This window comes from Streptomyces daliensis (genome assembly GCF_054782395.1).
Map to the genome: position 1 here is coordinate 57,137 of NZ_BAAGSO010000100.1, position 56,806 is coordinate 113,942.

Below are 56,806 nucleotides of genomic sequence, written 5' to 3' on the forward strand. Positions count from 1 at the left end.
CCCGCGACGGCCGGGCGACGGGGCGGTGCGGCCCGTTGTCGGCCGTCTGTCGGTGCGCTGTGGGCGGCCTGTCGGCGCGGGCATGGAGTCTTGCCTGAGAAGCCGCCGGGCGCCCATCCGGCGGGCATCCGACAGGCAAGGAACCAGCATGACCACCGACGTCACGATCATCGGCGCCGGACTCGGCGGCCTCGCGCTCGCCCGGGTCCTCCACGTCCACGGCATCCCGGCCACCGTCTACGAGGCCGAGTCCTCGCCGGCAGCGCGCTCGCAGGGCGGCATGCTCGACATCCACGACTACAACGGCCAGCTCGCCCTCGAAGCCGCCGGCCTGATGGACGAGTTCCGCGCCCTCATCCTGGAGGGCCGCCAGGCGATACGGGTCCTCGACCCGGACGGGAACCTCCTGTTCGACAAGGCCGACGACGGCACCGGCGGACGCCCCGAGGTGCAGCGCGGCGAGCTGCGGCAGATGCTGCTCGACTCGCTGCCGGACGGCACCGTCCGCTGGGGCCGCAAGGTCACCGCGGCACGCACCCTCGGCGAAGGCCGCCACGAGGTGACGTTCGCGGACGGCGGCACCGTCGTCACAGGGCTGCTCGTCGGCGCGGACGGCGCGTGGTCACGGGTCAGGCCGCTGCTCTCGGACGCCGTGCCCGCGTACATCGGCAAGTCGGTCGTCGAGACCTACCTGTTCGACGCGGACACGCGGCACCCGGCCGCAGCGAAGACGGTCGGCGGCGGGTCGATGTTCGCGCTCAAGCAGGGCAGGGAGCTCTTCGCCCACCGGGAGAAGGGTGACACGCTGCACGCCTACGTGGGGATCGCCGAGCCGCTGGACTGGTTCGCCGCCATCGACTTCGACGACGCCGACGCGGCCAAGGCGCGGATCGCGCGGGAATTCGACGGCTGGGCACCCGAACTCACCGCGCTGATCACCACCAGCGACGTGGCGCCGATCCTGCGCCCCCTCCACGCGCTGCCGCACCGGCACCGGTGGGACCGCGTCCCGGGGGTGACCCTGCTCGGCGACGCGGCGCACCTCTCGGCCCCCAACGGCGAGGGCGCCAACCTCGCCATGCTCGACGGCGCCGAACTCGGCAAGGCCATCGCCGCGCACCCCGGGGACATCGAGACCGCGCTCACCGTGTACGAGCAGGCCATGTTCCCCCGCAGCGCCGAGGCCGCCGAAGCGGAGGACGCGGCGCCGGACAACCCCGCGCTGGAGGACGTGGTCAACTTCTTCAGCGGGGGCGGGGAGAACCCCTGAGCCGTCGGCCGGAACCGTCACGGCGACCGTGCCTGCCGGGCACCGGGGGCGGGGGCATCACGGCGTTCAGGCGCCGCTTCGCACGGCGGCGTCTGACGCCCGTCCGGCCGGCCCGGCAGGCCCGGCACCGGGCAGGTCGCCCGACGCGTGACCCGGTCGGTCATCTCCCGTGGCGGCCGGAGGAACGGCGTGAGGTGTCACCGCACCACATCTCGGTGCGCGTGATCTCCGGCCGCCCGGGGCGTCAGACCGCGTCGAGGCCGTCGACCATGCGGTCGAGGAGGCGCGCGAACGTCGCGTCCGGGTCGAGGGGGCCGGAGGGCGCGGCGAGCACCTTGGCGAGTTCGGGGTGGCGGCCCTCGGCTGCGACGGCCGCGAGATAGCGGGCCTCGGCCGCCGCGCGGTCCGGCGCGTGCGCCACCGCCGCCTGCGCGGCCTCGTGCGCGACGTGCCCCGAGACGAAGCCGGTGAGCAGGCTGAACACCTCCATCCGCGCGCCGCCGTCCAGCCCCGTGGGCCGCAGCGCCACGAGCGCGTGTTCCAGGAAGGCGAGCGTGTGCGGGCCCGGTGAGCGGCGGGCCGTGAGCGCGGCGGGCAGCCAGGTGTGCCGCAGCATGAGGGCGCGCTGGGCGTGCGCCATGGCCTTGAGGTCGGCGCGCCAGTCCCCGGTGAGCGGCTCTCCGGCGGGGAGTTCGGCGCTGACGTGGTCGACCATCAGCTCCAGCAGCGTCTCCTTGTCGGGGACGTAGCTGTAGAGGGACATGACGCCCGCGCCGACCCGCGAGGCCACCTGCCGCATCGTGACCGCGTCCAGCCCCTCGGCGTCCGCGAGCGCGACGGCCGCCGCCGTGACCTGCTCCCGGCTGAACGCGGGCGGGCGTCCCCTGCGCGGCCTGCCGGACCGCAGCCAGAGCCGCTCCGGATCCACACCCCCGGACCCGGACCCGGACCCGGACCCGGACCCGCTCCCGGTCCCGTCGACCTCGTGCACGGCGCCGCCGCCCCTCTCCTCGTATCTCCTCGTACCGACCGCCACTTGCCGTCCCCATCCAAGCAGGCGCTATTCTCGTACTACGTACGAGAATAGCGAGGAGAGCCATGCCACCGCACCCGCGTGACGCCATATCCCCGCCCGGACGGCCCCCGCGCCCCGGCCCCCACCCTCGCCACCGCCCCCGACACCGCAGGCCACCGCGCTCCGCGCGGCTCCTGCGGGCGACCTGGCGCGGGCTCCCGGCCCGGCGGTACGACGTCCGCTGGGAACCGGGGCTCACCGTGCCCGCCGCCGACGGCACCCCGCTGCGCACGGACCACTACTTCCCCCTCGGCCGGGGCGACTTCCCCACCCTCCTGGTGCGCTCCCCGTACGGCAGGGGCCTGCCGTGGGCGCCGCTGTACGGACTGCTCTTCGCCGAACAGGGCTTCCACGTCGTCCTCCAGAGCTGCCGGGGCACCGGCGGCTCAGGCGGCGAGTTCCACCTGTGGCGCGACGAGCCCGCCGACGCCCTGGCCACCGTCGCCTGGCTGCGCGAGCAGCCGTGGTTCGACGGCAGGCTGGGCACCGTCGGGCCCAGTTACCTCGGCTACGTGCAGTGGGCGCTCGCGCTCGATCCGCCGCCCGAACTGCGCGCGATGGCCGTACAGGTCGGCCTGCACGACCCGCACGCCCTGTTCCACGCGAACGGCGCGTTCCAACTGGAGAACGCCCTCACCGTGGGCCTCGGCATGACCCACCAGCACCGAGGGGCCGCCGCCTTCCTCCGGGCCGCGCTGCGCCTGCGGCGACGGCTGCGCGAGGTCACCCTCGCGCTGCCGCCGCGCGCAGCCCAGACCCGCGCCGTGGGAACCGGGGCGCCGTGGCTGGACGCGGCGACGCGCCACCCGGACGCCGACGACCCGTACTGGGAGGGCGCCGATCTGGCCGTGGCGGCCGAGCGGGCGCGCGTGCCCGTCGGACTGGTCACCGGGTGGCACGACGCGCTGGCCGCGCAGACCTTCGCGCAGTACGCGCGGCTGCGCGCGACGGACTGCGAGACCGCGCTGCTCGTCGGCCCGTGGACCCACACCTCGGCCCTCCAGCAGGGCTGGCCCGAGGTGTTCGCCGAGACCCTGGCCTGGCTGCGGGCCCACCTGTGCGACGACGCGTCCGGGCTGCGCGGCACCCCCGTACGCGTGCACATGGGCGGCGACCACGGGGACGCGGGGGAGGCGTGGCGGGATCTCGACGTGTGGCCGCCCGACGGCACGGTGACCACCCGCCTCTTCGCGGCCCCCGCCGGGCGGCTCGTCCGGCAGGCGCCCGAGGACCTCGCGCCGCTCGCCTCCTTCCGCTACGACCCCGCCGACCCCACCCCCTCGGTCGGCGGCGCCCTGCTCTCGCGCGGCGCCGGACCCCGCGACAACGGTGCCCTGGAGGCCCGCGAGGACGTCCTGACCTTCACCGGGCCCCCGCTGCCCGCACCCCTGGACGCCCTCGGTCCCGTCGCCGCGCGCCTGCGGGTCTCCGTGGACACCGGACACGCCGACATCGTCGCCCGCCTCTGCGACGTGGACGGCGCGGGCCGCTCCGTCAACGTCTGCGACGGCGTGGTCCGCGTCGCCACGGAGGGGGAGCGGATCACCGAGGTCACCGTGCCCCTGGGGGACACGGCGCACCGCTTCGCTGCGGGGCACCGCGTCCGCCTCCAGCTCAGCGGTGGCGCCCACCCGCGCTACGCGCGCAACCCGGGCACCGGCGAGCCGTCGGCAGAGGCCACCCGGCTCACCCCCGTGCGCATCACCCTGCACCCGTCCTCGGCGCTGACCCTGCCTCACGAGCCCGGCGCCGACGGGACCGACGGGACCGACAGGGCCGACGGGACAGCTTCGGACGAGGCCCCGCTACGACATCGTCCAGAACCGCTGCACCAGCGCGGCCACGAACAGCAGCATCAGCGGCAGTGAGAACCAGAACGTGCTCTGGAGCCACGCGAAGGTGCGCTCGCCAGGCCGCGCCGCCACCCGTACGAACTCGCGCGCCCCCAGCAGCAGGATCAGCGCCAGCGCCGAGAGCCCGCCCATGACCGACCACGAGGTCCAGGTGATGCGCGGGCCGACGGGCCCCGGGTCCGGCGCCGCCGCCTTGCCCGGGGGCCGGTCGCGCAGGGTGTAGAGGCCCGCGTCGTCGTTCGCCAGCACCTTGCGCAGCTCCTCGCGTTCGTCGAGTGCCTTCGCCAGCCGGGACTGCCAGTCGTGGGGATAGCCCGAGTCCAGCGCGAGGTAGGTGGACTGGCCCTCGTTGAGCATCAGATACGCGTTCGGCCCGGCCTCGCGCAGCGCCTCGACCAGCGAGGCGGGCCTCTCCGGGTCCAGCGGCGCCAGCGTCGGCACGTACTCCACCCGCTCCATGTCCCGGGCGCCCCAGGGCATGGCCGGAGTCACGTCGTCCACGGTGTCGTTGGTGGGCCACAGCAGGCGCACGGTCGGCTCGTCGTGCGCGTACACGTACTCCATCGCCGCGACCTCACCCGCCCGCACCCGCTCGAAGGGCTCGTTGCCCCAGCGCGCCACCAGGAAGCCCCCCATCAGCACCAGCCCGGCCGACAGCGCGGCGAGCGGCGCGACATGGCGCCGCCACCACGGCTCGCCGTCGCGTACGAAGCGTCCCCGTACGCGCGGGAACAGCGCCAGCGCGGCCAGCACACAGGCGCCGGGCGCCGCGAAGAGGAAGACGCGCAGCGCGATCTCGCCGCCGTAGGACTGGGCGCCGAACGCCAGGAACGGCAGACAGGTCAGCACCAGCAGTGCCCGGTCCGCATACCCCTGCCGACGCCGCCGCAGCAACCCGAGCCCCGCCAGCCCCAGCGTCCCGCCCGCCAGCGCGACCCGTACGTAGAGCACCAGCTTGTGCGTCTCGCTGCCGCCCTCGATGCGCCCGGAGACGGACGAGGACACATTGCCGCCCACGCCCCCGACCCCGCCGAACAGCTCGTCGAAGTGCCCCGACCAGTACGGCTCCGCCAGATAGCACACCCACACCGCCACCAGCACCCCGCACAGCAGCGGCAGCCCGTACAGCGTCGTACGGCGCACCAGGATCAGCCCGACCAGCACCCCGAGCATCACGAACGGCGTCAACTGGTGCCCCGCCACCGAGGCCACGAACAGCCCGATCAGCACGGCCAGCAGCACGGCGCGCTCGCCCCGCCGCTCCGGGCCCGGCACCTCGTCCGTCTCGCCCGGCTGCCGCTTCCCGCCGCGCGGCGCGCGCGGCTGCCGGAACCACACCAGCAGCAGCGCCACGAACAGCAGATAGAAGAGGAACGTGAAGCCCTGCGGCGAGAAGTAGTCCTGGCCCACCCAGCCGCACAGCGCGAAGAACCACACCGCGCACCACTTGGCACGCCAGTGCGCCCGCACAGCCCGCAACAGCACCGCCAGCGGCGCCAGATACGCGAGCTGGATCACCGTCGGCCACCAGCGGATCAGCCCGGACAGATCGTCGACGCCGCACGCCCGCGCCAGGAAGGCGGCGCCCGCGAAGAAGCCGGGCCAGCTCCAGCGCGCGTCCATGTCGGGCGCCGCCGTGCCCGTGCGCTCGATGTAGTCCAGGAACCCCAGGTGCTGCCACGCGGTCGGGAAGCGCGGCGCGCCCTCCAGCAGGGCGGGGACGGCGTGCAGCGAGAACACCGTCAGCAGCAGCGCCACCGTCAGCAGCACCCGGTGCTGACGGTGCACCCACAGCGCCCCCGCGAAGGCGGCCACCAGCAGCGCGGCGCCCACCAGGGTGGGGACGGGCAGCACGGAGACCAGACCGAGCCCGCCCATCGCCGTAAGCTCCGCCTCGCCCATGCCGGACAGGGGCAGCCAGTACAGCGCCACGGCAGCGCCCAGCAGCAGCCACAGGCCCGTGGCCGGGCGGCGCAGCCGCCGCAGCGTCGGGCGCAGCCGCTCGGACAGCGGGGGGCGTGGGCCGCGCGGCAGGTCGGGCAGCGGGGTGCCGCGGGGCGGGGTGACGCTGGGGTGCCGGTCCAGGTGCTCGAGGTCGGCGCGGAGCTGGAGCGTCGGCTCGTCCTCGTAGTCGCGGTAGTCGCCGTAGTCGCGCGCCGCCCAGCTCGGGCGCCGCTCGCCGTCGCCAGGTTCGCCGCCGCAGTCCCCACCCGCGTGCGCGGCGACGCGGCCCTCGACGCCGTGTGACGCAGCTTCCGCCGCACGGGGGGAGGCGCGCAGCACCCCGTACAGCTTCCACGCCGCGATCCCCGCCACAAGACCCAGGCTGCCCGCCTCGGCGAGCCCCGCGCCGGTCAGGCCCATGCGCGGCAGCAGCGCCACGGTCAGCCCGACCACCAGCACGCACAGCAGCCCCTGGAGATAGGCGAGCCCGGAGGTGCGGTTCTGGGCGCGCAGCACCGCGTAGTAGACCTCGATGACCACGCGCAGCGCGGCGCCCACCGCGTAGTAGCGCAGCAGCGGCGTCGCGGCGTCGGCGTACCCCTTCCCGAACACGCGCAGGACCAGCGGCGCGAGGAGGAACAGGCCCGCGCACACCGGGAGCATGATGCGCGCCATCCGCAGCAGCGCGGCGCGCGCGTTCTCCGCCAGGCGCGCGGGGTCGTGCGATCCCTCGACGGTGAGCGAGGCGCCCATGTTGAGCGCGAGCAGGTTGATCGTGCCGCCGATCGTCGTCGTGGTGTAGAAGTACGCGTTCTCGGCTGACGGGATCTGCGAGGCGACGATGACGGGGACGAGGTAGACGACGACGAGCGAGAACAGCGCCCCCGTGTAGTCCCCCGCGAGGAAGCGGCCCATCTCGCGCATCCCGGCCGGGCGCGCGGTCTCCCGCGTGGCCCGCACATGCCGGGGCACGAGCCGGGTGAACACCAGCCAGCCCAGGGGCAGCGCGGACAGCGCGATGGCCGCGACCCAGGAGACGAAGACGCCCGCCGTGGGGACCGCGGCGGCCAGCGCCACCAGCAGGATCAGCTTGGCCGTGGAGAAGACGGTGTTCCCGACCGGCACCCACCGCGCGCTGCGCAGCCCCGTGAGCACGCCGTCCTGGAGCGTCAGCAGCGACCACAGGACGACCGCCAGGACGAACCCGGCGCCCGGCAGCAGCCCGTGCAGGAAGCGGTACGAGTCGCCCCACCGGTCGAGCGTCGCGAGGAAGACCAGCGCGGCGCACACGACGACCACCGAACTCGCCAGATACGTACGCAGGATGAGCCGCCTGGTGGTGCGCCCCGCGACGGGGATGAAGCGGGCCAGCGCGCCCATCAGCGTCACCGCCGTGAGGCCCGCGAGGAACTTCATGGCGGCGATGGCGGCCGAGCCCTGGCCGACGGCGGAGTCCGAGTAGTAGCGCGCCGCCACGAGCCAGTAACCGAGCCCGAGGACCGCGGAGATGCCGGTGTTCAGCATCAGCGCGTAGGCGTTGCGGAAGAGCTGGCTCCCACCGCCCTTGCCGCCGCCACGCGCTGAGCGCCCGGTGGCGGCGGCAGCACCGGACGGCTGTTCCGGCGCGTAGGTGTCAGTCACATGCTCGGTGATCCCTGGCTCCTGGTCGGGCGGTGAGACGGACGGACGGATGGACGGATGGACGGGTCGGGAGCGCTGTTCGACGGGGACGCCGGGGCGGGTGAGTCCGGGGGTGGTGCCGGTGCGGCCGGCGTGTCCGGTGCGGCCAGTGCGGTGAGCGCCCTGCGACCGCGCCGTACGACCGCGTACCCCCTGCCCAGCACCTTGTCGAGGGCGAAGTCACGGCCCAGGGGCCGACCCTCCACCAAGCGCTGGAACTCGGCCAGGTCCGTGCTGCGGCGCACCGTGTAGCGGGTGAGCGCGTACGGGCCCTGCGTGCGCCTGGCGAGCGCGTTGTTGACGGCGAGGGACTGCCCGAAGCCGCCCGCGCGCACGGCCTCGCGCACCCTACGGCTGGAATACCCGTAGGGATAGGCGAAGGACACCGGTCTGGTGCCCGTCTCCGTGGCGATGATGTCGCGGCAGTGCCCGATCTCGTGCGCGAGCGGCCCGTCGTCGAGCTGGTCGAGCTGCGGATGCGTGTGGCTGTGCCCCCCGATCTCCACGCCGGCGCGCTCCAGGCCCCGCACCTGGTGCCAGTCGAGCATCGTGTCCAGGGCGCCGCCGCTCTCGTACGGGCCGCGCAGCCAGCCGGTGGAGACGAACAGGGTCGCGCGGAAGCCGTACTTGACGAGTACGGGCAGCGCGTACCGGTACACGCCCTCGTAGCCGTCGTCGAAGGTCACCAGCACCGGACGGCACGGCAGCGCGCGACCGGTGCGCCAGGCGTGGCCCAGCTCGGCCGCGGTGACCGGCGAGAAGCGGAGCCGGTCCAGCAGGGCCATCTGCGCGGCGAACGCGTCCGGCGAAACGGAGAGGCTGTGCGCCGCCCGCGCGGGCACATGGCTGACCGCGTGATACATCAGCACCGGCACGGGCCCCGGCGCCGCCCCGACGAACCCCCGTCTGTGCCCCGCCCCACCCCTCATGCGGCGGCCTCCCCATCCCCACCACCGGGACCCGCCACCACGGGCACCGTGCCCGCGCCCGCACCCGCACCCGCCCCCACGTCGGCTCCGGTACCACTCCGGGCCGGGTGCGTGCCTTCGGCCGACGGCCGGTTCTCGGGCACCGTCGCGCCCCCGCCCACGTCGGCCCCGGTGCCGTTCCGGGCCGGGCAAGTGCCCTCGGCCGACGGCACGTTCTCGGGCACCGTCGTGCGCTCGGCCCGTGAGGCGCCTTCGCGCGTGCCCGTGTCTGCGGCCAGCGAGGCGCCCGCGCCCACGGCGAACCCCGCGCCCGCGCGGCGGGCCCGTAGGCCGCCGAGTGCGTAACCGGCCGCCGCCGCCGCGACGCCCGTCACGACCGCCGCCGCCCTGCCCGCGCCGCCGGGGCGGGCGAGGGCGAAGTCGCGCAGGCCGCGCGCCACGGCGGCGGGCAGCACCCGCGTCGCGTAGCGGCGCTCCGTCGACAGGCCGTCCCGCGCGCCGACGCTGCTCGCGACCAGCGCCTTGGACAGGCCCTCCGCGTAGGCGCGGCGGCGCAGATAGGCGAAGCGCGCACGGGACGCGGGCACCCGGTGGTGGATGACCGCGCGGTCGTCGATGAGCAGCACCGCGTCCGGGCGTGCCCGGCGCAGCCGGATGCACAGCTCGGTCTCCTCGCATCCGAGCGGCAGCCGGTCGCCGTCGCCGTCGCCGTCGCGGCCGATGCCGGTGGCGAAGCCGCCGACGGCGTCGAAGGCCGTACGACGGAAGGACGCGTTCCCGCCCAGCACATTGCGCACCCGCACCAGTCCCGTCGGGTGGCCCTTGTACATGCAGCCGACGGTCCAGTCGAACTCCTCGGGGAACCACACGGGTCGGCGCCCCGACTCCCATACGGGCTCGGTGCGCCCGCCGACCGCCATCACCAGCGGATCGGCGTACGCGGCGGCCAGGTGCCGCAGCCAGTCGCGCTCGGCGACCGCGTCGTCGTCGAGGAAGGCGACGATCTCGCCCGTCGAGGCCGCGACACCCGTGTTGCGCCCGGCGGAGAGGCCGCGTGGCCCCGCGTTGGCGAGCACTCGCACCCGCGCCCGCACCCCATCCGGCCTCGCGCCGCCCGTCGCACGCGCGCCCGACCCGGCGAACTCCGCCGCCAGGCGGCCCCGCAGCAGCGGATTGTGGTCCACGACGAGCAGCGTCTCCCACGCGGCCAGCGACTGCGCCCGCACCGAGTCGACGGCGGCGAGGATGTCGGCCCAGCGGTCCTCCGTGTAGGCGCAGATCACCACGGAGAGCCGCGGGCCACGGGCGTCCGCGCCGCTCACCTGCCCTCCCGCACCATCGCCGTGCGGACCTGCGCGCTCGCGGCGACGACGCGGTTCCTGCGGTCGGCGCGCTCGCGCAGGATCACCCTCAGCACGCGCAGCCCGTCGCGCACGGCGCGCAGATTGCTGGTGCCGTGGATGCGCTCGTACTCGTGGCTGGGTATCTCCTGCACCCGGAACCCCGCCTTGACGACCCGGATGTTCATCAGCGTCTCCACTTCGAAGCCCGCGCAGTCCAGCTTGATGTCGTCGAGGCAGTGGCGCCAGAAGGCGTTGTAGCCGTAGCACAGGTCCGTGTAGCGGGCCCCGAACTTGCGGTTGACGACCGAGGTGAGGACGCGGTTGCCCAGCTTGCGCACGGGTGTCATGTCGTCCGTGCCCCCGCCGTTCGCGAAGCGCGAGCCCTTCGCGAAGTCGGCGCCGCCGACCAGCGCGGAGACGTAGGAGACGATCTCGGCGCCGTCCATGGACCCGTCGGCGTCGGCCATCACCACGATGTCGCCTGTGCAGGCGGCGAAACCGGTGATCAGGGCGTCGCCCTTGCCCTTCCCGCGCTGGGTGACGACGGTGATGTCAGGACGCAGCTCGCGGGCCACGGCCACGGTGTCGTCCGAGGAGTTGCCGTCCACAAGGACGACCTCGTGCACCCACTCGGGCAGCGACGTGAAGACGTACGGCAGGTTCTCGGCCTCGTTCATCGCCGGGATGACGACGCTGACACGGGGCGCTATCGCCAGGTGCGAGGAGACCGGGCGGTACTCCTGCGGCGTTTCCTCCGTGGCGCTCTCCGGCTCGGCCTCCGCCTCCGCCGGGGCGGCGCCCGTGGGCTGCTCCCCGTTGGGCGGCTGTTCGGCCAGCGGTCGCGTGGTGAACGTCATGAGCTGTTCCCTCTCGTCCGGTGGACCGCCCACCCCAGGACGGTCCCGCACTGTGTCCGGTTCGAAAGGGGGGTTGCCGCCCCGCGTAGTGCGGAGCGCTGGCATACGTGACTCCTCGCGCGGCCCGTGTCCCGACTGCGCCCGTCGCCCCCAGCGACGCGCGTGATCGGCCCCGGCACCCCCCTACCGCGCCCCGCCTCCGCTGCCCGTCCCGGCCGTGCCCTCCCCAGAGCCGATGCCGGTGGGCCCCCTATGTACGGGGGGATGCGGGTGGATGTACGTCAGTATGGACGTTTGAGTTCTTATGGCAAGACCTGGAGCGTCAACCCCGTTTTGCCGTAAGAATGCTGTCACCACCCTTCTGTCCCCTCTTTCTTTCCTGTTTTCCCCGGGTGCGACGTGTCCGGCTGGCTCGCCGGGTCTCCTGTGCCGCCGCCCGCCCCGGCCGTACCGCCCGAGCGCAGCGCGCCCACCTTCTTCAGAGCCCGGTCGGCCGGTTCGAACAGCCCCGGTCTCGCCAGCACCGCGTTGCGCAGCGCGCGAACGGGCGCGCGGTGCGCCCTGCGGCCGTACGCCACCGGGTGGGGCCGGGTCACCCAGCCCTCGTGCACCGTGATCTCACGGGTCTTGAGGGAGTCCTTGTACTGCTTCTGGCCGCGCCCCAGGTCCACGTACGAGAGCCCGTCCGCCGCCGCGCCCTCGGCCATCCGCAGATGCATCAGGAGGCCGGGCGAGAACGGCGCGAACTCGGGGTCGTAGGCCGGGAACCAGCAGGTGTGGACCCGGTCGGTACGCGGCCCGAAGTGCGCCGCGACGGGGCGCGAGCCCGCGTAGAGGACGGAGAGCTGGCCCGCGAACGTGTCCGAGCGTGAGTGGAAGAGCTGGTGCACCAACTGGACGATCCAGGGGCGCGCGAAGCGGTCGCTGCGCCCCGTCCTGCGGTACTGCGCCGACTTCCAGGCCATCAGCGTGCGCAGCACGGCGGGATCGCGCTCGTCGTGCACATAGCGCACCTCGCCGACCCTGCGGCCCAGCTTGCGCTCCTTGTAGAGCGTCTCGCGCACGAACCTGGGCGAGGCGGCGCGCAGTCGCGCCAGGTAGGCGTCGAAGCCCTGGTCCACGTCGATCACCGGGGAGGCGAAGGAGGCGGTGACGCCGTCGCCGAACGCGTCCTGGCCCTCGGTGAGGTGGTCGAACTCCCACATGGACAGCCCGCAGGCACGCAGCAGTTCCCGCGCGTCCCAGGTGAACCCCGGCCGGTGCACGACGCCCTGGCAGTCCGAGACCCCCAGCCCGACCGCACGGCCGACCCCGAGGGGCCCGCGCTGGTACGGGAAGAACGCGGCGGGCTCGCCGTCCTCGTCGTGGAGCACCGCCACCCGCACGTTCCCCCGGCTGCGGCCCACGGCGAGCGTGAACTCGGGCGAGAGGAAGGGGTTGGCGAGCTGCGGCGCACCGTGCAGATGCGCCTTCGCCTGGAGCGAGGTCCACGCGGCGCGGTGGGCGTCCGTGAGTGCGCCCGGCCTGCGCACCTGGATGTCCACGTCAGCCGCCCCGCCGGGCGCCGCTACCGCCGGTTCCGGTGCCGCCGTCGCTTCCGTTCCGGCCGAGCGCGAGCGGCGTCAGCAGGAGCAGCCCGCTCAGCACCCCGACGGCGACGATGCCGCCGCGCACCGACCACGTATGCGTCGCGATCATCACCTGCGCGACGAGCAGGTCCAGCGCCGCTGCCCCGACGACGGCGACCACGGCGCGGGTCAGCGCGTCGAGACGGCGCAGCGAGGCCGCGAGGGCGAGCGCGGGCGCCGCCAGCAGGAAGAAGAGGGTGAAGGGGGCGCGCAGGGGCGAGGCGACATCGGCGAGCGCGAGCGCCGCACCCACCCCGCCGACCCCGACGGCCGCGCCCGCCAGCAGCGGCAGCGAGTCGGTCCTGGCTGAGCCGGAACCGGAACCGGAACCGGAACCGGGGCCAGGGCCGGGAACGGAATTGCCGGATCTCTGCATGGATTCGCCGGATCTCTGAATGATCTGCATGGGCGGCCAGTCCCCCCGGAATGCCCCCGAAGCGCAGGATATGAGCATTCAATGTGGCGGCATCCCGACAGCCCCGTCAAGCGTGTGCCAGGACTGTGACGGAGTAGTAGCGGGCGGCCCGTGAGCGCCCGTACCGGCGTACTCGCTGGGGGAGTCGCCGGGCTCGCAGGTCACCGTGAAGTCCACCGGCCCTGACTCCGCCGCGCGCGGCGAACGCACGGTGACCTTCATTGAGTCCTGGCGCGTCTCGTCAGCCGTATAGGTGGTCTCGGTGTGGTCCACGGTGCGGGACTTGGCGCCGCCTGCCGCGAAGTGGAGAGTCTGCCAGCCCGGCGCCGAGGTCGTGCCGCTGCCGGTGGTCCAGCGGTACTCGACGTCGGCGGGCAGCTTCCTGACGGTGAGCTTCGCCGTGAAGGAGGGCGCCTCGGCCGAGGGCGGCGGGCAGGTTCCCGCGTAGCTGTCGCGTACGGCCGTGACCGTGACGGTGATCTTCTGCTCGTACGAGCCGCCCCCGCCGCCTCCGTTGCCCCCGTCACCCCCGTCGTCCCCGCCACCCGTGTCGCCTCCGGTGCTCCCGCCGTCGTCGCCCCCGCCCCCGCTGTCGCCGTCGTTCCCGCCCGTACCGCCTCCGTCGCCGCCGTGCTGCCCGCCGTCGGAGCCCTGGCCTTCCGTGCCGCCCGTACTGCCCGAGGAGTTGCCGGAGCCGGATCCCGAGCCGCCCGCCTCCCCGCCCCCGTCGCGGGTGCCCTCCCACACGAGCCAGCCGACGAGCAGCGCGGCGAGCAGCGCCACCGTCAGCAGCCACACGAGGCTGTGCCGCTTCGGCCCGTCGCGCCGCGGCGCGGACGTCGAGGTGAGGGGCCCGTCCATCGCCGCGGGCCCGAAGCCGGGCGGCGGCCCGGCCGTGGCCCCCGTGCGGGTGGCGGCCGGGGGCGCGCCCGGGTCGGCGGGGGACCAGACCGTCGGCGCGTAGGCGGCCGGGGGAGTGGAGGTGTCGCGCGGGGTGCCGCCCGCCGAGGCGCTGACCAGCATCCGCGCGGCTTCCTCGGCCGGGAGCCGCAGCTCCGGGTCCTTGCGCAGCAGCCCCTCGATGACGGGGGCGAGCGGCCCGGCGTGCGAGGGCGGCGGCAGCTCCTCGTCGACGACGGCGCGCAGCGTGCTCAGCGCGGAGTCGCGGCGGAAGGGCGTGTTCCCCTCGACCGCCGCGTACAGCAGTACCCCCAGTGACCACAGGTCGGAGGCGGGACCCGGCGGACGTCCCATCGCTCGTTCGGGTGCGAGGAACTCGGGAGAACCGACCAGCTGGCCGGTCATGGTCAACGCCGAGCTGCCCTCGACGACCGCGATCCCGAAGTCGGTGAGCACGGTGCGCCCGTCGTTGCCGACGAGGACGTTGCCGGGCTTCACATCGCGGTGCAGCACCGAGGCGGCGTGCGCTGCGCGCAGTGCGGCGAGCACCTCGGCGCCGATGGCCGCTGCCCGTTCGGGCGCCAGCCGCCCCTCCGCCTCGAGTACCTCGTACAGGGAGAGTCCGCGCACCAGCTCCATGACGATCCACGGGCGGCCGTCGTCGTTGACGACGTCGTAGACCGTGACGACGTTACGGTGCGTGACGCGTCCGGCGGCCCACGCCTCCCGCTCCAGACGGGTGTAGAGCTGTGTGATCTCCCGCTCACTCAGGACGTCGGGAGCACGCACCTCCTTGACGGCGACGTCGCGATCAAGGCGCTCGTCGTGCGCCTGCCAGACCACGCCCATCCCGCCCCGCCCCAGCTCCCGCAGGAGCCGGTAGCGGCCGGACAGAACCCGTTGCGCGCTCATTGCGCCCCCCTTGCCCCCTTCTTCGCGATGCTGAGCGCTCGTACGGTGTTCGTCAACCGGCTTGTGGGGCAGGTGAATCCTGTGACCGGGATACACGCGTGTCGGACTCGGGAGATAGGGTTACTCTGCCCGGGCCGGGTGCCCTCGTACGGGTGGGGAGTGTCATGGAACAGATAACAGTGAGCAGCAGGGCGCGAGTGCCTGCGATCAAATGCGGGACGAGCGCGACGAGTTCGCGTCTCGACCGGCATCTGGCCGTGCTCGCAGGGCCCGCTGTGCCGCAGGGCCAGACGGAAGAGGCGACGACGCTGATGCGTGAGCTCACGCAGCGCGACGCCGCGCGAAGCGGTGCGAAGAACCGCGGTGCGCGGGTCTCGCTGTTCGCGCCTCTGCGCAAGCTGCGCCGCACCCTCTTCGGAGGGCGCGGCTGAGCCTCCGCGCTCCGCGCGGGGGTTGTGGGCATCCGTTCCACCTGACGGAACGGATGGACGCAACCCCCACCGGCCCGTAACCGGTACTCGGCCATGAGAGCCAGGGGCACGCCCCTCCCGCGTCCGCGCGGGAGGGCCCCTGGTCCCCGGCCGCCCGCCTCTCAGGGCCCCGGGCCCGTCCCGTCAGCTTTCCTCTCAGCGTTCACCCCGCGCATCCGCGCCGTGGCAGGGCACCCGGCACCCTTCCCCGGCACCCCCGGAACTCCCGGAGTTCGCGCGAAGCACCCCGGCATCCCTGGCCCTCCCCAGCCGATCCCCCCGCCTCCCCCACGCTCCGTCACAGCAGCGCCAACTGCCCCTCGGGGCCCTCCTCGCGCAGGTCGAGGACCGAGGCCGGACGCCGTGCCCCGTCCGGAGGCGGCAGCACTCCCGCCTCCCGCAGGTCCGCCGCGCCGATGCCCTGCTTCCCCGGCAGCGCCTCGGCCATCTCCCGCAGCTCCGGTTCGAGACCGGCCAGCAGCGTCAGCACCGTGATCAGCTCCAGCAACTCCGAAGTCCACTCCTGGGGCCACTCGCGCGGCCGTACGGCAGCCAGCGAGCCCGGCTCGGGGGCCTCTTCGGGCGAGACGGGCGCGGCCCTGCGCGCGAACCAGGTCTCCAGGACTCGCGCAGCGCCCGCCGTGTACTCCCACGCGGCCCGCTCCACGGGCGACACCCGCCCCTCGCCCACGCACAGGGCGCGCTCCTCCTCGTCGTAGGCCAGCGCGTCGATGGCCGGACGCGCGGGGAGCGGGGCGCGTACGTAAGGCCGTTGCCCGCCGGGCAGCCTCGGCCGCCCCGCGCCGGGGCCGCCGTCGCCCCCGCACCGCTCGCCGCGCGTGTGCAGCCACAGCGAGCGCCGTCCCAGCGCCACGCCCCGCTCCCACAGGTCCGCGTCCGCCGTGAAGGGCACCCTGCGGCCGTCAGGGCCCGCCGTGGCGGTGGCGGCCGTCCAGGCGAGCACGTCCTCGGCGCTCACCGGGCGCGCGAGGCGCCGCGCCAGGTGGTCGAGCAGCCCCGGCGCCAGATTGGGTTCGAGGCCGCCCGGGCGCCGGTGCAGCGGACGCACCCGCCCCGGGCGTCCGGCGGGGGAGTGCCCGTCGGGCAGCAGCGCGGTGAAGGCGAGGGAGACGCCGGGAGCGCGCGGGTCGTACGCCGTCTCCACCAGATGGATCTGGTGCGCGTCCGTGACCCGCCACAGCTCGGGCCGCGCCACGTCGATGAGCCGGTGGTCGGGGAGCAGCCACTGCTGGTCGTACGGGCCGTGCAGCACCCGTACGGGCTCGGGGCAGGGCCCGGACTCGGCGGCCAGCCGGGCGCCGTGCGCGGGCCGCCCCGGCAGCGGCGCCACCGCGCTGCGGAGCGTACGGGCGCGGCTGGGCCGGAACAGCGCGGCGCGCCCCGCCTCGTCACCGGCGCGCAGCAGCGCGGCCCAGCGCCCCCGCAGGGACGCGGCGTCCGGGGCCAGTACCCAGGTGCGCCCGAGGCGCAGCGGGGCGACGGACCAGGGCATCACATCGTCGAGCAGCGGCGCCTCGGGCGCCTGGGCTACGTCTTCGCTCACCGCTCGATGCTACGAGCGGACCTCAGGGCGCTTCCACGGTGACCGAGAAGGAGAACCGGTCGCCCCGGTAGTGGATGCGCACGACGTCCACGACACGCCCTGTCTCGTCCCAGGTGACGCCGGTGTAGTGGAGGATCGGGCTCAGCAGCGGAACGTCCAGGAGCCTGGCGGTCTCCGGGTCAGCGAGCCTGGCCTCGACGGTGTCGGTGATACGGCTGATGCGCACCCCCGCCACGTCGCGCAGCACCTTGGTCATGGGCCAGCCCCGCTCCAGGTCGGCGGGGTCGATGCGGCCGGCGGCGTCGGGGTGGACGTAGTTCTCGGCCCAGTTGGTGGGTTCGCCGCTCGCGCTGTCGTGGCGCAGCCGCCGGTAGCCCATGACCTCGCCGAGACCGGGGAAGTGCTCGGCGAGTTCGGCGGGCACGGCGCGTGGGCCGTGGTCCAGCAGCGTCGTGCGGTCGCCGCTCTGCTGGGCGACGATCGCGTCCACCGAGCCCATCACGCGCACCGCGCGCTCCCTGCGGGCCTCCGGTTCGATGAAGGTGCCGCGGCGCCGGTGGCGGGTGATCAGGCCCTCGGACTCCAGCTCCTTGAGCGCCTGCCGCATGGTGAGCACGCTGACGCCGTAGTGCTGCGCCAGCCGGTCCTCTGTGGGCAGCCGCAGCGGGGCCTCGGGGGAGCGGCCGAGTATGGAGGCGCGCAGCGACTGCGAGACCTGGTACCACAGCGGGAGCTTGCGGTTCAGCTCCAGCGAGTCGGGGGCGAAGACACTCACGGCACCCTCTCCGCTCGTCTCCGGGTCAGTTGGGGTTCTCGAAGTGGCGCTCCAGACCCCGCCACACGTCGTCGTAGCCGCTCTGGAGGTGGTCAGCGTCCCGCGCCTGGCGGGTGAGGGTGACCGGCCAGCGGGTCTCGAACATGAAGGCCAGCCCGTCGTCCACCTTCTGCGGCGTCAGCTCGGCAGCGCTGGCGCGCTCGAACGTCTCCCGGTCCGGGCCGTGCGCGGACATCATGTTGTGCAGCGAGCCGCCGCCAGGCACGAAGCCCTCGGCCTTGGCATCGTAGGCGCCCTCGATCAGGCCCATGTACTCGCTCATCACGTTCCGGTGGAAGTACGGCGGCCGGAACGTGTCCTCGCCCACCAGCCAGCGCGGCGCGAACACCACGAAGTCCACGCCCGCCAGGCCAGGGGTGTCCGTGGGCGAGGTGAGCACGGTGAAGAGGGACGGGTCCGGGTGGTCGTAGCTGATCGAGCCCAGGACGTTGAAGCGGTGCAGGTCGTAGACGTACGGGACGTGGTTGCCGTGCCAGGCGACGACGTCCAGCGGCGAGTGCGCGTAGGTCGCGCTCCAGAGGTTGCCGCAGAACTTGTTGACGACCTCGACGGGGCGCTCCTCGTCCTCGTACGCCGCCACGGGCGCGAGGAAGTCGCGCGGGTTGGCGAGGCCGTTGGCGCCGACGGGGCCGAGTTCGGGCAGGGTGAAGGGGGCGCCGTAGTTCTCGCAGACGTACCCCCGCGCCGTGCCCTCCAGCAGCTCCACGCGGAAGCGCACCCCGCGCGGGATCAGCGCGATGTGGCCCGGCTCGGCGCGCAGCACCCCGAACTCGGTGCGCAGCAGCAGCCCGCCGCGCTCCGGCACGATCAGCAGCTCGCCGTCGGCGTCGCCGAAGACCCGGTCGGTCATGGAGGCGTTGGCCGCGTAGAGGTGGACGGCCATGCCGGTGCGCTGGGCCGCGTCCCCGTTGCCGCCCAGGGTCCACAGGCCCGCGAGGAAGTCGGTGCCGGGCGCGGGCTCGGGCAGCGGGTTCCAGCGCAGCCTGTTGGGGTCGGGCTCCGACTCGGTGAAGGGCGCGGTGCGCAGCCCGCCGTTGTCCGCGCGGACGAAGCGCGGGTGGGCGGCCGAGGGGCGGATGCGGTACAGCCACGAACGTCGGTTGTGGGCGCGCGGTTCGGTGAAGGCGCTGCCGCTGAGCTGCTCGGCGTAGAGGCCGAGGGGGGCGCGCTGCGGGGAGTTGCGCCCGAGTGGCAGCGCGCCGGGGACCGCCTCGCTGCTGTGCTGGTTCCCGAACCCGGAGAGGTGGGCCGCGGGGTGCGCGGCGGCGTGGGCGTGGCCCTCGGCCGTTTCGTGCGCTCGCCCGCCCGTGGCGCGTGCGCGCTCGCTGGTGCCGCCCGTACCGACGCTCATCGCCGTGCTCCCGCCGTCTCATGGGTCCCGCTGGATTCCTTCGCAAGACCATAGGAATCGGAGGGTCGCCCGTCAATGACCGGCAGGGGACGACGGGGGCGGGGGCGGGGGTTCGTCCGGGCCGCCGGGCAGCGCACGGGCGAGGAGGTCCACCACGGCGCCGCGCGACCGGTAGGGGGTGAGCGCCCTCCGCATCCCCTGTATCGCCTGTTCCGCTTCACCGGAGCGCAGCCGTAGGTAGCCGTCCAGGAACCCGTGCCAGGCCACGCACGCGTCGTCGAGTCGCCCGCAGCGCAGGAGCAGTCGCCCCATGCGGGCCTGGGTCAGGGCGTGCCCGCGCACGTCGGCCGGCTGCCGTTCGGCGCGGGAGCGGCCGAGGGCGCTGAGCGCGCCGGAGAGGTCGCCCAGCGCCTCCAGGGTGAGCGAGACCTGGAAGGAGAGCGCGGCAGGGGAGTACACGTCGAACGGGCCACCGCCCGTCTGGGCCCCGTCCGCCGTTGGTTCGGGGACGGCGCCGCCCTCCGCACGGGACGCGGTGCGCGGCGGCGGTACGGAGGGGGCCCGGAGGGCGCCGCCGGGTGCGGGGCCGCACGTGGTGCCGGGGGTGCGCCTCTGCTGCCGGGGGGTGTGCGGCTCCGGGGGGTCAGGACGCGTGGGCGGGCCGGACGGGCGGCTCGGGCCGGGCGGGTCGGGAAGGGGGTCGGGTCCCGGGGCTGCGCTGTTGGCCGCCGGGCCGCTTGCGGGATCGATTCTGCGCCGGACGACCACGGGGCCTTCGGCCTCGATCCCGGTTCCGGTTCCGGTTCCGGTCCTCGCCTCCGTTCCGGTTCCCTTTCCCGTTCCCTTCTCCGGACCGGGTTCGGCGGACCCGGACCCGGAGCCGTTCGCGTCCGCGTTCGCGCCGTGCGCCCCCTGCGGCCGGTGCGCGGTGCGGTGGCCGCCGGAGCGGTCCGACGCGTACTCCGCGGCAGAGAGCGCGGCGAGCGCGCCGCGCCGGTCGCCGGAGCGGGCCCGTACGACGGCCAGCTCGGCCTGCACGTACGCGCGCCGCGGAGGGCTCGCCGTACGGACCGCCTCGGCCGCCGCCTCGGCCAGCCGCAGCCCGGGGCCGATGTGGCCCAGGCGCCGTGCCTGCGCGCCCATCGCGCGCAGCACCAGGCCCCAGTCAGCACGGTCGCCCGCCTCTGCGGCGAGCCGGTGCGCGTGCGTGTAGCAGTGCTGCGCGAGGCCGTGGAGCTGCCCGTCCTCGTACATCCGGGCCAGCAGGAAGGACAACCGGCTCGCCGTGCGCAGCAGTTCGGGGCGGTCCGGGTGGCGGGCGCGGGCGCGCAGCAGAGGGCCGACGTCGTCGGCGAGATAGGCGGCGAGCGCGGAGCGTCCGTTGCGCCCGCCGTGCGCGTCGATGGAGGAGGCGAAGAACCGGACCGCGTCGTGCAGCGCGAGGGCGCGCGGCGAAGGGGCCGCCGGCCCGGCCCGGCCGTACCACGACGAGAGCGTGGCGGGCCTGGGCGGCACCTTCGCGTCCGCCAGCCGGTAGGGGCGCTGCTGGAGCCGCACCCTGCGGGGCGCGTCCGCGTCCGAGCGGCTGAGCGAGGTGATCGCGCTGACGGGATCGGCGCCCCTCGGCTCGGGCGCGGTGGCGCTGAACCCCGCGGACTCCGGGGTGATCGTACGGTCCACGCGCCGGGACAGCGCCTCGGCGACGAGTTCGGGCACGGGGCGGCGTGGCTGGGTGCCGCTGAGCCAGTGGGCGACGGCGGTGCGGTCGTAGTGGAGTTCGCTGCCGATCTCGGAGCCCAGCGCGTTGACCGCGCGCGCCAGCGCCTCCTGGGTCCAGTCGGCCTCGCTGAGCAGGGAGCGGAGCCGCTGGTTGGGCCTGCGCCGGTTGGTCATAGTCCCTTCGTCTCACGCGCGGGAGATGTGCGGCAGGGGCGTACGGAGGCATCGGCGGACGGGAGTACGCCTCACGCTCACACGAACGGACGAGACTGACGTGCGTTCAGCGGTCCTTGAGTGGCCGGTTCTCCGCGCAATGGCGACGGTCGGAGTATGAACGACCCCTTCTCCCTCGCACCCCTCGCCTTCCCCGCCCGCCCCGCCTTCCCCGCCCGCCCCAGGCCGCGCACCGGCCCCGGCACGGCACCGGTTCCCCGCGCGGGGGTGGCGGACCGTGCGGCGGGACCGGCCGCCCGTACGGGGACGGCCGACGCTGACCGACCGGCCAGCCCGTCGAGCGGAGAGTAACGCCCGTCACGTTCCCCCTTCGCGCGGTTCCGTTGTCGGTGCACGCGGTTAGAGTCGGCGGCATCCGAAGACAGCGCTGTCCTTGAGGGGGAGCTATGGCGGAGACGGCCCCGGCGTTGCGCATCTGCCCGTTGTGCGAGGCCACGTGCGGCCTCACCGTCACGGTCGAGGACGAGCGGATCACCGCCGTGCGCGGGGACAGGGAGGACGTCTTCAGCCGCGGCTTCATCTGCCCCAAGGGCGCCTCCTTCGGCGAGCTGGACGAGGACCCGGACCGGCTCACCCGCCCCCTGGTGCGGGGCGCGGACGGCGAACTGCGCGAGACGGGCTGGGACGAGGCGTTCGCCGCTGTCGCCGCCGGGCTCGGCGGGGTGCTGGGCCGCGGCGATCCCCAGGCCGTCGCGCTCTTCCTCGGCAACCCGAACGTGCACACCATGGCGGGCTCGCTCTATCCGCCCGTGCTGATGAGCGTGCTGCGCACCCGGAACGTGTTCACGGCCAGCACCCTCGATCAGATGCCCAAGCACGTCTCCAGCGGCCTGCTGTACGGGGACGCGTTCGCCATCCCCGTCCCCGATGTGGACCGCACGGACCATCTGCTGGTCATCGGCGCCAACCCGCTGGACTCGAACGGCTCGCTGGCCACCGCGCCCGATTTCCCCGGCAAGCTCAAGCGGCTGCGCCGCCGCGGCGGGCGCCTCACCGTCGTGGACCCGCGCCGCACCCGTACGGCCAAGCTCGCCGACCGCCATCTGGCCGTCCGCCCCGGAAGCGACGCGCTGCTGCTGATGGCCATGGTGCAGGTCCTCTTCGCCGAGGGCCTGGTGGAGACCGGCGAGCTGGGCGCGCACCTCTCGGGCGTCGAGGAGGTCGGACGGCTCGCCGAGGGCTTCACCCCGGAGGCCGTCGCGGACGCGTGCGACGTACCGGCGGCGGAGATCCGCGCCCTCGCCCGCGAGATCGCCGGTGCCGGGCGCGCCGCGGTGTACGGCCGGGTGGGCTCCTCGACGGTGGAGTTCGGCACCCTCACCAACTGGCTGGTGGACGTCCTCAGCGCCCTGACGGGGAATCTGGACCGCCCCGGTGGCGCCATGTTCCCCCTCTCCGCGACGGCCCGCGCGCCCCGGCCCCCTGCCCCCGGCAAGGGCTTCGCCCTCGGGCGCTGGCGCAGCAGGGTGAGCGGGCACCCCGAGGCCAAGTCCGAGCTGCCCACGGCGGCGCTCGCCGAGGAGATCAGCACCCCGGGCGAGGGCCAGGTGCGCGCCCTCGTCACGCTCGCGGGCAACCCCGTGCTCTCGGCGCCCGACGGAGCGGCGCTGGACGAGGCCCTCTCCGGGCTGGAGTTCATGGTCAGCGTCGATCCGTATCTGAACGAGACCACGCGCCACGCGCACGTCGTCCTGCCCCCGCCCCGCCCCAGCCGCTCCGCGCACTTCGACTTCGCCTTCAACGGCTTCGCCGTGCACAACCAGGTGCGCTACACGCGTCCCGTCGTCGAGCGCGCCGAGGGCGAGCCGTCGGAGAGCGAGATCCTGGCGCGGCTCGTGCTGTGCGCCTCCGGCACCCCGGAAGCCGATCCCGGTTCCGTGGACGAGATGGTCATCGGCGGCGCCCTCGCCAAGGCGGTGGCAGAGCCGCACTCGCCCGTGCACGGCCGCGATCCCTCGGAGCTGGCCAAGGCGCTCACCGGGCGCGACGGCGCGGAACGGCGCCTGGACATGATGCTGCGCCTCGGCCCCTACGGTGAGGGCTTCGGCGCGGATCCGGAGGGGCTGACGCTGGAGAAGGTCCTCGCCCATCCGCACGGTATCGATCTCGGCCCGCTGCGCCCGCGCGTGCCCGAGGTCCTCAGGACCCGCTCCGGCACCGTCGAGCTGTGCCCCGAGCCCCTGGTGGGCGAGGTGGCCAGGCTGCGCGGGGCGCTGCGCGCCAGGGCGGACGGCGCCGGTTCCGGTTCCAGTTCCGGTTCCGGTCTTGTGCTGGTGGGCCGCCGCCATCTGCGGTCCAACAACAGCTGGATGCACAACCTCCCCGCGCTGCGCGGCGGCACCAACCGCTGCACCCTCCAGATACACCCCGAGGACGCGGCCAGGCTCGGCCTGACGGAGGGTGCCCAGGCCCGTGTCAAGGGCGACGGGGGAGAGGTGGAGGCGCCCGTCGAGATCACCGAGGCGGTGCGCACGGGCGTGGTCAGCCTGCCGCACGGCTGGGGCCACGACCGCCCCGGCACCCGGACGCGGGTGGCCTCGGCCGAGCCCGGCGTGAACGTGAACCAGCTCCTCGACGGCACCCTGCTCGACCCGCTCTCGGGCACCGCGGTGCTCAACGGGTTCCCCGTCCAGGTGGCTCCCGTGGCTCCCGTGACCGTCGCCTGAGCCGGGCCGTAGGGGTCCCCTCAGCAGGCATAAGGCTCTGAGCTGGGGTTTTGCTCTTATTGTTCACGGCGGGAACTCTTGTGGAGGTGATTTGAGGGCACCTACGGTCGTCCAGCCGCCTCAGGTACGCCGACTACGTCGACGAGACACCTGCGCCGTGGCGGAGTTCAAGGGCGAACGTAAAGGTGATCCATGCTGACCATTCTCGGCTTCGTCATGATCGCGACATTTCTGACGCTGATCATGATGAAGAAGATGTCGCCCCTGGCGGCCCTGATCCTGATACCCGCGCTCTTCTGCATCCTCGCGGGGCAGGGCGCGAGCCTCGGGGACTACGTCCTCAAGGGCATCGGTGATCTCGCGCCGACGGCCGCCATGCTGATGTTCGCCATCATCTACTTCGGGGTGATGATCGACGTCGGGCTCTTCGACCCGATCGTCCGGGGCATCCTCAAGTTCTGCAAGGCGGACCCGATGCGGGTCGTCGTCGGCACGGCCGTGCTCGCGGCGATCGTCTCCCTCGACGGCGACGGCTCGACCACCTTCATGATCACCGTCTCCGCGATGCTGCCCCTCTACCGGCGCCTCAAGATGAGCGTCCTGGTCATGACGGGTGTGGCCGCCACCGCGAACGGCGTCATGAACACCGTCCCCTGGGGCGGGCCCACGGCCCGCGCCGCGACGGCGCTGAAGCTCGACCCGGGCGAGATCTTCGTCCCGATGATCCCCGCGCTCGCCGTCGGGCTGCTCTTCGTCCTCCTCCTCGCCTGGGTGCTCGGGCTGCGCGAGCGCCGCCGACTCGGCGTGCTGACGCTGGACGGCGACGCGGCGCCGGGGACCGGGGCCGAAGCGGAGGCCGCCGAGGAGGCCGGGCACGTGCGCGAGAAGGTGCTCGCGGGCGCCGGCGTCGGCTCGGGGTCTTCCGCGGGTGCCGCAGTGGGCGGGGGCGGCACCGGCAAGGGCCGGGGCCTCTTCGGCCGCAAGCGCGCGACGGGAGCGGGCGGCTCCGGTACGGCCGCCGAGCGCGCCGCCGACGCCACGGCCACCGCGCCGACGGGCCCGGGCGCCGACGAAGGGGCCGACGACGACGCCCTCATCGGCCTCGACCCCCACCGCGCCACCCTGCGCCCCAAGCTGTTCTGGTTCAACGCCGCGCTGACGGTGGCCCTGCTGACGCTGCTCATCATGCAGACCCTGCCCATCCCGGTGCTGTTCCTGCTGGGCGCGGGCATCGCGCTCACCGTCAACTTCCCGAACATGAAGGACCAGAAGGCCCGCATCGCCGCGCACGCCGACAACGTCCTCAACGTCTCCGGCATGGTCTTCGCCGCCGCCGTCTTCACCGGCGTCCTCACCGAGAGCGGCATGGTCGACGAGATGGCCCGCTCGCTGGTCAACGGGCTCCCTGACGGGCTGGGCCCGTACATGACCGTCGTCACCGGCGTGCTGAGCATCCCGTTCACGTACTTCATGTCCAACGACGGCTTCTACTTCGGCATCGTGCCGATCCTCGCCGAGGCGGGCGCCGCGCACGGCGTCTCCTCCGTCGAGATCGCCCGTGCCTCCCTCGTCGGACAGGCGCTGCACATGTCGAGCCCGCTCGTGCCCGCCGTCTACGTCCTCGTCGGCATGGCCAAGGTGGAGTTCGGCGACCACACCCGCTTCACCGTCAAATGGGCGGCGCTCACCTCGCTCGTCGTGCTGGGCGCCGGTCTGCTGTTCGGAATCCTGTAGGTGAGCGGCACACCGGAGAGCGGTCCGGGTCCGAGTCCGGACCCGGACCGGCGCCCGCGCTCGCGCGGCTGGCTGCTGCGCCTGGTCATCGCCTTCGCGTTCGCGCAGGGGGCTGTGAGCATGGCGCGGCCGGCGGTCTCGTACCACGCGCTGGCGCTGGGCGCCGACGCGCGCGCCGTCGGCGTCGTGACCGCCGTCTACGCGCTGCTGCCCCTGGCCGTCGCCGTCCCGCTGGGGCGGCGCACGGACCGGGGGCGCTGCGGTCCGCTGCTGCCCCTGGGCGTCGCGCTGATCGCGGCGGGCTGCGCGCTGTCGGGTACGGCGGACTCGCTCGGGCCGCTCGCGGCCTGGAGCGCGCTGATGGGCCTGGGGCACCTCGCCTTCGTCATCGGCGCCCAGTCCCTGGTCGCGCGGCAGAGCGGCCCCGGCGAACACGACCGCAACTTCGGCCACTTCACCATCGGCGCCTCCCTCGGCCAGCTCGTCGGCCCGCTGCTGGCGGGCTGGCTGGTCGGCGGTGGTACGGGGGCCTCCGGCGGTGCGGATGGTGCGAGCGCCGGGGCGGCCGGACTCGACGGCTCCTTCGCGCTGTTCGCCTCCGGCGCGCTCGCGCTGTGCGCCGTCCTCTCCCTGTGGCGGATCGAGGACCGGGCCGTGGTCGCGCGGGCCGCGCGCGACGCGGGGGAGGGCGAAGGCCCGGTGCCCGTCAGCAGCATCCTGCGGGCACGTGGCGTCCCCGCCGGGATCTTCACCAGCCTCGCCGTCCTCTCCGCGACGGACGTGCTCACCGCGTACCTTCCCGTCGTCGGCGAGGAACGCGGCATCGCGCCCGCGCTGGTGGGCGTGCTGCTGAGCCTGCGGGCCGCCGCCTCCGTCGCCTCGCGACTGGTGCTGCCGCCCATGGCCGCGTGGCTGGGACGGCAGACGCTGCTGGTCGTGAGCTGCCTGCTGGGCGCGGTGCTGTGCGTGCTGCTCGCGGTGCCCGTCCCCGTGTGGGCGCTCGCCCTCGCGCTGGTACTGCTCGGCTTCTGCCTCGGGGTCGGCCAGCCGCTGACCATGACGACGGTCGTCCAGGCGGCACCCGTCGGCGCCCGGTCCACGGCGCTCGCGCTGCGGCTGACGGGCAACAGGCTGGGCCAGGTCGCGGCGCCCGCGGGCGCCGGGCTGGTCGCGGGCGTGGCCGGTGCGGCGGCGCCCTTCGTGCTGCTGGGCGCCTTGCTCCTGGGCGCCTCGGGCACGGCGGCCAGATCCCGCCCGGAACCGGAACGCCCCTGAGAGAGCGCGGCTTGTGGGGCGCGGTGAGTGTGGGGGTGCGACGCCGTCGGGGTCGCGGCTCCCACGCTCGCGCCGCGTGGGTCCGTCTACGTGATCCAGCGCACGTGGTGGTGGGCTGACACTTCAAACTAGCGGCGCTAGTTTGGGTTCATGCAGGCACACGACGGGATGTATATCGACGGCGCGTGGCGACCCGCCGCCGGACCGGAGACCATCGAGGTCATCAACCCCGCGAACGGGACGGTCATCGCCACCGTCCCCGCGGGTGGCGGCGCGGACGTGGACGCGGCCGTACGGGCCGCGCGCGGCGCGTTTCCCGGGTGGGCGGCCACGCCGCCCACCGAGCGGGCCGCGCTCATCGGCGCGCTGCACGACCAACTGGAGGCGCGCCGTGAGGAGATCGCCGCCACCGTCACGGCCGAACTCGGCTCGCCACTCTCCTTCTCGCAGGCCGTGCACGCGAGCGTGCCCGTCGCGGTGAGCGGCAGTTACGCCAAGCTCGCGGCCGAGTACCCCTTCGAGGAGAAGGTCGGCAACTCCCGCGTCCTCCACGAACCCGTGGGCGTCGTCGGCGCGATCACGCCGTGGAACTATCCGCTGCACCAGATCGTCGCCAAGGCGGCCCCTGCCCTGGCCGCGGGCTGCACCATGGTGCTCAAGCCCGCAGAGGACACCCCGCTGGTCGCCCAGCTCTTCGCGGAGGCGGTGCACGGGGCGGGCTTTCCCGCCGGGGTGTTCAACCTCGTCACGGGGCTCGGCCCGGTCGCGGGGCAGGCGCTCGCCGAGCACGAGGACGTGGACCTGGTCTCCTTCACCGGGTCGACGGCGGTGGGGAAGCGGATCGGGGCCGTCGCCGGCGGTGCCGTCAAGCGGGTGGCCCTGGAGCTGGGCGGCAAGTCGGCCAACGTCATCCTGCCCGGCGCCGATCTGACGAAGGCCGTGAAGGTCGGCGTCGCCAACGTCATGGCCAACTCAGGGCAGACGTGCAGCGCGTGGACCCGGATGCTGGTGGACGCCGAGCGCTACGACGAGGCCGTACGGATCGCCGCCGCGGCCGTCGCCAAGTATGTGCCGGGCGACCCGCTCGACGAGACCACCCGCCTCGGCCCCGTCGTCAACGCCAAGCAGCGCGAGCGCGTCACCGGCTACATCGCGCAGGGCGAGAAGGAGGGCGCCAGGCTCGTCGCGGGCGGCGCGAGCGCGCCCGAGGGGTACGAGGACGGCTGCTACGTGCGACCCACCGTCTTCGCCGACGTCACCCCCGACATGGTCATCGCGCAGGAGGAGATCTTCGGCCCCGTCCTCTCCATCCTCAAGTACGACGACACGGAGGAGGCCGTCCGCATCGCCAACGGCACCGTCTACGGGCTCGCGGGCGCCGTCTGGGACGAGGACGAGGAGCGGGCCGTGGCCTTCGCGCGCCGCCTCGACACCGGCCAGGTGGACATCAACGGCGGCAGGTTCAACCCCGTCGCGCCGTTCGGCGGCTACAAGCAGTCGGGCGTAGGGCGCGAGCTGGGGACGCACGGTCTGGGGGAGTACCTCCAGACCAAGTCGCTCCAGTTCTGACCCGGGGTTCCGAGCCCGGAGGTTCCAGCCCCGGAACCTCCGGGTCCGGAGCGCCCCACCCGTACACCTCGCCCGCCATCCCCACCTGCCACTGCCATCCCCACCTGCCACTGCCACTGCCACTGCCACTGCCACCGCCACCGAGGAGCCCGTCATGGTCCGCGCCGCCGTACTGTCCGCCGTCGGAGCGCCGCTCGACATCACCGAGATCGACCTGCCCGCACCGGGCCCGGGCCAGGTGCGGGTCAAGCTCGCCGCTGCGGGCGTCTGCCACTCCGACCTCTCGCTCTCGAACGGCACCCTGCGCCAGCCCGTGCCCGCCGTGCTCGGGCACGAGGGCGCGGGGACCGTCGTCTCCGTCGGCGAGGGCGTCACGGGCCACGCGCCCGGCGACCGCGTCGTCCTCAACTGGGCTCCCTCGTGCGGCGAGTGCCACTTCTGCGCCACGCTGGCCGAGCCCTGGCTGTGCGTGAACGCGCAGGCGGCGACGACCGTGCCCTACGCCCGTACGCCCGCAGGCGACCCCCTCTACCCCGGCCTGAGCACGGCCGCCTTCGCCGAGGAGACGGTCGTCCCGGCGCACGCGCTGCTGCCGCTGCCCGAGGGGGTGCCGCTGACGGACGCTGCGCTGCTGGGCTGCGCCGTGCTGACGGGGTACGGGGCCGTGCACCACAGCGCCCGGGTGCGCGCGGGCGAGTCCGTGGCCGTCTTCGGGGTCGGCGGGGTCGGGCTCGCGACGCTCCAGGCGGCGCGGCTGGCTGGCGCGGGGACCGTCGTCGCCGTGGACATCTCCCCGGAGAAGGAGGAGCTGGCCCGCTCGGCCGGGGCCACCGAGTACGTCGTCGCGTCCGAGACCACGGCCAAGGAGATCCGTAAGCTCACCGGCGGACTCGGCGCCGACGTGGCCGTCGAGTGCGTGGGCCGCGCCGAGACCATCCGTACCGCGTGGAACTCCACGCGTCGCGGCGGCCGTACGACCGTCGTCGGCATCGGGCGCAAGGACGACACGATGACGCTGTCCGCGCTGGAGATCTTCCACTTCGCGCGCACCCTCACCGGCTGCGTCTACGGTGACTCCGACCCGGCGCGCGACCTGCCCGTACTGGCCCGCCACGTGCGCGAGGGCGGGCTCGACCTCGGCGCACTGGTGACGGACAGGATCGGCCTGGCGGACATCCCCGCCGCCTTCGACGCGATGCGCGCCGGACGCGGCGGACGCGCCCTGGTGGTCTTCTGACCGGGGGCGCTCGGGCGACGTCTCCTCGCTGAGCCGTTCAACTGCTGAAGCGCTGCGCCAGCCCGTCCACCAGGGCCCGCAGCCCCGTCTCGAACGCGCCGTCGTCGATGCGCTGCTGGTGCTCGGCGAGGAGGTGGGCCTCGTCGAGGTGGGGGTAGTCGCGCGCGTAGACGTCGGCGTCGTCGACGAAGCCGCGCGCGAAGGAGCCGAGGGCCGAGCCCGCCACGAAGTAGCGCATCGTGGCGCCGATGTGAGTGGCCTGCACCTTGGGCCAGCCCGCCGCCGTCATCGCGCCGAAGACCGCGTCCGCCATCCGCAACTGGCTCGGCCTGCGCCCCGGGCCCTGCGCGAGGAACGGGACGATGTTGGGGTGCGCGGTGAGCGCGGCGCGGTACGAGCGGGCCCAGCCCAGCAGCGCGGCCCGCCACTCCGTGCCGTCCTCGAACATCGACAGATCGACCTGCGAGCACACCTCGTCGGCCACCGCGTCCAGGATCTCGTCCTTGGTGCGGAAGTGGTTGTAGAGGGAGGGGCCGCTGACGCCGAGTTCGGCGGCGAGGCGCCGCGTGGAGACCGCCCCGAGCCCCTCCGCGTCGACGAGCGCGAGGGCGCACGCGACGATCCGTTCGCGGCTGAGCAGGGGTTTACGTGGGCGGGCCATGCGCCTCATCGTAGAGCCGTGGCGCGGAAAACTAGCACCGCTCACCACGACACTCGTTCCCGGCGGGCCCCCGCCGGATCCCCACCGGGGCCTCGTCCGGCACTAAGCAGGTGCTCAGCGGCCGATGTATGGTGTTCGCCCGGCAGAGGGAAGGGCGAGCGAGAGATGGCATCGGAGACGGAGTCACAGGTCGCGACGGGCGAGAACAGCGGCGGCGACGACGGCGGCGCTGACGGCGACGGCGCGTTCACGACGCCCGACGACTCCTTCGGCGGCGTCACCCCCGACGCCGCGCGACGGCTGCTGCTCGGCGCGGTGGAGGCGTTCGCCGAACGCGGTTTCCACGCCACCACGACCCGCGACATCGCGGGCCGCGCCGGAATGAGCCCGGCCGCGCTCTACATCCACTACAAGACCAAGGAAGAGCTGCTCTATCAGATCAGCCGCGTCGGCCACGAACGCTCCGTCCGCATCCTGACGGAGGCCGCGCGGACGGACGGCGAGGGCGGGGACAGCGGTGGGGACGGCGAGGACGCGCCCGTGCGGCTGGTCCGCGCCGTGCGCTCCTTCGTCCGCTGGCACGCCGAGCACCACACGACGGCGCGCGTGGTGCAGTACGAACTGTCGGCGCTCAACGAGGAGCACTACGCCGAGATCGTCGGCCTGCGCAGGCGCAGCGAGGAGCTGCTGCGCGGCGTCCTGGAGGACGGCGAGGCGTCGGGCGAATTCGCGATCGCGGACATCCGGGGGACGACGCTCGCGGTGATGTCGCTGTGCATCGACGTCGCCCGCTGGTTCAGCCCTCAGGGCCGCCGCACGCCCGAGGAGATCGGCGCGCTCTACGCGGACCTCGTCCTGCGCATGGTCACCGCGCCCGCGCCCGCGCCACGCTGACGGGCACGGGGCGGGACCGGAAGCGGACGTGCGGCATGCGGGTGTGCCCCACGTGGGCGCGCCGCACGCTCACCAGAAGTAGCGGCTCAGTGTCTCCGCGACGCAGACCGGCTTGTCGCCGCCCTCCCGCTCGATCGTGACCTTGGCCGCGACCTGCACGGCGCCGCCGCCGACATCGGTGATCTCCGAGAGTTCGGCGCGGGCGCGCAGCCGGGAGCCGACGGGCACGGGGGCGGGGAAGCGGACCTTGTTCACGCCGTAGTTGACGCCCATCTTCATGCCCTCGACGCGCATGATCTGCGGGACGAGCGCGGGCAGCAGGGACAGCGTCAGATAGCCGTGCGCGATGGTCGTGCCGAAGGGTCCTTCCTTGGCGCGCTCGGGGTCGACGTGGATCCACTGATGGTCACCCGTCGCGTCCGCGAACAGATCGACGCGCTTCTGGTCGATCGTAAGCCAGTCGCTGGTGCCCAACTCCTCGCCGACCGCGGCGGCCAGCTCGTCCGTCGAGGTGAAGACCCGGGGCTCCGCCATTCCTGCAACCTCCAAAGCGAGAGAGCGATAGACCTCGCGCCACCGGCCGCCCGCACGCGCGCGGCCACTAAGCGCTTGCTCAGCATGCTGCGGAGCCCCTCCCGTGTCAACGCCCGACGGGCCTCCCGCCGTGGCCGGCGCCCGTCGCCGCCCTCACCACATCGACGGCTTGCGCTCCGCCCACGGCCGGGCCGCCTCCAACTGGGCCGAGAGGGCGAGCAGCGGCGCGTCCTCCCCGTAGCGGCCCGCCAGCATCACGCCCACGGGCAGCCCGTCGTCCGTCCAGTGCAGCGGCAGCGACACGGCTGGCTGGCCCGTCGAGTTGTAGAGCGCGGTGAAGGGCGTGTAGTGCGTCAGGCCCGCGAACTCGGCCTTCGGGTCGTCGTCCACGCGCAGCCCGCCCACGGGCGCGGGCAGCTTCGCGAGGGTGGGGGAGAGGATCACGTCGTAGCCGGTGCCCGGCACCATCAGCGCGTCGGCGATGAGCTGGCCCGTCGCACGCAGCGCGTACAGCCCCTGCGCGAACTCGGGGCCCGAGACCTGCCCGCCCAGTTCCCGCAGGTGGCGGGTGAGCGGCATCAGTGACTCCTCGCCGCCTGCGGGCAGCGGGCGCATCGCGGCCATCACCGACCACACGCGGGTGAAGGCACCGGCGAGCCGTTCGTCGGCCGGGATGTCTATCTCGTCGACCTCGTGCCCCAGGGTGCGCAGCAGCGCAGCCGTCTCCCGCGCCGCGGCCTCGCACTCGGGATGCGAGGTGACGCCCGGCACGGCGGGCCGCATCAGATGGGCGACGCGCAGCCGTGCGGGCGCGCGGTCCGCGTCGGCCCATGCCCGGTACGTCTCGCCGGGCGGCAGCGCGGGCGCCGCGTACGGGTCGCCCGGCATGGGCCCCGCGAGGACGTCGAGCAGCGCCGCGGCGTCCGCGACGGTGCGGGCCAGCGGGCCCGCCGTGGCCAGCCCGGTCACGTCGTGCAGCACGGGCCCCGAACTCACCAGCCCGCGACTGGGCTTGATGCCGAACAGACCGCAGACGGAGGCGGGAATCCGGATGGAGCCGCCGCCGTCGCTGGCCTGCGCGACGGGCGCGAGGCCCGCCGCGACCGCCGCCGCCGCGCCCCCGCTGGAGCCGCCCGCCGAGCGCTCCGTGTCCCAGGGGGAGCGCGCGGGCGGCGCGACCAGGTTCTCGGTGTAGCAGGGCAGACCGAACTCGGGTGTGTTGCTTTTCCCGATCATCGGGCTGCCGCCCTCGCGCAGCCTGCGCACGATGTGGTCGTCGGTCTCCGGCACGTGCCCTGTGAAGGCCGCTGAGCCGTAGGTGCAGGTCACCCCGGCCACATGGTTGAGGTCCTTGACCGGCACCGGCACCCCGTGGAGCGGCCCGAGAGCGTGCCGCTCCTCGCCCGCCTTGCGCGCGGCCAGCGCCGCGGTCTCCGCCTCGGCCGCCTGGGCGCGCGCGAGTTCGGGGGTGAAGGTGATGAAGGCGCCGAGCCCGGCACCGAGCCGGTCGACGCGGTCCAGATAGTGCTCGGTCAGCTCTACGGGCGAGACCGTGCCCGTACGGACCGCTTCGGCCTGCTCGGTCGCCGTCAGATCATGCAGCTCGGTCAACGCCGTCTCCTCCTCGCGCAAGCCACTCGGGCCGGCTGGTCGGTAGTACGGCGCATACTCGCATAAGGGGCTGTCGGACAATTGGCGCCGTCCGCCGAAGGCGGGGCCCGCGGCGTCCGGTGCGTGCAGCCGCAAGGCGGAGGACCGTCCTCGCAGTGGGCTGCTCGGTCGGTTCGACAACGCAGCGGATGTGCGTGCCGGGGGTCGCGGGCCAGGCGAGAATTGTCTGACAGGCCCTAACCTCGGGAGGTCACCATGGCGCCTCGGCCTAGTCGGGGGGTGAGCCGGCCGTCGAAGCGGGCGCGTGCGTCCATGGAGGAGATCATGCGGCGCAGCACGTCGGCGAGGCGCGGGCTCGGGGGAGCTGAAGGGTCACAGGGGAGGAGCGATCGTCCGCCCCAGGTGAGGCGGTGCCACTCGTCGAGAGAGGTGGGCTTTCTGATCCCGTCGTGCTTCTCCCGTCTGCGCCTGGCGGCGACCTCCGACTCGTAGGCCAGCCACACCGACCGCGCTTCCTCCAGCTCCTCCAGCGCGGCTATCAGCAGCGCCGGATCGGGCTCACGGTCGTCCGGGCTGAACCCGTTGCTGGCACACAGGTGGTGCCATGTCGCGCGGTGTCCGTAGGGAGCGAAGCGCTCCAGACACTTGCGGAGCGCCTGGCGGCGCTGCGAGGGATCCCTTCCTGGATCCCGGACCTGCTGTGCGAGGGCTCTGAAGCCAGCCAATCATCCCACCTCCGACGGAGAGGACCCGGACTCGTCGGGGATATGACGTACCGGCCGCCTCATCGGATCCCGGATACGAAATCTTTTTTCGCCCGACTCCCTGTGAGGCTCACCCCGGAACTCGCCCGGTCTCTCTCCACAGTGCTCTACCTGCGCGGATCGGGTGAGGTACCCCGAGTCGGCGGGGGCAATCTCGAATTCACGGGAATCCCCGGGATTCTCATCACTTACTTACCTTCGGGCCCCGGCTTTAACTCCCGTCTTAACTTCGGTCTTTACGCCGGTCTTATCTTCGGCACCTTCCCCACCGGAGTCTCACAGCAATTGCGTGGCCTTCACCGTGAAGAAGTGCGGTGTCCGGCGCCGCGCGGACGGCCCGGCTCCGATGGTAGGGGCGTGCCGCGCGTGGCCGCAGGACATTGGCGTGACGGACGTGACTCGCCTCCCCGGTCCGTTACGGACGTGACGCAGCCCCCGCCGCACGCCCGGCCCGTCACCTCCGGTACCGCTGCGTCACCGCCGCGAAGGCGGCCTTGGGTTCCCACTCCATGTCGGGGTAGGTCCGGCCCCGGTGCCCTTCGAGGAGTTTGACGATGCCCAGACCGGCCCGGTCCAGGTCGTCCCTGGGGTCGCCGTCCGGGCGGTGCGGGTAGCCGGGCAGGGCGAACAGGAACACGAACGCGCTGTCCACGCCCTCGGTCTCGAAGATCTCCAGCAGTTCGCTCAGGTAGGCGGCCTGGCCTGCCTCGTCGCGCTCGTACACGCCGTTCAGTCGGACAGGGGCCCTGGTCGCCGGGTCGTGCTCGACGACTTCCAGCACCCGCCCGCCCCGGTCGCCCGCGCCCCGGTAGGCGGCGGTGCCGAACCCCGTGACGGCGAGCCGCTTCGGGCCCTGGGCGAGGGTGCGCACCGCCTCCCGGAACCGGTCGGCGACCTCAGCGGAGCGGAGCAGCTCGAACGTCACGATATCGAAGGGGGTCCAGTCGACCTGCTCGAACTGGATGGCCGCGTAGGTCAGCTCGCCATGGAAGCGCTCGCGCACCGTGGCCGCGGCGTCGCGGAGGAACGCGTTGACGCGCACGCCCAGCTCGCGCATCGCCTCGGCCCGCCGCTCGGGTGGCCGTCCCATCAGATGCCCGACCCGCTCCTCGGGGTTCTGCCCCGGCAGGAACCCGTGGTTCATCACGCTCAGCTCGACCCCCGCGACGAACACGACCGTGGCCCCACGCCGCCGGAGCCGTTCCGCCCGCTCGGCGCAGTCGCGGAAGAGCGCGAGGATCTGCTCCGGGCGCAGCTCCAGCGGGTAGGGCGAGAACCAGACCTCGAGGCCGAGCGCGGCGGCGGCATCGGCGGCCAGTTCCAGCCGGTCCGGGTCGCCGCCGATGATCTGGACCGCGTCGCAGTGCAGGTCGTCGCGGATGATGGCGAGTTCGCGCCGGACGACGGCGGGGTCCAGGCGCTCGCGGGATGCCCGGCCGTCCACGACGAATCCGGTGTCGTAGGTCATTCCTCGTGCTCGCACGGTGGCGTCCTCCCCGTCGGTCCTTCCCGGCGGATCGAGGCTGACAGGGAAAATGCGCGCACGCAAGTTTGCGAGCGCGCAACTTTATATGGGACGGTGGCACCGTGACGACAACACCAGGGCTGCGAGAGCGTAAGAAACGGGCCACGCGCGAGGCGCTGCGCGAGGCGGCCCTGCGGCTGGCCGTGGAGCGCGGGCCCGACCAGGTGCGGGTCGAGGACATCGCCGAGGCGGCCGGGGTCTCGCCGCGCACCTACAACAACTACTTCGCCAGCCGCGAGCAGGCGATCGTCTCCGCCGTCACGGCGGACCGGGAGGCGCGGATCGCGGCGGCGGTCGCGGCACGGGCCGCCGAGGTGCGCCTGGCCGACGCCGTCACCGAGGCGGTCGTCGAGCAGTACACGGACTCCGGCGGGCGCGCACGCGAGGCACTGCTGCTCGTCACCACCCGGACCGCGCTGCGCGACGCGTTCCTCGACGCCACCGCCGACATCGGGCCCCCGCTCACGGCGGTGCTCGCCGAGCGCCTGCCCGAACGCGCGGGTGACGCCGGAGCGCACACGGCCCGCGTGCTCGCGGCGAGCGTGGCCGCGGCGGTCCGCATCGCGCTGGAGGACTGGCTCCGGCCCGCCGGGAACCCCGCCGGGAATCCTGCCGGGGGCGCGGAGACCGCCGGGAGTTCCGGCACCGGAGGGCTGGTCGTGCCCTCCGGCTCGCTGCCGGACCGGCTCCGCGCGGCGCTGGCCCCGCTCGCGCCCGCGCTCGACGCCGCCGAGGGTGCGTGCCGGACGTCGCGCCCTGGCCAGGACTGAGGCATCCCCCGAGTCCCCGGTCCCGGCTAGGCCAGATCGCGCTCCCGCGTCTCGGGCAGCAGCAGCACGCACACCAGCGAGACGACGGCCATCGCGGACACGTACCAGCCCACGGCGCCCGAGCCGAAGGAGGACTGGAGGCGCGTCGCCACCAGCGGAGCGACCGCGCCGCCCAGCACGCCGCCGAGGTTGTACGCGAGGGAGGCGCCGGAGTAGCGCACCCGGGTGCTGAACAGCTCGGGCAGATACGCGCCCATCGGCCCGTAGACCACACCCATGCAGAAGAGCGCCCCGCCCAGCGCCAGCGCGATCAGCACCGGCTGCTCCGTGTCCAGCAGCGGGAAGAGGACGAGCCCCCACACCACGGAGAGCCCGCAGCCCGCGAGGACGAGGCGGCGCCTGCCGCCGGAGTCCGAGCGGGTCGCGGCCAGCCAGGTGCCCGCGGCCAGGAAGAGGCAGGCCACCATGGACAGGCCCAGCATGGTGCTGCGCGGGACGCCGAGGCCCTTGGTCGCGTAGTTCAGGCAGTACGTGGTCGCGGTGTAGAAGAGCCCGTACGCGACGATCATCCCGCCCGCGCCCAGCGCGAGTTCGCGCGGGTGACGGCGGAAGACCTCCAGTGCCGGGGCCTTGCTCGCCTCCTGCGCGTCCATCACCTTCTGGAAGACGGGCGTCTCGCTGATCCGCAGCCGTACGAACAGGCCGACGGCGACCAGCGCGAACGACAGCAGGAAGGGCACCCGCCAGCCCCAGGCGCGGAACGCGTCGTCGTCCAGCCCGGCCGACAGCGCCCAGAAGATGCCCGTCGCGGCGAGGAAGCCCACCGAGGGGCCGAGCTGGGGGAAGGCGGCGAAGAGGCCGCGGCGCTTGGCGGGCGCGTGCTCGACGGCCAGCAGCGCGGCCCCTCCCCACTCGCCGCCGAGCCCGATGCCCTGGAGGAAGCGCAGCAGCACGAGGAGCAGCGGCGCCCAGATGCCGAGGGTGGCGTAGCCGGGCAGCAGTCCGACGAAGGCGGTGGACAGGCCCATCAGCAGCAGCGAGGCGACCAGCACGGACTTGCGGCCCACCCGGTCCCCGAAGTGCCCGAAGACCAGCGAGCCCAGCGGCCTGGCGACGAACGCGACCGCGTAGGTGGAGAACGCGGCGAGGGTGGCGTTGAGCGGGCTGAGGTTCGGGAAGAACGCGGAGTCGAGCACGAGCGCGGCGGCGGTGCCGTACGCGTAGAAGTCGTAGAACTCGATCGCGGTCCCGATGAAGCTCGCCACGGCCACGCGCCGCATGTTCTCCGGCTTCTCCGGCGTCCCCGCCTTCTCCGCGTTACCCGGCGCCTCCTGCGCCGCGCCGTCCGCCTCCGAGGGCGCCTTCTTCGCTGGTCCAGCTTGGTTTTTCACGAACGCACCCTGGTCGTGCGCGTGGTCGGCAGTCAATAGCCGGGACGGCCCGTCTCGGTCCCCGAGACACCGCGCATCACTTCGCGGCGGGGGCGGAGCTCGCGGCCCCCACCGGCCGACGATCCCGACTGTGCGGGGGACCGCCGCGCGGCCGGTCCCGCTGGGCGTGCGCACAGAGCCGTCCTCAGCCCCTTCCCCCACGACATACCGACTGGTTAGTCTGCCCGCGCGGGGTCAGAGCCGACGAAGCGAAGCGAAGGGGAGCCGGGCATGGAGTCTTTGCGCGACAGCGGGGTGGTCGTCACCGGCGCCGGAGGGGGAATCGGCGCGGCGCTCGCCCGTCGCTTCGCCGCCGAGGGCGCCAGGGTCGTCGTGAACGACCTGGACGAGGCCAAGGCCAAGGCCGTGGCCGAGGAGATCGGTGGCATCCCCGTGCCCGGCGACGCCGGAGCCGTCGTCGCCGAGGCCCGCGACGCGCTCGGCGGCACCGTCGACACCTTCTGCGCCAACGCGGGCATCGGCGTCGGCGGCGGTCCCGAGGCGCCCGACGCGATCTGGGACGCCGCCTGGGACGTCAATGTGATGGCCCACGTCAGGGCGGCCCGCGAGCTGATCCCCGGCTGGGTGGAGCGCGGCAGCGGCCGGTTCATCTCCACCGTCTCGGCGGCCGGACTCCTCACGATGGTCGGCGCCGCGCCCTACAGCGTGACGAAGCACGCGGCGCTCTCCTTCGCCGAGTGGCTGTCGCTGACGTACCGGCACAAGGGCGTCGACGTGCACGCCGTGTGCCCCCAGGGCGTACGCACGGACATGCTGCGCGCGACGGGGCCCGCCGGGGAGCTGGTCCTCGTGCCCACCGCCATCGAGCCGGACGACGTGGCTGACGCCGTGTTCGCGGCCATGGCCGAGGGCCGCTTCCTCGTGCTGCCGCACCCCGAGACCGCCGACTACTACGCCGCGCGCGCGGCCCAGCCCGACCAGTGGCTCGGCGGCATGAACCGCCTCCAGCAGAAGCTGGAACGCCGCCTGGCCGAGGCCGAGGCCGAGGGGGGAGCGGGTGCCGACGAGGCGACGGGCGCCGCAGCCGGGACCGGCGCGGGCAAGGGCGCGGGCGAGGAGGGCGCGCGATGACCACGTACGAGGACATGCCCTGGCTGGGCCAGCTCAACGAGGCACAGCGCGCCCCCGTCGCGCCGCCCGAGACGATCCTGCACGCCTTCCGCTCCGCCGTCGCCGCCGCGCCCGGGCACACCTTCCTCGCCTACTTCGACGGCAAGCTCTCCTACGAGGAGGCCGACGCACTCTCCGACGGCATCGCGGCCCACCTCGCGGCGCGCGGCCTCGGACACGGCGACCGCGTCGCCGTCATCCTCCAGAACAGCCCGCAGTTCGCGCTGGCGCTGCTGGGCGCGTGGAAGGCGGGCGGCACCGTCGTGCCCGTCAACCCGATGTACAAGGACCGCGAGGTCGCCCACGTCCTGCGCGACGCCGAGGTGACCGCGCTCGTCTGCTCCGACCGCGCCTGGGACGCGTATCTGCGCGCGACGGCCTCGGACTCGCCCGTCCGCATCGCGCTCACCACCTGCGAACGCGACCTCCAGACCCGCGACGACCCCCGCGTCCTCGGCTTCGAGCGCGCCCCGCGCGCCGACGACGCCGACGACCTCCTCGCCGCCGCGCGCGGCGGCGCCCCGGCGCCCGGGGGACGGGAGCTGACCGGCGCCGACACCGCGCTCATCAGCTACACCTCGGGCACGAGCGGCGCCCCCAAGGGCGCCATGAACCTGCACTCCAACATCGCCTACAACGCCGAGCGCCAGCGTGTCGGCGGCGGCCTGGAGGAGGGCGCCTGCATCTTCGCTCTCGCGCCGCTCTTCCACATCACCGGCATGGTGTGCCAGCTCGCGCCCGTCATCGCCAACCGGGGCACCCTCGCGCTCGCCTACCGCTTCGACGCGGGCGTCGTCCTCGACGCGTTCCTGGAGCACCGGCCCGCCTTCACCGTCGGCCCGTCGACCGCCTTCATGGCGCTCGCCGCGCACCCCGGGGTGAGCAGGGACCACTTCGCCTCCTTCTCGTTCATCTCCTCCGGCGGCGCTCCGCTGCCCCCGGCGCTGGTCGAGAAGTTCCGGGCCGCCTTCGGCCCGTACATCCGCAACGGCTACGGCCTCACCGAGTGCACCGCGCCCTGCGCCTCCGTACCGCCGGAAAAGGAGGCACCGGTCGACCCGGCCTCCGGCACCCTGGCCGTCGGCGTCCCCGGGCCCGAAACCGTGGTCCGCGTGCTCGACGAGAACGGGCAGCCGGTGCCCTTCGGCGAGCTGGGCGAGATCGCCGTGCGCGGCCCGCAGGTCGTCCCCGGCTACTGGCGCCGTCCCGAGGAGTCGGCCGCTGCGCTGCCCGAGGGCGAGCTGCTCACCGGGGACATCGGCTTCATGGACGCCGACGGCTGGCTCTACGTCGTGGACCGCAAGAAGGACATGATCAACGCCTCCGGCTTCAAGGTGTGGCCGCGCGAGGTCGAGGACGTGCTCTACGCGCACCCCGCCGTCCGCGAGGCCGCCGTCGTCGGCGTGGCCGACAGCTACCGTGGCGAGAGCGTGAAGGCGTACGTCAGCCTCCGCACCGAGGCACGGGCCGAGCCGTCGGAGCTGATCGAGGAGCTGGTCGAGCACTGCAAGGCGCAGCTCGCCGCGTACAAGTACCCGCGCGAGATCGAGATACTGCCCGAGCTGCCGAAGACCACCAGTGGGAAGATCCTCCGTCGGGAGCTGCGTTCCCGCCAGGGGAGCGACGCGTAGGAGCACGCGGTGCCGCTCCGGGTACCCGCACGGCGCGGACGGACACGCGCAGACGGACGCACCCGCGCACGGCGCGCGAGAGCACGTGAGAGCACGGACGAGAGGCAGGTGACGGCCATGGCCACGGCGAAGGCCAAGGCGGCGGAGAAGGGCGGGCCCGCAGGTGCGCCGGTCCCGCGGCGACTGATGGCGGCTGCCACCCGGCTCTTCGCCGAGCGCGGCTACGACAGGACCTCCGTGCAGGAGATCGTCGAGGCGGCGGGGGTCACCAAGGGCGCCCTCTACCACTACTTCGGTTCCAAGGACGATCTGCTGCACGAGATCTACGGTCGGCTGCTGCGCCTCCAGCAGGAGCGGCTCGACGCGTACGCGGGCTCCGAGGCGCCCATCGAGGAGCGGGTGCGCGAGGCGGCGGCCGATGTCGTCGTCACCACCATCGACAACCTCGACGACGCGATGATCTTCTTCCGCTCCATGCATCAGCTCAGCCCGGACAAGCAGAAGCTGGTACGCGCGGAACGCCGCCGCTACCACGAGGGCTTCCGGGCCCTGATCGAAGAGGGGCAGAAGAGCGGGGTGTTCAGCACGGCCACACCGGCCGACCTGGTCGTGGACTACCACTTCGGCTCCGTCCACCACCTCAGCAGCTGGTACCGCCCCGACGGGCGGCTCACCCCGCAGGAGGTCGCCGACCACCTCGCCGACCTGCTGATGCGGGCGCTGCGCCCGTAGGCCCTGCGACGGCACGCAGGACGGCACGTACGACCGCATGACCGTACGACACGAACAAGCCCGGTCCAGGGCGGAGGGAGCCCCCGTGAAGGCATGGCGCGTCCACACGAACGGCGAGCCGCGCGAGGTGATGCGGCTGGAAGAGGCCGCTGAGCCCGAGCCTGGCAAGGGCGAACTGCTGGTGCGGGTGCGCGCCGCGAACGTCAACTTCCCCGACGCGCTGCTGTGCCGGGGCGAGTACCAGGTGCGCCCGCCCTTCCCGTTCACGCCCGGCGTCGAACTGTGCGGCGAGGTGCTGGCCGCCGGCGAGGGCACCGAGGGCGCGCCCGCCGTCGGCGAACGCGTCATCGCCCAGCCGGTGCTGCCCACGGGCGCCTTCGCCGAGCGCACCGTCGTCAGCGCCGAGAGCGCGCGCCCGGCCCCCGGGTCGCTGGACGACGCGGAGGCGGCGGCGCTGCACATCGGCTACCAGACGGGCTGGTTCGGGCTGCACCGCCGCGCGGGACTGCGCTCCGGCGAGACGCTGCTCGTGCACGCGGCGGCCGGGGGCGTGGGCAGCGCCGCCGTGCAGCTCGGGAAGGCGGCGGGCGCGCGCGTCATCGGCGTCGTCGGCGGCGCGGAGAAGGCGCGCATCGCGCGGGAGCTGGGCTGCGACGTGGTCGTGGACCGGCGCGAGGACGACATCGTGGCCGCCGTCAAGGAGGCCACGGGAGGCCGGGGCGCGGACGTGATCTACGACCCGGTCGGCGGCGACGCCTACACCAAGTCCGCCAAGTGCGTGGCCTTCGAGGGCCGCATCGTCGTCGTGGGCTTCGCGAGCGGCGCGATCCCGACGCCCGGCCTGAACCACGCCCTCGTCAAGAACTACTCGATCCTCGGCCTCCACTGGGGCCTCTACAACACGAAGGACCCCGACGCGGTCCGCGCCTGCCACGAGGAGTTGACGAAGCTCGCGTCCGAGGGCGCGATCAAGCCCCTCATCAGCGAGCGCGTTCCGCTCGACGGCGCGGCCGACGCGGTGCAGCGGGTCTTCGACGGGATCACCACGGGGCGGGTGGTGGTCGTGCCGGGCACCGCGTGAGCGGTGGCCGCTCGGCGGACGAACGGTGACGCGGGACGCGTCGGCCCCCTTCGCGGGGCCGGGGCGTCCCGCGCGGTCGTTCCGGGCAGCCGACTGCTGTAGGCGTGTTGCCGTGGCGCGGGCGTTTGCCCTGTGCACGGGGTTGCGGCGCGGCTACGTGGGCGGCGCGGGGCCCGGCGTGACGAGGCCCCGCCGCCATAGCCGCGTCCTGGTGGGGACGGCGCCTGTTCCAGCGGGTGGGCCGGCCAGAACAGCCCGGCCGTCCAGTCCGGGGCGTTCGCCGAGCAGCCGCCCCAGGCTCAGCGCCCCTGCTCCTGGAGCGCGGGCACGCGCTCGGCCCGCTCGTCCCGCGCCGAACCCCGCTTGCCGCGCAGGCGCCGCAGCATCTCGCGCGGCGTCAGGCCCCCGCCCAGGCACCACAGCGCGATGACCGGGTCGCAGATCGCGCAGCCCAGCGAGGAGTCGTGGAAGAAGGGGAGGATGGGGCTGCCCTTGAGGTGGTGGACGATGTCCCACGCGGTGTGCAGCAGCCAGGCGATGCCGATGAACGTCCACGACTCCAGGCCGCGGTAGGCGACGTAGGCGACGAGGGCCGCGAACGCCGGCTCCCAGCCTCCCATGCCGCCACCGCTCAGATAGGCGGCCCCGGCTCCGGCCACCATGATCGCGTTGAAGCGGCGCCGGTGCGGTTCGCGTATGAGGGACATCAGCAGGGCGTACAGGACACCGATGACGATCGGCATGAGGTATTGCATGCGGGTGCCTTTTCCTGGGCGTGACGGTGCGACGGCGCACCCCGGAGTGCGGAGGCGCCTGGCGTTTCGCGGGAACGTCCACACGCTAGAACCGCGTCCGACGGCTCCCCAGTGGCATTACCGACAGGCTCCAACGGGTTCCCGCCGCGCGGGCCCGGCCCCTCGCGTCACCCCGTAGATCCCCCGTTTGTCACGGGCTCGTCACACGGCGCACCACGTGTGAACTCGCGGTGCGGGTGCCGCATCACACCTCGCACCAGCAACGAAAGGAACTCGCAATGCCTCGCATTCGCTCGCGCCTCGTCACCGTGCCGCTCACCGCCGTCGCCGCGGCGCTGACCCTGACCGCCGCCGTCCAGGCGGGCGCGGCCGAGCCGTCGGCCGAGGGTGGCACGGGCAGCACGAGCAAGGCCGGTGCCGCCGCCTCGGCCCCGTGCCTGGAGAACGCGACGACGCTGATCGGCGACATCGACGGCGACGGCCTCCCGGACAGGATCAGCAACCCCGGGAACGACGGCACCAAGATGACGGTCCAGTTCGGCATCAAGGGCGGCTCGTTCGACGAGAAGTTCACCGTCGCCGAACTGGTGGGCGCGAACAAGGGCGAGGAGACGACCGCCGCCGTCGCCGACTTCCAGAACGACGGCATCCTGGACCTGGTCGTCAACGTCATCGAGCCGTCCGGCGGCGACGACCCCGCCACGGCGCGCATCGCGGAGTACCGTCCCGGCCCGCTGGACCGGACGGACCTGTCCTCCGACGACACGGTGAAGGCCGGTCTCGGCGAGCGCGGCGAGATCTGGGGCCTCGCGGTGGCCGACTACAACGGAGACAAGCTCCCGGACCTCGCGATCCACAACAACACCGGTGACGGCACGGCGGAGCGTGAGGTGCGCCTCGGGCAGCCCGGCACCGGCATCGAGGACATCAACTACGACGACAACGCCAAGTACGGCGAGGACAACGCCACCTGGGGCGAGCCCCCGGCCATGCCCACCGACGGCTGGAGCAAGTTCTACAAGGCGTGCGCCTGAGCCTGCTCCTGATCACCACTGATCACCACTGATCACCACTGAGCGCCGCCCACGGTCCGAGGGGGACCGTGGGCGGCGCCCAGTCACGTCAGCCGCCCTCCGTCAGCAGTCCTCCGCCCCTGTCAGGCGAACCGCTTCAGCTCGCGTCGCGCCAGGGAGCGCTGGTGCACCTCGTCGGGGCCGTCGGCCAGGCGCAGCGTCCGCGCCGCCGCCCACAGTTCGGCCAGCGGGAAGTCCTGGCTCACGCCGCCCGCGCCGTGGAGCTGCACCGCGCGGTCCAGGATGTCCACGACCGCGCGCGGCGTCGCGATCTTGATGGACTGGATCTCCGTGTGCGCGCCCCGGTTGCCGACGGTGTCCATCAGCCAGGCCGTCTTGAGCACCAGCAGCCGCAACTGCTCGACCTGCACCCGCGCGTCCGCGATCCACTCGTGCACCACGCCCTGCGCGGCCAGCGGCTTCCCGAAGGCCGTACGCTCCTGCGCGCGCCTGCACATCAGCTCGATGGCGCGCTCCGCCATGCCGATCAGCCGCATGCAGTGGTGGATGCGCCCCGGCCCGAGGCGGGCCTGTGCGATGGCGAAGCCGCCACCCTCCTCGCCGATCAGATTGGCGACGGGGACCCGCGCGCCGTCGAAGACGACCTCGGCGTGCCCGCCGTGGTAGTGGTCCTCGTAGCCGTAGACCGTCATCGCGCGGCGCACCTCGACACCCGGGGTGTCGCGCGGGACGAGCACCATCGACTGCTGGCGGCGGATGTCCTCGCCGTCCGGGTCGGTCTTGCCCATCACGATGAAGATCTTGCAGTCCGGGTTCATGGCCCCGGAGATGTACCACTTGCGCCCGGTGATGACGTACTCGTCGCCCTCGCGGCGGATGCGGGTCTCGATGTTCGTCGCGTCCGACGAGGCCACCTCGGGCTCGGTCATCGCGAAGGCCGAGCGGATCTCGCCGCTCAGCAGCGGCTCCAGCCAGGCGCGGCGCTGCTCGGGGCTGCCGAACTCGGTCAGCACCTCCATGTTCCCGGTGTCGGGCGCCGCGCAGTTGAGCGCGGTCGGGGCCAGCCGCGGGCTGCGCCCGGTGATCTCGGCGAGCGGCGCGTACTGGAGGTTGGTGAGCCCGGCGCCGTAGGTGCGGTCGGGCAGGAAGAGGTTCCACAGCCCCTTCTCGCGCGCCGCGGCCTTCAGCTCCTCCACCACGGGCGGCGTCTCCCACGGCGAGTCCAGCGCGGCACGCTGCTCGTCGGCCACCGCCTCCGCCGGGTAGACGTGCTCGTCCATGAACGCGAGCAACTGCTTGCGCAGCTCCTCCGTACGGGCGTCGAATGCGAAGTCCATGTGCCGTCAGCCCTTCCGCAGTGTGGTGAGTCCGTTGTCGATGAAGACGGGGACGAGATCGCCGATCCGGTCGAAGCCGGGGCCGACGGTCTGGCCCAGCGTGAAGCGGTAGTGGATGCCTTCGAGGATCACCGCGAGCTTGAAGTAGGCGAACGCCGTGTACCAGTTGACGCGGGACACGTCGCGCCCCGACAGCGTCGCGTAGCGCTCGATCAGCTCGGCGGGCTCGGGGTGTCCCGGCGCGCCCGCCGTCGTGCTGACGGGGGAGTCGGGCATGTCCTGGCGCTCGCTGTACATCACCAGCAGCCCGAGGTCGGTGAGCGGGTCGCCGAGCGTGGACATCTCCCAGTCGAGCACGGCGGCGATGCGGTCGTCCGCGCTCGCCAGCACGTTGTCCAGCCGGAAGTCGCCGTGCACGATCGTGGGCTCGGGCGACTCGGGCCGCTCCTCCGCGAGTGCGCCGTGCAGCTCGTCGATGCCCGGCAGGTCCCTGTTGCGCGAGGCGTCCAACTGCTTGCCCCAGCGCCGCAACTGCCGCTCAAGGAAGCCCTCGGGGCGCCCGAAGTCGCCGAGCCCGACGGCGGCCGGGTCCACGGAGTGCAGCGCGACGAGCGTGTCGGGCAGCGAGAGCACGAGCCGCCGGGTGCGCTCGGGCCCGAGCGGCGCGAGCTGTTCGGCGGTGCGGTACGGGGTGCCGTCCACGTGCTCCATCACGTAGAAGGGCGCGCCGACGACCTCCGCGTCCTCGCACAGCAGCAGCGTCTCCGGGACGGGCACGTCGGTGCCGTGCAGGGCGCTGATGACGCGGTACTCGCGGGCCATGTCGTGCGCCGTGGCCAGCACATGGCCGAGCGGCGGGCGCCGTACGACCCAGCGCGAGGTCCCGTCGGTGACGCGGTACGTGAGGTTCGAACGGCCGCCCTGGACGACCTCGGCCGTCAGCGGCCCGTTCACCAGCCCGGGGCGCTCCCGCTCAAGATGCTCTCCGAGCCGCCCCAGGTCGAGACCGGGCGGGTTCTCCTTGCTCATCGTGCGCGCTCCTCGGGGGTGAGGGGGTGGACGCCCGGCCATCGGGCGATGGCGGGAACTGCTGCCGTGGGTCCGCGCGGGGCGGGCCGCGAACACGGTTCGTGAACATGGGTCGCGGGGACCGTACCCGATCATGCCGACTAGTCGGTATGGGCGTCTAGGGGTCGGGGCACGGGGATGCGCCGAATCCCTGTGTCGTGCGACACCGCGCGCCCGCGCGTGAGGGGGTCCTGTGGCCGGTGTGCCGCGTGAGGGGGCCCGGCACGGTCCGTCACGGGAGGGGTGCCTCGGTCCCGGCCCCTTCCCCGAGGGCGCGCTCCGCGCTGTCGATCAGCTCCTTGTACGTCAGCACCTCGACCCGGCTCAGATGCGCCGTGTGCGTCCGCAGCGCCTCGTTGATCACCTCTTCCGGCACCTCGGGCTGGCCCAGCGGATGCCCGATCAGCACCACCGCGCTCGCCCGGCGCGTATCGATTCCGAACTCCTCCCTGATGCGCTCCCGGTTCTCGTCAAGACCGACGAGGTAGTTGATGGCCTGGCCCACCGCGTCGTGCACCTGATGCGTGGGCACCCATGCGCCGCGCTGCCGCTTGACGAGGCGGCTGACGCCCGCCGCCTGCTTCAGCTCCACCACGTGCAGGGCACCGTCGGCCCGGAGGAGGGGGATGTCCAGCTCGTCGCCCGGCACCAGCCTGCGGTGCTCCGACTCCGCGACGAAGCGGCCCCCGAAGATCCAGTGCTGGCCCGAGAGCGCGCGCTGGAGCGCATGCTCCGTCGCCGACGGGTCCTCGGCGACGGAGCGGAGCGCGGCGAGCCCTTCGGCGCGCCGCTGGAGTTCCGCCGCGCGCAGCAGCGTTCGGCCGTCCTCGTCGGCCGCGAGGACGGCCAGCGCCTCGGGCGAGGAGACGATCCGGTGCGCCGCGTCGTGGGGGTCCACGATCTCGACGCGGTTGCGCAGCACGCGTTCCGTCCACTTGGCGAGCTCTGCGGCGCCACGCGGGATGTGATAGCGCGCGGGGTCCTCCTCCGGGGCCCGCGTCAGCTCCGCGTCCGCGCTCAGCTCGGCGATCTCCGTCAGCAGCTCCTTGGGCGTGATGCCGGGCCGCTCGCCGAGGATCTTGCGCCCCTCCGAGCACCACAGCTCGCCGGTCCTGGTGAGCGTACGGGCGATGTACTGGAGGCCCAGCTCGTCGCGCGGCTCCTTCGGGAAGTACGAGAGCCGGTATTTCTCCTCGTAGTCCGGGCGCAGCAGACGGCCCTCCGTGTAGTGCACCGCGTCCTGGAGCGAGCGGACCGTCTCCCACTCCTCGTGCCGCGCCGCGCACCGACGTGCCTCGGCGAGGAGTCCGGTGAGCTTCTTGCCGCCCGGACGGTAGCCGTTCGCCCGCACGGCTATGTGGCGGAGGACAGCGCCGACCGCGGCGGTGACCTCCGGGGCCGTGGCGGCCCGCTCGATGTCCTGGAGGTGGAACTCCAGGGCCTTGTCGGATCTCGGCGTCGGCGTCGGCGTCATGTGTGGAGTCTGCCGGGCGGGTACGACAACGGGCTCAAGGGCCTGTGGACGAGCGGAAAACCGGATGCCGCGCGTGCCCGCGCGGTGGTGGACTGGACGTCATGGCCCACGCCGTTTCCTCACCGCCACCCACGTCACCCACACCACCACCCGCACCACCCACGCCGTTCCGCTGGTCGCAGGCCGGGGAGCGTCCGCAGCGCGTCGGGGCGCTGACGTACGGCGCTCAGGCGCCCGATCTCTGGTACCTCCCCGCGCTCACCGACTGCGCCGCCAAGGTCCTCACCCGCACCTCGGCGGCCGACCTGTGCTTCGTCGGCCGCTCGCTGGACAGCATGTACGACCTGCTCACGGGCGCCTTCGACGGCACCTCGCGCAAGGCCGACAACCGGCACGGCGGTCTGCGGCGGCTCCCCGTGTCCTGTAGCGGGTTCGGTCCCGGCGACGCCGTGCCCGCGCATGTGCGCCGCAGGCTGCGCGAACACCTCGCCGCCGTCGGCCTGGCCCCGACGGCGCTGGCGCGCCGCGAGCGCCCCGTGGCGCTCGTGGACGTGGTCCACAGCGGCGGCACCTTCGACATCCTGCACGGCGAACTCGCCCGCTGGATCGCGGAGACCCGCGAGCCCTGGAACGTCATCCGCCGCAAGCTGCGCTACGCCGGGGTCACCGAGCGGGGCAGGACGAGCCCGCACCACTGGCGCTGGCAGCAGAGCAAGGCGTCGCGCCCGTGGGTCCGCACGCTGCCCTCGGGGCATGTGGTGAACGTGTCCGTCGACCGCTACGTCTGGAACTGGCTCGGCGTCGGGCAGCCGAAGGTGGCCCGCTCCTTCCCGCCGGCGCGCTGGTTCGACGCGGACGCCGACGCGCCGCCACGGCACGCCGGTCTCCCGGACGCGCTGACGGAGTCCGCCGCGCTCGTCGCCGCGGGCCGTGGCCGTGCGGTGCGGGCCGCGCTGGTGCGGGCGATGGCGGAGGAGCCGGGGTTCGCGGCGCGTGAGGTGCGGGCGCTCGCGCTGGAGCTGCGCCGGGGGCGCCGCCGCGCCTGACAGGGGCGCGCTGACGGCGGGGACCAGCAGGGGGGAGCAGCGCAGGCCAGCGGGGCCCAGCAGGCGGGAACGGGATCAGTGGGCCCAGCAGGGCTCGGCGCCGGTCAGTGGGGTACGGCCGCCACCGCGCGGTCCGTGTTCTCCTCGGGCGTGCCCGAGATGTCGATCGCGGCGCCGTGCTCGTCGGGCTCCAGCCGTTCCAGGGCCTCGAACTGCGAGCGCAGCAGCGAACGGGGCATGAAGTGCCCCTTCCGCTTCTCCATGCGCGCCGCGATCAGCTCCTCCGAGCCGTCCAGATGGAGGAAGAAGACGTCCGGGGACGCCTGGCGCAGCCGGTCGCGGTAGCGGCGTCGCAGGGCCGAGGAGCTGACCACGCCGCCGCCCTCCCGCTCGCGCGCGGTGAGCCAGGCGGCGATGGCGTCCAGCCAGGGGCGGCGGTCCTCGTCGTTCAGCGGGGTGCCCGCCGACATCTTGGCGACGTTCGCCGGTGGGTGGAAGTCGTCGGCGTCCGCGTACGGCACGCCCAGCCGTTCCGCGAGCTTCGTGCCGATGGTGGTCTTGCCCGAGCTGGCCACACCCATGACCACGACCAGCGGCGTCGCGCCCCCGGCGGCCCCGCTGTTCTCAACGTCGTCCACGCTCACCTCAGCAGCACCAATCCGACGATCACCATCAACAGCGTACAGACCGCTGCCCCCTGCATCAGGCGGCCGTTCAGCACGGCGGGGCGGGACGCGGCCATGTTCGCTATGCGGCGGTGCGCGACCGCGAGGAAGGCGAGCCAGGCCAGTACGCCCACGGCCACGACGATCACCACGGGCGCGCCGCTGCCCTTCATCATCGCGCTGCGCACGGCGAGCCCGACGGACACGGCGAACGTCAGCGTCGTACGCCGCCACGCCAGCCGCGTCCGCTCCGGCTGCGCGCCGGGGTCGCGGTCAGGCTCCGACTCCGGTTCCGGCGCGGGACCGGGCTCCGGTGGGGGCGGCGCGGGGCTCACTGCCCGGCCCACCCCAGGGCGACAATGGCGATCACCAGCAGGGACGCCAGCGCCGTCGCGGTGGCCAGCACCGCGGGGAACCGGGACGCGGGCAGGTCCTCGCCGCGCCGCATCGCGCGCTCGCAGCGCACCCAGTGGTTGACGGCGCGGACCGCGCAGAGCGCTGCCCCCGCGAGGAGGGCGACCGCGATCGTCGTCCGTACGCCCCAGCGCAGCCCCGTCAGGAACTGGTCCACCGCGATGCCGCCCGCCACCAGCGCCAGGGAGGTGCGTATCCAGGCGAGGAAGGTGCGTTCGTTGGCGAGCGAGAAGCGGTAGTCGGGAGTCGAGCCCTCCGCCCTGATGCGCTGCGGCGCGAACCACAGGCGGAGGGTCGCGAAGAGCCGTTCGATCATGTGTCGAGCTTAATGCCTGTTCATCGGACCACGCGTTCGCATCCGCGACGCCCCTGCCCCAGGGGAACGCCTCTCGTCACGCCCCGCACCCGTCACCGGACGCCAGGTGACCCCGGCATGTCCGATTCGTTCAAGAGGACGGCGGCCTCGGCCCACTACCGTCACTGCCATGAACAGCACCGGCAAGGAATCGCGCCATCTCGGCATCCACATCGACCGCACCGTCGACGATGTCTACGCCTACGCGTCGGACCCGGCCAACCTGCCCGCTTGGGCCCATGGGCTGGGGGAAGCCGTCGAAAAGGCCGACGACCATTGGGTCGCGGAGTCTTCCCCCATGGGGCGGGTCGTGATCACCTTCGCGCCGCGCAACGAGCTGGGGGTGCTCGACCACGACGTCACGCTGCCCTCCGGGGAGACCGTCCACAACCCGGTCCGTGTGATCGCCGACGACGCGGGGAGCGAAGTGGTGTTCACCCTCCGTCGTCGGCCGGAGATGAGCGACGCCGACTTCGAGCGCGACGCGGGCATGGTCGCCGCCGATCTGCGCCGCCTCAAGAAGCTCATGGAGTCCGCCTGAGACCCGCCTCCGGCAGAGGAACGGCCTTACCGCGAGCTACCGGGTCACCGGCGCAATCCGCGCAGCCCGCGCAACCGCCGATGGCACTCCAGCCCGTCCGGGATGACCTCCCACTCCGGGATGCGCCGCTCCACCTCGTCCTCCGGGAGGAAGTCCCACCAGTCGACCTCCTCGGGCTGCGGCCGTACGGGCAGCGCGCACACCACCTCGTAGACGCGCACGAACCAGGAGTGCTCCGGGGTGTCGAAGAGGAACGTCAGCCGCCGCTCCGGCATCGGCAGCCCGCTCACCCCCAGCTCCTCCTCGGCCTCCCGCAGCGCCGCCTCGTCGTAGGTCTCGCCCGCGCCGACGACGCCGCCGACCACCAGGTCGTACGTCGAGGGGAACACCAGCTTCACCGGGGTCCTGCGGTGCACGAAGATCCGCCCGCGCGGGTCGCGGACCTGCACCGACGAGCAGCGGTGCCGCAGCCGTCGTGCCATCGCCTCCCCGCGCGGGGCCTGGCCGATGACCCGGTCCTGTTCGTCCACGATGTCCAGGAGTTCGTCCGCCGAGCGGCCCTGTTCCGTCATGCCGTTCATCTCAGCACCGTCGTGGGGGTGCCGTGTGCACCGGGCCTGCGGTTACTCTCCGGTCACCAGGTCGGTCCTTCCGGCGCGGACAGCACGACAGGTGGCAGGTGGGCAGCATGGCGTACGACGCCGACGTGATCGTCATCGGAGCGGGGCTGGCGGGGCTCGCGGCCACGGCCGAACTCGCCGACGCGGGCCGCAAGGTGATCCTCCTCGACCAGGAGCCCGAGCAGTCACTCGGCGGCCAGGCGCACTGGTCGTTCGGCGGCCTGTTCTTCGTCGACTCGCCCGAGCAGCGCCGCATGCGCATCCGCGACAGCCGCGAACTGGCCTGGCAGGACTGGCTGGGCACGGCGGCCTTCGACCGCGACGAGGACCACTGGCCGCGCCGCTGGGCCGAGGCGTACGTGGACTTCGCGTCCGGCGAGAAGCGGGCCTGGCTGCGGCAGCAGGGCCTGCGGCTGTTCCCCGTCGTCGGCTGGGCCGAGCGCGGCGGCTACGACGCGACGGGCCACGGCAACTCCGTGCCCCGCTTCCACATCACGTGGGGCACAGGGCCCGGTGTCGTGGAGCCCTTCGAGCGGCGCGTACGGGCCGGGGCCGCCAGCGGGCGCGTCGACCTGCGCTTCCGGCACCGCGTCACGGGGCTCTCGCGCAGCGCGGGCTCCGTGGACACCGTCACAGGGGAGATCCTCGCGCCGAGCGAAGCGGAACGGGGAACGGAGTCCAGCCGCGAGGTCGCCGGGTCGTTCGAGCTGCGCGCCCAGGCGGTCATCGTGACGTCGGGCGGCATCGGCGGCAACCACGACCTCGTACGCGCCAACTGGCCCGAGCGGCTGGGCACCCCGCCCCGGCATATGCTCTCGGGGGTGCCCGCGCATGTCGACGGGCTGATGCTCGGCATCACGGAGGACGCGGGCGGACGCATCATCAACCGCGACCGGATGTGGCACTACACCGAGGGCATCGAGAACTGGAACCCGATCTGGAACCGGCACGGCATCCGCATCCTGCCGGGCCCCTCGTCGCTGTGGCTCGACGCGACGGGCAAGCGGCTGCCCGTACCGCTGTTCCCCGGCTTCGACACGCTCGGCACACTGGACCACATCATGCACTCGGGGCACGACTACACGTGGTTCGTACTGAGCCAGAAGATCATCGAGAAGGAGTTCACGCTCTCCGGCTCCGAGCAGAACCCGGACCTCACGGGGCGCAGCGTGCGCGACCTGCTGGCGCGGGTCGGGTCGGGGGCGCCGGGGCCGGTGCAGGCGTTCATGGACCACGGCGCGGACTTCATCATCGAGCGCGACCTGAGCACGCTGGTGCGCCGCATGAACGAGCTGACGGGCGACAAGCTCATCGACGAGACCGCGCTGCGCCGGGAGATCGCGGCGCGCGACCGCGAGATCAAGAACCCCTTCACGAAGGACTCGCAGGTCACCGCGATCCACGGTGCGCGCAAGTACCTGGGCGACAAGCTGATACGGGTCGCCTCACCGCACCGCCTCCTGGACCCGAGGTCGGGCCCGCTCGTCGCCGTACGGCTCAACATCCTGACCCGTAAGACCCTCGGCGGCCTGGAGACGGACCTCTCGTCCCGCGTCCTGACGGAGGGCGGCGAACCGCTGCCCGGCGTCTACGCGGCGGGCGAGGCGGCGGGCTTCGGCGGCGGCGGCGTCCACGGCTACCGCTCCCTGGAGGGCACCTTCCTGGGCGGCTGCCTCTTCTCGGGCCGCACGGCGGGCAGGGCGGCGGCGAAGGCGGTGGGGTGACGGGCACTCCGTGTGGGGGCGGGGTATGTGGTCCCGCCCCGTCCACGTGCGGGTCAGTCGCCTGCCGCGTACGCGACGAAAGGTTGACCGCCTCGCGCTCCAGCCTGGCCCACAGGCGGAACCACGCGGCCAGGCCCGGGTTGCGGGACAGGTGGCGGGCCGCCTTGACGATGGTGCCGAACGCCTCGAGCGCGTCGTCCGTGCGCTGTGGGAAGTCCGGGGGCGGGAAGCGGCGGTCACGTTCGATCGACGCCACCGTGTGGACCGAGTACCCCACGATGCGGGCCAGTTGCTCCCGCGTCCACCCCCGATGCTCCCGGAAGGAGCGGACGACCTCCCCGAACCCCTTGAGACTGTCGGACGATTCCGACTCGCCCCCATGGTGTCCCCTTTGCTCAGGCATAACCCGGCACCTCCGGCGGTCTCGTTGGCCGCTGGCCACTCTTCGTGCAAGTCACCCAGCGTGACCGAGTGCTCACGAGCCTTTCCAGTTGAGGGCCGGTACGCTCGCGGGCGTACCGGTACGGGAGTGTTCGGCGACGGGGGGCGTACGGGTGGCCAAGCGCGCTGACGTCGCGGTGCTGTTCGTGCACGGCATCGGTGACCAGGGGCAGGGCGACACCCTGGAGTCGTTCTCCGGCCCGCTGCTCGGAACGCTGAGGCAACTGGTGGACGGGACCGGGGTGTTGGTCGCCGATGCGCGGCTGGATCCTGGAGGCAGGATCGGGGTGGCGCTCCGTCAGGGAGACGTCTCCGCCATGTGGTTGCTCAGCGAAGCCTGGTGGGCCAAGAGTTTCTCCGCCCCCTCGTACGGGCAACTCGCCCGCTGGCTCGCGCTGGCCGGGCCGCAGACCCTCTATCGGCACGCGCTGCGCTACAAGATCGTGCCCCGGCCCGCACGGAACGTGCCCGTTGCCTCGGCCCTGTACAACAGCCTCCTCGGGGTCCTCTACCTGTGGCTCCCGGTGTTCCTGTGGCGACGCGTGTTCTATCCGGCGCTGATGGTGGCCGTGGCGCTCGTCGTGCAGGTTCTCTTTCTGCTGCTGATTCCGCTGGCCTCCGTACCGCTGCTGCGGCGGGTGATCCAGCGTGTGCAGTACCTGTTGGTCGCCACGGTCGGTGACAGCCTGGCCTTTGTCGACGTGCCGGAGTCCTTCGAGCGGATGGTGGACCAGGTGCGGGAGGAACTGCGCACGCTGGACGCGGTCGCGTCGAACATCGTCGTCGTGGCGCACTCGCAGGGCGCGGCCGTCGCGCACGCGGCGTTGCGGCGTGAGCCCCTGCCCTCGGAGCGTGTTCTCTCGTTCGTCACGCTCGGCGCGGGGCTGGACAAACTGACCGTGCTGCGGGCGGTCGGTGACGACGGCGTGTCGGCCGTGGTGCGACACGTCGGGCCGCTGTGGGCGGCGCCGCCCGTGCTCGGCATGATCCTGCTGGGCGCCTGGACGCCGGGTGGTGTCCAGGCGGCGCTGGCGACCATCGCGGCCTACGGATTCTTCCTGGCCTCCGCCTTCCTGCCGCTGCGGTACTACCGCCGTCTCCAGCGGTCGATCGACGAGCAACTGCCCCTTCCCGGGCAGGGCGAGCGGCTCGAATGGCTGGACGTCTACGCATCCGCCGACCCCGTGCCGCACGGGCCCCTGCTCCCTGTGGAGGAACGGCCCTGGACCCTTCAGCCGGAGCGGGCGAACGTCGCCTCCTTCGAGGTCCGGAACCACAGGTCCCCGCTGACGGACCACACGACGTACCAGCGGAACACCGAGCAGGTCATGCTGCCGTTGCTCGACCTCGTCTGCTCTCTGACGCCGCTGTGGCTGACGCGCACGGTGGCCGACTACCCACGGCTGCTGGAGCGGGGCTGGGCGCGCCGGACACGGCGTACGGGGTGGCGGGCGCGGACCCGGCTGAGCGCGCTGCTCGCGCTGTGGGGCACCGTCACGCCGCCCACGAACGCGGTGGCGCCGCTGCCCCTGCTGCTGGGAGCGCTGGTGTGTCTCCACCTCGCGGCGGGCGCGGCCTGGCGGCGCTGGGACCGCGCGGAGTCGGCGGCATGGCTCGACCACGGGACGGGGCAGGTGCGGCGTGCGCGGGCGCTGTTCTTCGTGGTGGCCGGCTGTCCACTCGCGCTGCTGGCCGGGCTCCAGCTCCTGGTGACGGGTGACCGGGCGCTGGCCGGGTTCTTCGGGGTGCTGCTCGCGGTCGTGTGGGGCTGGGGGGCGCCCGGCGCGCTGTGGCGGACGGTGCGCGGGTGACGACGGCGTGACGGAACCGGCGCGTCCCCGCCGTCGTCTACGGCAGGGACATGATCAAGGCGGGCATACGGGGGAGTCGCGCTGTGGGCGCACTGGTGGGGCGTCGGCGGGCGCTGTGGGTCGTGGTGCTGGTGGTCGCGGCGCAGTTGGGGTTCGTGGCGTGGCCCGCGTACGCGTGCGGGTGCGGCGGGATGGTGCCCTCGGCGCGGTCGCGTATCGCGGTGGACCGCGAGGTGTCCGCCGTGCGGTGGGACGGGCGCACCGAGCAGATCGTGATGAGCCTCACCGTCAGCGGCGACGCGCCGGAGGCGGCCTGGATCATGCCCGTGCCGAGCAGGGCGGACGTGAAGCTCGGTGACAGGAAGCTCTTCGACGAGCTGGAGGCGCTGGCCGAGCCCGTACCCAGGGAACGCACGTACTTCTGGCCGAGGGACGGCGACTGGCCCTTCGACTCGTCGTCCGACATGGCCGGAGCGCCGCCACCCTCCGCCACCGCGCCGCCCGTCGACGTCGTGGGACGCGAACGGCTGGGCCCCTTCGACGTGGCACGGTTGACCGCGACCGACCCGGACGCGCTCAGCGGGTGGCTGAAGAAGAACGGTTTCGCGCTGCCGGAGCGGCTGAGCACCGAACTGGAGCCGTACGTCGAGCGCGAGTGGGAGTACGTCGCCGTCAAGCTCGCGCCTGAAGAGACGGGGGAGGGCGCGGCCCTCGGCGGCACCCTCGACCCGCTGCACCTCACCTTCGCCTCCGACACCCTCGTCTACCCCATGCGGCTGTCCCGCGCGGCCACGCAGCCGCAGTCGCTGGGCCTGTACGTGCTGGCCCCGCACCGCATGGAGCCCCGGAGCGCGATCGGGGGCGAGCGGCCCGAGGTGACGTACGCGAAGCGGCTGACGGCGGGGGAGCAGCCGGGGGCTGTGCGGAAGCTGGCGGGCGGGGAGACGTATGTGACCGCCGTCGAGCAGTTCTTCCCGCGTCCCCAGCAGATCATCGGCGACCATGTGCTCGCGCGGGCATCGTCGGACGAGGAGTTCCAGCGGGTGCGCTACGAGGGCACGCTGCTGCGCTGGGGCGGGATGCCCGCGTGGCTGGTCACGGTGGGCGGGGCGCTGGTGGTGCTGGCGGCCGGGACGACGCTGCTGGTACGGCGCGAGCGCGCGCGATCGTAGACAGCACGGGTGCAGGACGGGGCTGCCGCGCCGGGCCCGTGCCGGGTCCGTACCGGTGGTGACGAGGCGGACCCGGACCCCGCGTGTGCGGACGGAAACATGCCCCGGACAAGACTCCGCGGCTC

At 73.5% G+C, this 56,806-nt stretch carries 44 protein-coding genes and 4 pseudogenes; 21 read left to right on the plus strand and 27 right to left on the minus strand.

What is annotated here, in order from left to right; all coding sequences use genetic code 11:
- The first annotated feature begins 148 nt into the window (after positions 1-148).
- Positions 149-1,270, plus strand: coding sequence for an FAD-dependent oxidoreductase (locus ACYVOO_RS27070; RefSeq protein WP_461018322.1), 1,122 nt, complete (start codon positions 149-151; stop codon positions 1,268-1,270).
- Positions 1,271-1,514: 244 nt separating this feature from the next.
- Here the strand turns inward: ACYVOO_RS27070 and ACYVOO_RS27075 are convergent, their stop codons facing one another.
- Entirely contained in the window at positions 1,515-2,261 is a 747-nt protein-coding gene (locus ACYVOO_RS27075) for a TetR/AcrR family transcriptional regulator C-terminal domain-containing protein (RefSeq protein ID WP_461018386.1), read from the minus strand.
- 107 nt (positions 2,262-2,368) lie between these two features.
- On the opposite strand from ACYVOO_RS27075, the gene ACYVOO_RS27080 reads away from it, so the two are divergent.
- Positions 2,369-4,213, plus strand: coding sequence for a CocE/NonD family hydrolase (locus tag ACYVOO_RS27080; RefSeq protein ID WP_461018323.1), 1,845 nt, complete (start codon positions 2,369-2,371; stop codon positions 4,211-4,213).
- Here the strand turns inward: ACYVOO_RS27080 and ACYVOO_RS27085 are convergent.
- The 7 genes and pseudogenes from ACYVOO_RS27085 to ACYVOO_RS27115 form a co-directional block, all read right to left on the minus strand.
- Positions 4,151-7,783, minus strand: a complete 3,633-nt coding sequence (locus ACYVOO_RS27085; RefSeq protein WP_461018324.1) for a lipopolysaccharide biosynthesis protein — start codon at positions 7,781-7,783, stop codon at positions 4,151-4,153. The genes ACYVOO_RS27080 and ACYVOO_RS27085 overlap by 63 nt on opposite strands.
- Before the next feature lie 158 nt (positions 7,784-7,941).
- Positions 7,942-8,751: pseudogene (locus ACYVOO_RS27090) on the minus strand (polysaccharide deacetylase family protein); the annotation flags it as partial.
- Positions 8,752-9,044: 293 nt separating this feature from the next.
- Positions 9,045-10,073: pseudogene (locus ACYVOO_RS27095) on the minus strand (glycosyltransferase family 2 protein); the annotation flags it as partial.
- Positions 10,070-10,951: a glycosyltransferase family 2 protein gene (locus ACYVOO_RS27100; RefSeq protein ID WP_461018325.1), complete on the minus strand. Its 882-nt coding sequence runs from the start codon at positions 10,949-10,951 to the stop codon at positions 10,070-10,072. The pseudogene ACYVOO_RS27095 and the gene ACYVOO_RS27100, both read right to left, overlap by 4 nt.
- 350 nt (positions 10,952-11,301) lie before the next feature.
- Positions 11,302-12,495 (minus strand): GNAT family N-acetyltransferase, encoded by a 1,194-nt coding sequence (locus ACYVOO_RS27105; RefSeq protein WP_461018326.1) that lies wholly within the window; start codon positions 12,493-12,495, stop codon positions 11,302-11,304.
- Between the two features lies 1 nt (position 12,496).
- Positions 12,497-12,985 carry a hypothetical protein gene (locus ACYVOO_RS27110; RefSeq protein WP_461018327.1) on the minus strand — a complete coding sequence of 163 codons (489 nt, stop codon included), beginning with the start codon at positions 12,983-12,985 and terminating at the stop codon, positions 12,497-12,499.
- Positions 12,986-13,033: 48 nt separating this feature from the next.
- A complete protein-coding gene (locus tag ACYVOO_RS27115; RefSeq protein WP_461018328.1) occupies positions 13,034-14,806 on the minus strand; it encodes a serine/threonine-protein kinase in 1,773 nt (590 codons plus the stop codon).
- A 164-nt stretch (positions 14,807-14,970) separates the two neighbouring features.
- Between ACYVOO_RS27115 and ACYVOO_RS27120 the strand changes: the two genes are divergently transcribed.
- Positions 14,971-15,237, plus strand: coding sequence for a hypothetical protein (locus ACYVOO_RS27120; protein WP_453347071.1), 267 nt, complete (start codon positions 14,971-14,973; stop codon positions 15,235-15,237).
- A 337-nt stretch (positions 15,238-15,574) separates the two neighbouring features.
- On the opposite strand, the gene ACYVOO_RS27125 is transcribed toward ACYVOO_RS27120, so the two are convergent.
- The 4 genes from ACYVOO_RS27125 to ACYVOO_RS27140 form a co-directional block, all read right to left on the minus strand.
- The gene (locus ACYVOO_RS27125; protein WP_461018387.1) at positions 15,575-16,789 is read right to left on the minus strand and encodes a type ISP restriction/modification enzyme; all 1,215 of its coding nucleotides are present in this window, start codon (positions 16,787-16,789) and stop codon (positions 15,575-15,577) included.
- A 73-nt stretch (positions 16,790-16,862) separates the two neighbouring features.
- Positions 16,863-17,615, minus strand: a complete 753-nt coding sequence (locus ACYVOO_RS27130; protein ID WP_461018329.1) for a GntR family transcriptional regulator — start codon at positions 17,613-17,615, stop codon at positions 16,863-16,865.
- A gap of 25 nt (positions 17,616-17,640) precedes the next feature.
- Positions 17,641-19,026 carry a homogentisate 1,2-dioxygenase gene (gene hmgA, locus ACYVOO_RS27135; protein WP_461018330.1) on the minus strand — a complete coding sequence of 462 codons (1,386 nt, stop codon included), beginning with the start codon at positions 19,024-19,026 and terminating at the stop codon, positions 17,641-17,643.
- 72 nt (positions 19,027-19,098) lie between these two features.
- Entirely contained in the window at positions 19,099-20,919 is a 1,821-nt protein-coding gene (locus ACYVOO_RS27140) for a hypothetical protein (RefSeq protein WP_461018331.1), read from the minus strand.
- 156 nt (positions 20,920-21,075) lie between these two features.
- Between ACYVOO_RS27140 and ACYVOO_RS27145 the strand changes: the two genes are divergently transcribed.
- The 6 genes from ACYVOO_RS27145 (at position 21,076) to ACYVOO_RS27170 (ending at position 29,460) form a co-directional block, all read left to right on the plus strand.
- Positions 21,076-21,270: a hypothetical protein gene (locus tag ACYVOO_RS27145; RefSeq protein ID WP_461018332.1), complete on the plus strand. Its 195-nt coding sequence runs from the start codon at positions 21,076-21,078 to the stop codon at positions 21,268-21,270.
- 95 nt (positions 21,271-21,365) lie between these two features.
- A complete protein-coding gene (locus ACYVOO_RS27150; protein WP_461018333.1) occupies positions 21,366-23,645 on the plus strand; it encodes a molybdopterin-dependent oxidoreductase in 2,280 nt (759 codons plus the stop codon).
- A gap of 192 nt (positions 23,646-23,837) precedes the next feature.
- Complete coding sequence (locus ACYVOO_RS27155) at positions 23,838-25,379, plus strand: CitMHS family transporter (RefSeq protein ID WP_461018334.1); 1,542 nt, start codon at positions 23,838-23,840, stop codon at positions 25,377-25,379.
- The gene (locus ACYVOO_RS27160) at positions 25,380-26,654 is read left to right on the plus strand and encodes an MFS transporter (RefSeq protein WP_461018335.1); all 1,275 of its coding nucleotides are present in this window, start codon (positions 25,380-25,382) and stop codon (positions 26,652-26,654) included.
- Between the two features lie 150 nt (positions 26,655-26,804).
- Complete coding sequence (locus tag ACYVOO_RS27165) at positions 26,805-28,223, plus strand: aldehyde dehydrogenase family protein (protein WP_461018336.1); 1,419 nt, start codon at positions 26,805-26,807, stop codon at positions 28,221-28,223.
- 154 nt (positions 28,224-28,377) lie between these two features.
- Entirely contained in the window at positions 28,378-29,460 is a 1,083-nt protein-coding gene (locus tag ACYVOO_RS27170; protein WP_461018337.1) for a Zn-dependent alcohol dehydrogenase, read from the plus strand.
- Between the two features lie 37 nt (positions 29,461-29,497).
- Here the strand turns inward: ACYVOO_RS27170 and ACYVOO_RS27175 are convergent, their stop codons facing one another.
- The gene (locus ACYVOO_RS27175) at positions 29,498-30,121 is read right to left on the minus strand and encodes a TetR/AcrR family transcriptional regulator (RefSeq protein ID WP_461018338.1); all 624 of its coding nucleotides are present in this window, start codon (positions 30,119-30,121) and stop codon (positions 29,498-29,500) included.
- Positions 30,122-30,286: 165 nt separating this feature from the next.
- Here ACYVOO_RS27175 and ACYVOO_RS27180 point away from each other — a divergent pair, with 165 nt between their 5' ends.
- On the plus strand, positions 30,287-31,015 hold the full coding sequence (locus tag ACYVOO_RS27180) for a TetR family transcriptional regulator (protein WP_461018339.1): 729 nt from the start codon (positions 30,287-30,289) through the stop codon (positions 31,013-31,015).
- A 69-nt stretch (positions 31,016-31,084) separates the two neighbouring features.
- On the opposite strand, the gene ACYVOO_RS27185 is transcribed toward ACYVOO_RS27180, so the two are convergent.
- The 4 genes and pseudogenes from ACYVOO_RS27185 to ACYVOO_RS27200 form a co-directional block, all read right to left on the minus strand.
- On the minus strand, positions 31,085-31,549 hold the full coding sequence (locus ACYVOO_RS27185; protein ID WP_461018340.1) for a MaoC family dehydratase: 465 nt from the start codon (positions 31,547-31,549) through the stop codon (positions 31,085-31,087).
- A 153-nt stretch (positions 31,550-31,702) separates the two neighbouring features.
- The gene (locus ACYVOO_RS27190; protein WP_461018341.1) at positions 31,703-33,160 is read right to left on the minus strand and encodes an amidase; all 1,458 of its coding nucleotides are present in this window, start codon (positions 33,158-33,160) and stop codon (positions 31,703-31,705) included.
- A 308-nt stretch (positions 33,161-33,468) separates the two neighbouring features.
- A pseudogene (locus tag ACYVOO_RS27195) lies at positions 33,469-33,885 on the minus strand (hypothetical protein); the annotation flags it as partial.
- Between the two features lie 493 nt (positions 33,886-34,378).
- Complete coding sequence (locus tag ACYVOO_RS27200) at positions 34,379-35,392, minus strand: hypothetical protein (protein ID WP_461018388.1); 1,014 nt, start codon at positions 35,390-35,392, stop codon at positions 34,379-34,381.
- Positions 35,393-35,511: 119 nt separating this feature from the next.
- On the opposite strand from ACYVOO_RS27200, the gene ACYVOO_RS27205 reads away from it, so the two are divergent.
- The gene (locus tag ACYVOO_RS27205) at positions 35,512-36,219 is read left to right on the plus strand and encodes a TetR/AcrR family transcriptional regulator (RefSeq protein ID WP_461018342.1); all 708 of its coding nucleotides are present in this window, start codon (positions 35,512-35,514) and stop codon (positions 36,217-36,219) included.
- Between the two features lie 26 nt (positions 36,220-36,245).
- Here the strand turns inward: ACYVOO_RS27205 and ACYVOO_RS27210 are convergent, their stop codons facing one another.
- The gene (locus ACYVOO_RS27210) at positions 36,246-37,499 is read right to left on the minus strand and encodes an MFS transporter (protein ID WP_461018389.1); all 1,254 of its coding nucleotides are present in this window, start codon (positions 37,497-37,499) and stop codon (positions 36,246-36,248) included.
- A 381-nt stretch (positions 37,500-37,880) separates the two neighbouring features.
- Between ACYVOO_RS27210 and ACYVOO_RS27215 the strand changes: the two genes are divergently transcribed.
- From ACYVOO_RS27215 to ACYVOO_RS27230, 4 genes are all read left to right on the plus strand, one after another.
- Complete coding sequence (locus tag ACYVOO_RS27215) at positions 37,881-38,741, plus strand: SDR family oxidoreductase (protein ID WP_461018343.1); 861 nt, start codon at positions 37,881-37,883, stop codon at positions 38,739-38,741.
- Positions 38,738-40,411 (plus strand): class I adenylate-forming enzyme family protein, encoded by a 1,674-nt coding sequence (locus ACYVOO_RS27220; protein ID WP_461018344.1) that lies wholly within the window; start codon positions 38,738-38,740, stop codon positions 40,409-40,411. The genes ACYVOO_RS27215 and ACYVOO_RS27220 overlap by 4 nt, the downstream gene beginning before the upstream one ends.
- 117 nt (positions 40,412-40,528) lie before the next feature.
- Positions 40,529-41,143, plus strand: a complete 615-nt coding sequence (locus ACYVOO_RS27225; protein ID WP_461018345.1) for a TetR/AcrR family transcriptional regulator — start codon at positions 40,529-40,531, stop codon at positions 41,141-41,143.
- Positions 41,144-41,228: 85 nt separating this feature from the next.
- Entirely contained in the window at positions 41,229-42,224 is a 996-nt protein-coding gene (locus tag ACYVOO_RS27230; protein ID WP_461018346.1) for an NADPH:quinone oxidoreductase family protein, read from the plus strand.
- Between the two features lie 299 nt (positions 42,225-42,523).
- Here the strand turns inward: ACYVOO_RS27230 and ACYVOO_RS27235 are convergent, their stop codons facing one another.
- Complete coding sequence (locus ACYVOO_RS27235) at positions 42,524-42,979, minus strand: DUF6010 family protein (RefSeq protein ID WP_461018347.1); 456 nt, start codon at positions 42,977-42,979, stop codon at positions 42,524-42,526.
- Positions 42,980-43,257: 278 nt separating this feature from the next.
- On the opposite strand from ACYVOO_RS27235, the gene ACYVOO_RS27240 reads away from it, so the two are divergent.
- Positions 43,258-44,013, plus strand: coding sequence for an FG-GAP repeat domain-containing protein (locus ACYVOO_RS27240; RefSeq protein ID WP_461018348.1), 756 nt, complete (start codon positions 43,258-43,260; stop codon positions 44,011-44,013).
- Positions 44,014-44,135: 122 nt separating this feature from the next.
- Here ACYVOO_RS27240 and ACYVOO_RS27245 read toward each other — a convergent pair whose 3' ends face one another.
- The 3 genes from ACYVOO_RS27245 to ACYVOO_RS27255 form a co-directional block, all read right to left on the minus strand.
- Positions 44,136-45,350 carry an acyl-CoA dehydrogenase family protein gene (locus ACYVOO_RS27245; protein ID WP_461018349.1) on the minus strand — a complete coding sequence of 405 codons (1,215 nt, stop codon included), beginning with the start codon at positions 45,348-45,350 and terminating at the stop codon, positions 44,136-44,138.
- Between the two features lie 6 nt (positions 45,351-45,356).
- The gene (locus ACYVOO_RS27250) at positions 45,357-46,379 is read right to left on the minus strand and encodes a phosphotransferase family protein (protein WP_461018350.1); all 1,023 of its coding nucleotides are present in this window, start codon (positions 46,377-46,379) and stop codon (positions 45,357-45,359) included.
- A 271-nt stretch (positions 46,380-46,650) separates the two neighbouring features.
- Positions 46,651-47,892 (minus strand): Shedu anti-phage system protein SduA domain-containing protein, encoded by a 1,242-nt coding sequence (locus ACYVOO_RS27255; RefSeq protein ID WP_461018351.1) that lies wholly within the window; start codon positions 47,890-47,892, stop codon positions 46,651-46,653.
- Between the two features lie 101 nt (positions 47,893-47,993).
- Here ACYVOO_RS27255 and ACYVOO_RS27260 point away from each other — a divergent pair, with 101 nt between their 5' ends.
- The gene (locus tag ACYVOO_RS27260) at positions 47,994-48,938 is read left to right on the plus strand and encodes a hypothetical protein (RefSeq protein ID WP_461018352.1); all 945 of its coding nucleotides are present in this window, start codon (positions 47,994-47,996) and stop codon (positions 48,936-48,938) included.
- A 104-nt stretch (positions 48,939-49,042) separates the two neighbouring features.
- On the opposite strand, the gene ACYVOO_RS27265 is transcribed toward ACYVOO_RS27260, so the two are convergent.
- The 3 genes from ACYVOO_RS27265 to ACYVOO_RS27275 are packed head-to-tail and all read right to left on the minus strand — an operon-like array spanning position 49,043 to position 50,333.
- Positions 49,043-49,519, minus strand: a complete 477-nt coding sequence (locus tag ACYVOO_RS27265; RefSeq protein WP_453347147.1) for a gluconokinase — start codon at positions 49,517-49,519, stop codon at positions 49,043-49,045.
- A gap of 59 nt (positions 49,520-49,578) precedes the next feature.
- Positions 49,579-49,938 carry a DUF202 domain-containing protein gene (locus ACYVOO_RS27270; protein ID WP_461018353.1) on the minus strand — a complete coding sequence of 120 codons (360 nt, stop codon included), beginning with the start codon at positions 49,936-49,938 and terminating at the stop codon, positions 49,579-49,581.
- A complete protein-coding gene (locus ACYVOO_RS27275) occupies positions 49,935-50,333 on the minus strand; it encodes a YidH family protein (RefSeq protein WP_453347105.1) in 399 nt (132 codons plus the stop codon). The genes ACYVOO_RS27270 and ACYVOO_RS27275 overlap by 4 nt, the downstream gene beginning before the upstream one ends.
- 169 nt (positions 50,334-50,502) lie before the next feature.
- Here ACYVOO_RS27275 and ACYVOO_RS27280 point away from each other — a divergent pair, with 169 nt between their 5' ends.
- Positions 50,503-50,913, plus strand: coding sequence for an SRPBCC family protein (locus ACYVOO_RS27280; protein ID WP_461018354.1), 411 nt, complete (start codon positions 50,503-50,505; stop codon positions 50,911-50,913).
- A 44-nt stretch (positions 50,914-50,957) separates the two neighbouring features.
- On the opposite strand, the gene ACYVOO_RS27285 is transcribed toward ACYVOO_RS27280, so the two are convergent.
- On the minus strand, positions 50,958-51,485 hold the full coding sequence (locus ACYVOO_RS27285; RefSeq protein WP_461018390.1) for an NUDIX domain-containing protein: 528 nt from the start codon (positions 51,483-51,485) through the stop codon (positions 50,958-50,960).
- 116 nt (positions 51,486-51,601) lie between these two features.
- Here ACYVOO_RS27285 and ACYVOO_RS27290 point away from each other — a divergent pair, with 116 nt between their 5' ends.
- Positions 51,602-53,257, plus strand: coding sequence for an FAD-binding dehydrogenase (locus tag ACYVOO_RS27290; protein ID WP_461018355.1), 1,656 nt, complete (start codon positions 51,602-51,604; stop codon positions 53,255-53,257).
- Positions 53,258-53,450: 193 nt separating this feature from the next.
- Here ACYVOO_RS27290 and ACYVOO_RS27295 read toward each other — a convergent pair.
- Positions 53,451-53,660, minus strand: a pseudogene (locus tag ACYVOO_RS27295) (helix-turn-helix domain-containing protein); the annotation flags it as partial.
- 88 nt (positions 53,661-53,748) lie between these two features.
- On the opposite strand from ACYVOO_RS27295, the gene ACYVOO_RS27300 reads away from it, so the two are divergent.
- Complete coding sequence (locus ACYVOO_RS27300) at positions 53,749-55,509, plus strand: hypothetical protein (RefSeq protein WP_461018356.1); 1,761 nt, start codon at positions 53,749-53,751, stop codon at positions 55,507-55,509.
- 50 nt (positions 55,510-55,559) lie between these two features.
- A complete protein-coding gene (locus ACYVOO_RS27305) occupies positions 55,560-56,681 on the plus strand; it encodes a DUF2330 domain-containing protein (protein ID WP_461018357.1) in 1,122 nt (373 codons plus the stop codon).
- The last annotated feature ends 125 nt before the right edge of the window (positions 56,682-56,806 follow it).

What these genes read in the sequence shown, in the direction of transcription:
- ACYVOO_RS27140 (WP_461018331.1), bottom strand. Translation starts at nt 20,919, where the DNA reads ATGACCAACCGGCGCAGGCCCAACCAGCGGCTCCGCTCCCTGCTCAGC.
- ACYVOO_RS27275 (WP_453347105.1), bottom strand. Translation starts at nt 50,333, where the DNA reads ATGATCGAACGGCTCTTCGCGACCCTCCGCCTGTGGTTCGCGCCGCAG.
- ACYVOO_RS27115 (WP_461018328.1), bottom strand. Translation starts at nt 14,806, where the DNA reads ATGAGCGCGCAACGGGTTCTGTCCGGCCGCTACCGGCTCCTGCGGGAG.
- ACYVOO_RS27170 (WP_461018337.1), top strand. Translation starts at nt 28,378, where the DNA reads ATGGTCCGCGCCGCCGTACTGTCCGCCGTCGGAGCGCCGCTCGACATC.
- ACYVOO_RS27180 (WP_461018339.1), top strand. Translation starts at nt 30,287, where the DNA reads ATGGCATCGGAGACGGAGTCACAGGTCGCGACGGGCGAGAACAGCGGC.
- ACYVOO_RS27235 (WP_461018347.1), bottom strand. Translation starts at nt 42,979, where the DNA reads ATGCAATACCTCATGCCGATCGTCATCGGTGTCCTGTACGCCCTGCTG.
- ACYVOO_RS27290 (WP_461018355.1), top strand. Translation starts at nt 51,602, where the DNA reads ATGGCGTACGACGCCGACGTGATCGTCATCGGAGCGGGGCTGGCGGGG.
- ACYVOO_RS27285 (WP_461018390.1), bottom strand. Translation starts at nt 51,485, where the DNA reads ATGACGGAACAGGGCCGCTCGGCGGACGAACTCCTGGACATCGTGGAC.
- ACYVOO_RS27255 (WP_461018351.1), bottom strand. Translation starts at nt 47,892, where the DNA reads ATGACGCCGACGCCGACGCCGAGATCCGACAAGGCCCTGGAGTTCCAC.
- ACYVOO_RS27225 (WP_461018345.1), top strand. Translation starts at nt 40,529, where the DNA reads ATGGCCACGGCGAAGGCCAAGGCGGCGGAGAAGGGCGGGCCCGCAGGT.
- ACYVOO_RS27245 (WP_461018349.1), bottom strand. Translation starts at nt 45,350, where the DNA reads ATGGACTTCGCATTCGACGCCCGTACGGAGGAGCTGCGCAAGCAGTTG.
- ACYVOO_RS27110 (WP_461018327.1), bottom strand. Translation starts at nt 12,985, where the DNA reads ATGCAGATCATTCAGAGATCCGGCGAATCCATGCAGAGATCCGGCAAT.
- ACYVOO_RS27100 (WP_461018325.1), bottom strand. Translation starts at nt 10,951, where the DNA reads ATGACGTTCACCACGCGACCGCTGGCCGAACAGCCGCCCAACGGGGAG.
- ACYVOO_RS27260 (WP_461018352.1), top strand. Translation starts at nt 47,994, where the DNA reads ATGGCCCACGCCGTTTCCTCACCGCCACCCACGTCACCCACACCACCA.
- ACYVOO_RS27305 (WP_461018357.1), top strand. Translation starts at nt 55,560, where the DNA reads ATGATCAAGGCGGGCATACGGGGGAGTCGCGCTGTGGGCGCACTGGTG.
- ACYVOO_RS27125 (WP_461018387.1), bottom strand. Translation starts at nt 16,789, where the DNA reads ATGCCCTGGTCCGTCGCCCCGCTGCGCCTCGGGCGCACCTGGGTACTG.
- hmgA (WP_461018330.1), bottom strand. Translation starts at nt 19,026, where the DNA reads ATGAGCGTCGGTACGGGCGGCACCAGCGAGCGCGCACGCGCCACGGGC.
- ACYVOO_RS27265 (WP_453347147.1), bottom strand. Translation starts at nt 49,519, where the DNA reads ATGGGTGTGGCCAGCTCGGGCAAGACCACCATCGGCACGAAGCTCGCG.
- ACYVOO_RS27215 (WP_461018343.1), top strand. Translation starts at nt 37,881, where the DNA reads ATGGAGTCTTTGCGCGACAGCGGGGTGGTCGTCACCGGCGCCGGAGGG.
- ACYVOO_RS27120 (WP_453347071.1), top strand. Translation starts at nt 14,971, where the DNA reads ATGGAACAGATAACAGTGAGCAGCAGGGCGCGAGTGCCTGCGATCAAA.
- ACYVOO_RS27150 (WP_461018333.1), top strand. Translation starts at nt 21,366, where the DNA reads ATGGCGGAGACGGCCCCGGCGTTGCGCATCTGCCCGTTGTGCGAGGCC.
- ACYVOO_RS27175 (WP_461018338.1), bottom strand. Translation starts at nt 30,121, where the DNA reads ATGGCCCGCCCACGTAAACCCCTGCTCAGCCGCGAACGGATCGTCGCG.
- ACYVOO_RS27280 (WP_461018354.1), top strand. Translation starts at nt 50,503, where the DNA reads ATGAACAGCACCGGCAAGGAATCGCGCCATCTCGGCATCCACATCGAC.
- ACYVOO_RS27165 (WP_461018336.1), top strand. Translation starts at nt 26,805, where the DNA reads ATGCAGGCACACGACGGGATGTATATCGACGGCGCGTGGCGACCCGCC.
- ACYVOO_RS27250 (WP_461018350.1), bottom strand. Translation starts at nt 46,379, where the DNA reads ATGAGCAAGGAGAACCCGCCCGGTCTCGACCTGGGGCGGCTCGGAGAG.
- ACYVOO_RS27185 (WP_461018340.1), bottom strand. Translation starts at nt 31,549, where the DNA reads ATGGCGGAGCCCCGGGTCTTCACCTCGACGGACGAGCTGGCCGCCGCG.
- ACYVOO_RS27145 (WP_461018332.1), top strand. Translation starts at nt 21,076, where the DNA reads ATGAACGACCCCTTCTCCCTCGCACCCCTCGCCTTCCCCGCCCGCCCC.
- ACYVOO_RS27220 (WP_461018344.1), top strand. Translation starts at nt 38,738, where the DNA reads ATGACCACGTACGAGGACATGCCCTGGCTGGGCCAGCTCAACGAGGCA.
- ACYVOO_RS27210 (WP_461018389.1), bottom strand. Translation starts at nt 37,499, where the DNA reads ATGCGGCGCGTGGCCGTGGCGAGCTTCATCGGGACCGCGATCGAGTTC.
- ACYVOO_RS27240 (WP_461018348.1), top strand. Translation starts at nt 43,258, where the DNA reads ATGCCTCGCATTCGCTCGCGCCTCGTCACCGTGCCGCTCACCGCCGTC.
- ACYVOO_RS27200 (WP_461018388.1), bottom strand. Translation starts at nt 35,392, where the DNA reads ATGACCTACGACACCGGATTCGTCGTGGACGGCCGGGCATCCCGCGAG.
- ACYVOO_RS27070 (WP_461018322.1), top strand. Translation starts at nt 149, where the DNA reads ATGACCACCGACGTCACGATCATCGGCGCCGGACTCGGCGGCCTCGCG.
- ACYVOO_RS27155 (WP_461018334.1), top strand. Translation starts at nt 23,838, where the DNA reads ATGCTGACCATTCTCGGCTTCGTCATGATCGCGACATTTCTGACGCTG.
- ACYVOO_RS27080 (WP_461018323.1), top strand. Translation starts at nt 2,369, where the DNA reads ATGCCACCGCACCCGCGTGACGCCATATCCCCGCCCGGACGGCCCCCG.